Source organism: Vibrio sp. RE86, from assembly GCF_013114545.1.
Classification (GTDB): domain Bacteria; phylum Pseudomonadota; class Gammaproteobacteria; order Enterobacterales; family Vibrionaceae; genus Vibrio.
The window spans coordinates 115,344-173,014 of record NZ_VTXI01000005.1 but is presented as its reverse complement, the minus strand read 5'-3'; the positions used below and the strand labels follow the sequence as shown (position 1 = coordinate 173,014).

Annotated in this window: 52 protein-coding genes and 1 tRNA gene (2 of these 53 cut by a window edge); 13 read left to right on the top strand and 40 right to left on the bottom strand. The window is 43.6% G+C overall.

Annotated elements, in window-relative coordinates; translation table 11 throughout:
* Nucleotide 1: a 1-nt sliver of a 1-aminocyclopropane-1-carboxylate deaminase/D-cysteine desulfhydrase gene (locus tag F0231_RS07175; protein WP_171759033.1), read on the top strand. Its footprint begins 902 nt before the window's first position; only 1 of the gene's 903 nt is visible here; the start codon falls outside the window, past its left edge; its stop codon straddles the left edge of the window (only 1 of its three bases is visible, at nt 1).
* Nucleotides 2-4: 3 nt separating this feature from the next.
* Entirely contained in the window at nt 5-319 is a 315-nt protein-coding gene (locus F0231_RS07170) for a DUF1496 domain-containing protein (RefSeq protein ID WP_171759032.1), read from the top strand.
* A 53-nt stretch (nt 320-372) separates the two neighbouring features.
* Here the strand turns inward: F0231_RS07170 and F0231_RS07165 are convergent, their stop codons facing one another.
* Nucleotides 373-1,491 carry a DUF1254 domain-containing protein gene (locus F0231_RS07165; RefSeq protein ID WP_171759031.1) on the bottom strand — a complete coding sequence of 373 codons (1,119 nt, stop codon included), beginning with the start codon at nt 1,489-1,491 and terminating at the stop codon, nt 373-375.
* A 265-nt stretch (nt 1,492-1,756) separates the two neighbouring features.
* On the opposite strand from F0231_RS07165, the gene F0231_RS07160 reads away from it, so the two are divergent.
* The gene (locus F0231_RS07160) at nt 1,757-2,170 is read left to right on the top strand and encodes a VF530 family DNA-binding protein (RefSeq protein ID WP_171759030.1); all 414 of its coding nucleotides are present in this window, start codon (nt 1,757-1,759) and stop codon (nt 2,168-2,170) included.
* A 77-nt stretch (nt 2,171-2,247) separates the two neighbouring features.
* Here F0231_RS07160 and F0231_RS07155 read toward each other — a convergent pair whose 3' ends face one another.
* Together F0231_RS07155 and F0231_RS07150 are read right to left on the bottom strand one after the other, a co-directional pair.
* Nucleotides 2,248-3,375, bottom strand: a complete 1,128-nt coding sequence (locus F0231_RS07155; RefSeq protein WP_171759029.1) for an HNH endonuclease — start codon at nt 3,373-3,375, stop codon at nt 2,248-2,250.
* 17 nt (nt 3,376-3,392) lie between these two features.
* Nucleotides 3,393-3,995 carry a bifunctional 2-polyprenyl-6-hydroxyphenol methylase/3-demethylubiquinol 3-O-methyltransferase UbiG gene (locus F0231_RS07150; RefSeq protein ID WP_171759028.1) on the bottom strand — a complete coding sequence of 201 codons (603 nt, stop codon included), beginning with the start codon at nt 3,993-3,995 and terminating at the stop codon, nt 3,393-3,395.
* Nucleotides 3,996-4,213: 218 nt separating this feature from the next.
* On the opposite strand from F0231_RS07150, the gene F0231_RS07145 reads away from it, so the two are divergent.
* The 7 genes from F0231_RS07145 (at nt 4,214) to F0231_RS07115 (ending at nt 9,489) form a co-directional block, all read left to right on the top strand.
* Entirely contained in the window at nt 4,214-5,185 is a 972-nt protein-coding gene (locus tag F0231_RS07145; RefSeq protein ID WP_171759027.1) for a nuclease-related domain-containing protein, read from the top strand.
* Nucleotides 5,186-5,530: 345 nt separating this feature from the next.
* Entirely contained in the window at nt 5,531-6,280 is a 750-nt protein-coding gene (locus F0231_RS07140; protein WP_171759026.1) for a hypothetical protein, read from the top strand.
* A 91-nt stretch (nt 6,281-6,371) separates the two neighbouring features.
* Nucleotides 6,372-6,629, top strand: a complete 258-nt coding sequence (locus tag F0231_RS07135; RefSeq protein WP_171759025.1) for an AlpA family transcriptional regulator — start codon at nt 6,372-6,374, stop codon at nt 6,627-6,629.
* Complete coding sequence (locus F0231_RS21235) at nt 6,626-6,811, top strand: AlpA family phage regulatory protein (protein WP_171759024.1); 186 nt, start codon at nt 6,626-6,628, stop codon at nt 6,809-6,811. Before F0231_RS07135 ends, F0231_RS21235 begins: the two co-directional genes overlap by 4 nt.
* 25 nt (nt 6,812-6,836) lie before the next feature.
* A complete protein-coding gene (locus tag F0231_RS07125) occupies nt 6,837-8,012 on the top strand; it encodes a hypothetical protein (protein ID WP_171759023.1) in 1,176 nt (391 codons plus the stop codon).
* A 157-nt stretch (nt 8,013-8,169) separates the two neighbouring features.
* Nucleotides 8,170-8,745: an inovirus-type Gp2 protein gene (locus tag F0231_RS07120; protein WP_171759022.1), complete on the top strand. Its 576-nt coding sequence runs from the start codon at nt 8,170-8,172 to the stop codon at nt 8,743-8,745.
* 93 nt (nt 8,746-8,838) lie between these two features.
* The gene (locus F0231_RS07115) at nt 8,839-9,489 is read left to right on the top strand and encodes a hypothetical protein (RefSeq protein WP_171759021.1); all 651 of its coding nucleotides are present in this window, start codon (nt 8,839-8,841) and stop codon (nt 9,487-9,489) included.
* A 57-nt stretch (nt 9,490-9,546) separates the two neighbouring features.
* Here F0231_RS07115 and F0231_RS07110 read toward each other — a convergent pair whose 3' ends face one another.
* The 15 genes from F0231_RS07110 to F0231_RS07040 all read right to left on the bottom strand — a co-directional run bounded on the left by F0231_RS07110 (nt 9,547) and on the right by F0231_RS07040 (nt 32,655).
* A complete protein-coding gene (locus tag F0231_RS07110) occupies nt 9,547-10,308 on the bottom strand; it encodes a hypothetical protein (protein ID WP_171759020.1) in 762 nt (253 codons plus the stop codon).
* Between the two features lie 163 nt (nt 10,309-10,471).
* Entirely contained in the window at nt 10,472-11,656 is a 1,185-nt protein-coding gene (locus F0231_RS07105) for an McrC family protein (RefSeq protein WP_253825745.1), read from the bottom strand.
* 191 nt (nt 11,657-11,847) lie between these two features.
* Nucleotides 11,848-14,358, bottom strand: a complete 2,511-nt coding sequence (locus tag F0231_RS20940) for an McrB family protein (RefSeq protein ID WP_253825744.1) — start codon at nt 14,356-14,358, stop codon at nt 11,848-11,850.
* A gap of 82 nt (nt 14,359-14,440) precedes the next feature.
* The gene (locus F0231_RS07095) at nt 14,441-16,228 is read right to left on the bottom strand and encodes a DNA/RNA helicase domain-containing protein (RefSeq protein ID WP_171759019.1); all 1,788 of its coding nucleotides are present in this window, start codon (nt 16,226-16,228) and stop codon (nt 14,441-14,443) included.
* On the bottom strand, nt 16,229-16,627 hold the full coding sequence (locus F0231_RS07090) for a (deoxy)nucleoside triphosphate pyrophosphohydrolase (RefSeq protein WP_171759018.1): 399 nt from the start codon (nt 16,625-16,627) through the stop codon (nt 16,229-16,231).
* Nucleotides 16,628-16,638: 11 nt separating this feature from the next.
* Nucleotides 16,639-19,935, bottom strand: a complete 3,297-nt coding sequence (locus tag F0231_RS07085) for a type I restriction endonuclease subunit R (protein WP_171759017.1) — start codon at nt 19,933-19,935, stop codon at nt 16,639-16,641.
* Nucleotides 19,936-20,165: 230 nt separating this feature from the next.
* Nucleotides 20,166-21,434, bottom strand: a complete 1,269-nt coding sequence (locus F0231_RS07080) for a restriction endonuclease subunit S (protein ID WP_253825743.1) — start codon at nt 21,432-21,434, stop codon at nt 20,166-20,168.
* Nucleotides 21,435-21,462: 28 nt separating this feature from the next.
* A complete protein-coding gene (locus tag F0231_RS07075; RefSeq protein ID WP_171759015.1) occupies nt 21,463-23,079 on the bottom strand; it encodes a class I SAM-dependent DNA methyltransferase in 1,617 nt (538 codons plus the stop codon).
* 127 nt (nt 23,080-23,206) lie between these two features.
* Nucleotides 23,207-25,177, bottom strand: a complete 1,971-nt coding sequence (locus F0231_RS07070; protein WP_171759014.1) for a UvrD-helicase domain-containing protein — start codon at nt 25,175-25,177, stop codon at nt 23,207-23,209.
* A complete protein-coding gene (locus F0231_RS07065; RefSeq protein ID WP_171759013.1) occupies nt 25,177-26,907 on the bottom strand; it encodes an ATP-binding protein in 1,731 nt (576 codons plus the stop codon). The genes F0231_RS07070 and F0231_RS07065 overlap by 1 nt, the downstream gene beginning before the upstream one ends.
* Nucleotides 26,908-27,187: 280 nt before the next feature.
* Nucleotides 27,188-27,736, bottom strand: coding sequence for a hypothetical protein (locus F0231_RS07060; RefSeq protein WP_171759012.1), 549 nt, complete (start codon nt 27,734-27,736; stop codon nt 27,188-27,190).
* Nucleotides 27,737-27,779: 43 nt separating this feature from the next.
* Nucleotides 27,780-29,000: a tyrosine-type recombinase/integrase gene (locus F0231_RS07055; protein WP_171759011.1), complete on the bottom strand. Its 1,221-nt coding sequence runs from the start codon at nt 28,998-29,000 to the stop codon at nt 27,780-27,782.
* 317 nt (nt 29,001-29,317) lie between these two features.
* A tRNA-Ser gene (locus tag F0231_RS07050) sits at nt 29,318-29,405 on the bottom strand.
* Between the two features lie 144 nt (nt 29,406-29,549).
* Nucleotides 29,550-29,999, bottom strand: coding sequence for an L-alanine exporter AlaE (locus F0231_RS07045; RefSeq protein ID WP_171759010.1), 450 nt, complete (start codon nt 29,997-29,999; stop codon nt 29,550-29,552).
* Between the two features lie 223 nt (nt 30,000-30,222).
* Nucleotides 30,223-32,655 (bottom strand): hybrid sensor histidine kinase/response regulator, encoded by a 2,433-nt coding sequence (locus F0231_RS07040; protein WP_171759009.1) that lies wholly within the window; start codon nt 32,653-32,655, stop codon nt 30,223-30,225.
* Nucleotides 32,656-32,782: 127 nt separating this feature from the next.
* Here F0231_RS07040 and F0231_RS07035 point away from each other — a divergent pair, with 127 nt between their 5' ends.
* Nucleotides 32,783-33,352, top strand: a complete 570-nt coding sequence (locus tag F0231_RS07035) for a UPF0149 family protein (RefSeq protein ID WP_171759008.1) — start codon at nt 32,783-32,785, stop codon at nt 33,350-33,352.
* 55 nt (nt 33,353-33,407) lie between these two features.
* Here F0231_RS07035 and F0231_RS07030 read toward each other — a convergent pair whose 3' ends face one another.
* From F0231_RS07030 to F0231_RS06940, 19 genes are all read right to left on the bottom strand, one after another.
* Nucleotides 33,408-34,445, bottom strand: a complete 1,038-nt coding sequence (locus tag F0231_RS07030) for a potassium channel family protein (protein ID WP_171759007.1) — start codon at nt 34,443-34,445, stop codon at nt 33,408-33,410.
* A 104-nt stretch (nt 34,446-34,549) separates the two neighbouring features.
* A complete protein-coding gene (nadA, locus tag F0231_RS07025) occupies nt 34,550-35,611 on the bottom strand; it encodes a quinolinate synthase NadA (protein ID WP_171759006.1) in 1,062 nt (353 codons plus the stop codon).
* Between the two features lie 126 nt (nt 35,612-35,737).
* Complete coding sequence (gene ybgF / locus F0231_RS07020) at nt 35,738-36,505, bottom strand: tol-pal system protein YbgF (RefSeq protein WP_171759005.1); 768 nt, start codon at nt 36,503-36,505, stop codon at nt 35,738-35,740.
* Between the two features lie 15 nt (nt 36,506-36,520).
* The gene (pal, locus tag F0231_RS07015) at nt 36,521-37,051 is read right to left on the bottom strand and encodes a peptidoglycan-associated lipoprotein Pal (protein ID WP_171759004.1); all 531 of its coding nucleotides are present in this window, start codon (nt 37,049-37,051) and stop codon (nt 36,521-36,523) included.
* Nucleotides 37,052-37,084: 33 nt separating this feature from the next.
* Nucleotides 37,085-38,437 carry a Tol-Pal system beta propeller repeat protein TolB gene (gene tolB / locus F0231_RS07010; RefSeq protein WP_171759003.1) on the bottom strand — a complete coding sequence of 451 codons (1,353 nt, stop codon included), beginning with the start codon at nt 38,435-38,437 and terminating at the stop codon, nt 37,085-37,087.
* A 10-nt stretch (nt 38,438-38,447) separates the two neighbouring features.
* Nucleotides 38,448-39,518 (bottom strand): cell envelope integrity protein TolA, encoded by a 1,071-nt coding sequence (gene tolA / locus F0231_RS07005; protein ID WP_171759002.1) that lies wholly within the window; start codon nt 39,516-39,518, stop codon nt 38,448-38,450.
* Between the two features lie 12 nt (nt 39,519-39,530).
* Nucleotides 39,531-39,974, bottom strand: coding sequence for an ExbD/TolR family protein (locus F0231_RS07000; protein ID WP_171759001.1), 444 nt, complete (start codon nt 39,972-39,974; stop codon nt 39,531-39,533).
* A gap of 5 nt (nt 39,975-39,979) precedes the next feature.
* Nucleotides 39,980-40,678 carry a protein TolQ gene (gene tolQ, locus F0231_RS06995; protein ID WP_171759000.1) on the bottom strand — a complete coding sequence of 233 codons (699 nt, stop codon included), beginning with the start codon at nt 40,676-40,678 and terminating at the stop codon, nt 39,980-39,982.
* Entirely contained in the window at nt 40,668-41,099 is a 432-nt protein-coding gene (ybgC, locus tag F0231_RS06990; RefSeq protein ID WP_171759113.1) for a tol-pal system-associated acyl-CoA thioesterase, read from the bottom strand. Before ybgC ends, tolQ begins: the two co-directional genes overlap by 11 nt.
* Before the next feature lie 151 nt (nt 41,100-41,250).
* Nucleotides 41,251-41,553 carry a cyd operon protein YbgE gene (ybgE, locus tag F0231_RS06985; protein WP_171758999.1) on the bottom strand — a complete coding sequence of 101 codons (303 nt, stop codon included), beginning with the start codon at nt 41,551-41,553 and terminating at the stop codon, nt 41,251-41,253.
* Nucleotides 41,546-41,653, bottom strand: a complete 108-nt coding sequence (cydX, locus tag F0231_RS06980; protein ID WP_000270284.1) for a cytochrome bd-I oxidase subunit CydX — start codon at nt 41,651-41,653, stop codon at nt 41,546-41,548. Before cydX ends, ybgE begins: the two co-directional genes overlap by 8 nt.
* 12 nt (nt 41,654-41,665) lie before the next feature.
* Nucleotides 41,666-42,802: a cytochrome d ubiquinol oxidase subunit II gene (gene cydB, locus F0231_RS06975; protein ID WP_171758998.1), complete on the bottom strand. Its 1,137-nt coding sequence runs from the start codon at nt 42,800-42,802 to the stop codon at nt 41,666-41,668.
* A 13-nt stretch (nt 42,803-42,815) separates the two neighbouring features.
* Nucleotides 42,816-44,402 (bottom strand): cytochrome ubiquinol oxidase subunit I, encoded by a 1,587-nt coding sequence (gene cydA / locus F0231_RS06970; protein WP_171758997.1) that lies wholly within the window; start codon nt 44,400-44,402, stop codon nt 42,816-42,818.
* Nucleotides 44,403-44,880: 478 nt separating this feature from the next.
* Nucleotides 44,881-45,885, bottom strand: coding sequence for a Holliday junction branch migration DNA helicase RuvB (ruvB, locus tag F0231_RS06965; RefSeq protein ID WP_171758996.1), 1,005 nt, complete (start codon nt 45,883-45,885; stop codon nt 44,881-44,883).
* Nucleotides 45,886-45,895: 10 nt separating this feature from the next.
* Nucleotides 45,896-46,513, bottom strand: a complete 618-nt coding sequence (gene ruvA / locus F0231_RS06960; protein ID WP_171758995.1) for a Holliday junction branch migration protein RuvA — start codon at nt 46,511-46,513, stop codon at nt 45,896-45,898.
* A gap of 115 nt (nt 46,514-46,628) precedes the next feature.
* Nucleotides 46,629-48,212: a hypothetical protein gene (locus F0231_RS06955; protein WP_171758994.1), complete on the bottom strand. Its 1,584-nt coding sequence runs from the start codon at nt 48,210-48,212 to the stop codon at nt 46,629-46,631.
* A 59-nt stretch (nt 48,213-48,271) separates the two neighbouring features.
* Nucleotides 48,272-48,793 (bottom strand): crossover junction endodeoxyribonuclease RuvC, encoded by a 522-nt coding sequence (ruvC, locus tag F0231_RS06950; protein WP_171758993.1) that lies wholly within the window; start codon nt 48,791-48,793, stop codon nt 48,272-48,274.
* A 53-nt stretch (nt 48,794-48,846) separates the two neighbouring features.
* Complete coding sequence (locus F0231_RS06945) at nt 48,847-50,586, bottom strand: glycoside hydrolase family 36 protein (protein ID WP_171758992.1); 1,740 nt, start codon at nt 50,584-50,586, stop codon at nt 48,847-48,849.
* Between the two features lie 214 nt (nt 50,587-50,800).
* Nucleotides 50,801-51,760, bottom strand: coding sequence for a porin (locus F0231_RS06940; protein ID WP_171758991.1), 960 nt, complete (start codon nt 51,758-51,760; stop codon nt 50,801-50,803).
* A 372-nt stretch (nt 51,761-52,132) separates the two neighbouring features.
* Here F0231_RS06940 and F0231_RS06935 point away from each other — a divergent pair, with 372 nt between their 5' ends.
* Nucleotides 52,133-52,870: an ABC transporter substrate-binding protein gene (locus F0231_RS06935; RefSeq protein ID WP_171758990.1), complete on the top strand. Its 738-nt coding sequence runs from the start codon at nt 52,133-52,135 to the stop codon at nt 52,868-52,870.
* Nucleotides 52,871-52,954: 84 nt separating this feature from the next.
* Here the strand turns inward: F0231_RS06935 and torA are convergent, their stop codons facing one another.
* Genes torA through torE form a run of 3 tightly spaced genes read right to left on the bottom strand, consistent with a single transcriptional unit; the run spans nt 52,955 to nt 56,856 of the window.
* Nucleotides 52,955-55,417, bottom strand: a complete 2,463-nt coding sequence (torA, locus tag F0231_RS06930; protein WP_171758989.1) for a trimethylamine-N-oxide reductase TorA — start codon at nt 55,415-55,417, stop codon at nt 52,955-52,957.
* Nucleotides 55,418-55,441: 24 nt separating this feature from the next.
* Nucleotides 55,442-56,626: a pentaheme c-type cytochrome TorC gene (gene torC, locus F0231_RS06925; RefSeq protein WP_171758988.1), complete on the bottom strand. Its 1,185-nt coding sequence runs from the start codon at nt 56,624-56,626 to the stop codon at nt 55,442-55,444.
* A 50-nt stretch (nt 56,627-56,676) separates the two neighbouring features.
* Nucleotides 56,677-56,856 carry a trimethylamine N-oxide reductase system protein TorE gene (gene torE / locus F0231_RS06920; protein WP_171758987.1) on the bottom strand — a complete coding sequence of 60 codons (180 nt, stop codon included), beginning with the start codon at nt 56,854-56,856 and terminating at the stop codon, nt 56,677-56,679.
* 441 nt (nt 56,857-57,297) lie between these two features.
* On the opposite strand from torE, the gene F0231_RS06915 reads away from it, so the two are divergent.
* On the top strand, nt 57,298-57,671 hold the 5' portion of the coding sequence (locus F0231_RS06915; protein WP_171758986.1) for an ABC transporter permease. The gene runs 415 nt beyond the window's last position; only the first 374 of its 789 coding nucleotides appear in the window; its start codon is at nt 57,298-57,300; its stop codon lies beyond the right edge, outside the window.

Below are 57,671 nucleotides of genomic sequence, written 5' to 3'. Positions count from 1 at the left end.
AACAATGATTCGATATCTGCTGGGCTCCATCGCCCTGATTAGCACTGCTGTTTTTGCCAATACCATCACCACGCCAGGTAAGGCGGTTATCGGTATCAATGCTGCTGAAGTGGGAAAACGTGTCTGCTACTACCAAGATAAAGCCTATTCCGATGGTGCTATCTTACAAGTCGGCCCTCACTATATGATTTGTACCAATGCCAACGATTTTGAAACTAATGGCTCACTAAAGTGGGTTCAATTACAAAGCAGTGATGCCGCCTCTCAATCAGAATCTACTCAGCAATCCGAGTCAGTAAAGCGTTATTCTGTTAAATAAAAACCTTGTCTAAGCATACAAAAAGGAGAGACCTAAGCCTCTCCTTGGCGTTTCTAGCTGTTGTGCGGCAGCTCCACCCCTTTTGCGTATTCGACAATTTCATCATCTGAATGAGGTTTGTACATACGAAGGATGCCTGTCCAGTTTGGCTCTACATCAATATTGTTTACCGCTTTATCACCACAGTTAAAGTTCACCGTGTAAGAACCATCTTTATTTGGCTGCAGCTCACCCTCTCGACTTGATAGTGCAAATTTATCTTTGTGCACATACGCATCCGCGCCGTAAGTGGTAATCGAGAAGAATCCTTGCTCACCCAGAGGCGGCGCTTCAAAATTCATAGTCTGGCAAGTACCTGAACGGTCTTCTGCCAACAATACTTTGTAGAACGCATGTTCACTTGGTAAGCCACCAAATCCCATTGATGTTAATCCACGTGCATGGAACAGCTCAACGTCACGAGCTTCCAAGTTCTGAGATGCTTTAATCTTCTTACCTTCTGGAGCCCCCATCGCTTTGGTAAAGTCCAGTTTAAGTACATCTTCTTCTAGGCTAAGTCTGACATTCTCACGGTCATACTGGTCAAAGCCTTTTGACATATACGGCTGCCAAGAGTTAGCCGTACCCTTAATCAGATCCTGCTTTTTGTTCCCTTCAGCAACGTCTTTTGGTGAGTCTGACTTTACTTGTGTTCGCGCAATCACCCACACATGCTCTCCTGAGGTGAGCATATCCGGCGTGACCGTCACCTTGTTACGACCCTCTTCTGCATAAACCACTGCGACCGTTCGGTGGTTTTCATCAATCACTTGTAAGGTTTGGTATGTGTCTAGCACCGGAAGCTCAAACGTTACACCACCTTTAGTATCCCAGATGGATTTAGAGTAGAGCGTGTCTCTGTTTTGGCGCACCACCGTTTGAGTCTCCATGGTTAATAAAATTCGGTCATGGGTGAAGTGGTTAATGCCTGACTTAGCTTGCTGCTCAAAAAAGTACTTATCTGACTCCGCTGCGATAAAGTTATCTTTGGTCACACCAACCTCACCACTGTGTTCAAGTTGCAATGCCGTTGGCTTACCGCGTTTTGGTAAGTGTTCACCTAGGTCATGAGCGATTGCCGTAGTTGATACCATGCTGACTGCGAGTAGAGAAGCAAGAAGAGTACGTTTCATAAATTCACCTTATTTATCTTTGGATTGGCTGATTCGGTTGGCCCGTTTGAGCCGCTCCGTTTCGATGGATTTATAATATGAGTATCTCGGGCTCATTTCTGACTCTCAGTAGGCTCAAAAATAGACACAAAGCGGGATAATTAGGGAAAGCGGACGAACTCTGCTAGTATCCGCCCCTTGTAACGATTAGGGCTGAGAGCACCAGATGAACTTGCTTAAAAGCCACCCAACCACCAGCGAAGTAGATAGAAACTAGGCGCTTATTATGATGACTGATGAAGAAAGAATTGAACTGCAACAGAACAACCCGTTGCACGGTCTAAAGCTTGAAACCATGCTGCAAGAGCTGGTTGATTTCTATGGTTGGGAAATTCTCGATACCGCGATGCGCTTCAACTGTTTTAATACCAAGCCGTCGATTGCCAGCAGTGTTAAATATTTAAAGAAAACAGAATGGGCGCGTGAAAAGTTAGAGAACTTTTATCTTTATCGCTTTAAACGCATGCCTCGCGCGTCAGCTGAAGAGTATGACTTGCCACCTCGTGCGCGCACTTTCCCACATGGCCTAAAACCTAAAGAGCCGATGGAGCTTACCGTGGAGTCTATCTTGAAGTCTCAAGCAAAAGCAGCGTCTGCACATAAAGCACGCTCGTCACGCGGCCGAAACTTCCGCCGATAGTGAACCACATAGATTTGGAATGATAAAGAGCCAGGCAAGTGATGTCTGGCTCTTTTGTCGGATAACGTTGGACAAAGTTAGAACCCTTTAAACAGTACCCCACGATGGTAGTCAAGATAAGGTTTATTCTCTCGTCTGATGTTAAACGACATCCCTTCCCTAAGGCCAAGAACATCAGGCGCTTCTAGGTATTTTGAAATCATCACTTTACCCCTATCATCAAAGGATATAAATCCGAGGTCGAACGCTTTGTCCAAGTTGGCAACAAGCAGCAATCCATTGTATCTATCCAGCCTCTCTTCATTGTTCGAGTCACGCCAAGGCTTAATATGTGAAGCAACCAACAATTGCGTATTTCGATAGCCCGTCACCGCACAACTCCCCCACATATCCAAAAGTTTGGAACGAAACTGACCTTGACCCATCCGCGTGTTAACTAGAATCGTTTTCTCGGTTTGAGTTAGTTTTTTATCTTCCATAACATGACGAACATCTGCATTGACATCAATTTGAGAAAGGTCGAGTAAAAACTCATGGTAGTGATTTAGCGCTTCACTATACTTTCCGCTACCACGCGAATCCTCGATCTTAAACTCATCCAACTGCCTGACCCGCTCTTCATAACGAATAAACTGCTTATAAGATTTAACCTCGGTAAGTGGCTGTTCGAGTTCACCTACATCTGCAAGCCAATTAGAGACAGAACCACGGATTGCTCCCACGTAATTCTTTGCTGTTTTGTCTGACTTACCAATATCGAGCAGCCATCGGCGGAACAATGATGGAAGGTCAGCGAAATTCGACACAAGCGCGTCTTTCAACTCATTTGAAACAATAGCACTATTCATATAGTCGAACAGTTCTTGGTCTAAATAGGCATACTCTATGGCTTTCGCTGAATACCTTTTGATGCTTGTTTCATCGTAACCGGCGTGATAACTCAAGTGCCAAAAGCCTTCGCTTTTTAAATAAAAGAACGGATTTTCGGGCGTGTTGCGATCATTGCCTTGCGCATAGTTTTCCAAATGATGCGCGAAGCGAGCTTTCAAAGGTTGGCTGAACTCAATTTTATTAGTAACAATATGACCCGCTTGAATTAAGTCCATTACAGTGAGCAGCATACACACCTTGTGAGGGCTTTTCTTTCCGCCGGAACTGTTCATATTTAGGTTCTGAAACTTTTCAACATAAAACTCTAGAGACACTGCTTACTTCCTATTGCTCATCTGTGTTGATATTTTTCTAATACCACTGTTTGCCAAGTCAATCCTGTCCGAGATAGCCCATCTTCAGTATCTTCAACGTGGCAGATCAATAACCCTAATCGCTGCGCAAGTTGTTCTACTTCCGCAAGAGAAACGCCATAACTTGTGCGGCCATCTCCGAAGGCACCGTGACGTAGAGTAATGACTATTCTTCCACCTTCAGCTAACCGCTCCACTAAAGAGCAAAGAGACTGATAACGTTTAGGAACAGGAATATGCATCCACACCGCTGATACAAGAATCAGATCGAAGTTATGGGACAAAGCGTCTGGGTTACTAAGGTCTGGTAGCTGGGCATCAACCCAATGAACTGTGGCCGAAGTACGCTGTTGACCTAACTGACGAAAAACTGCCGAAGGCTCAATAGCGACGACCTTACAACCATGTGAGTCGAACCACTGAGCGTCTCGCCCTGAGCCTGCCCCGACATCCAACACTCGACTACCAGATAACGGCCAATATGAACGCCAACTGTCGTGTACGGATTCAAAATCAACGGAGTCATATTGCTCAGCCAATTGAGCCGCATTTTCGTCGTAAAAAGAGACGTTTACATCCATGCCTAAAACCCTAAAGTTTATCTAAAGGTATGATAACCATCTTGATTGCATATGGCGATAAGGCATTAGAAAAGAATGAGTTATTGTGATGCAATCCTTCACATCTATGGCTGTCTATTTTTACTCTGCATCACAAAGTAAACATACTCTACGCCATCTTGCTCCTAAAAAGATAAGAGCGTGATAGCATAAAGAGAAAACAAAAAAAGGCTAGGACAATGATAGTTAAAGACAAAGATCTTTCGACATCAACCAATTACAAAAGGCAGCTGGGCGATAAAGTAGAGAGTGATGTTGCTTTTTATTTGAAACGTCAATTTTCAGATCGAAGCGATGTTCTTGTTTTCAATGATATAAGAATCCAACACAACAACGAGTTTGCTCAAATAGATCACTTAATTGTCTACAACAAAGGTTTTATTCTCATAGAGTCAAAATCTATAAAAGGCACAGTGAAGATCAATAAGCAATTAGAATGGCAAAGAACGGTACGAGGTCGCTGGATTGGTATGCCATCGCCAATTACCCAAGCAGAGCTGCAAGCTAAACTACTTAAACAGTTATTGAACGAGAATGCAGAATCACTACTGGCTAAGGTGCTTGTCGTAGTTCTTCAAGGATATTTTGGCGGTCGCTGCTGGGACGTATTATGTGCTGCATCCAACGATGCGATTATTGATCGTACTCATATCCCACCTAAACTCTCTCCACAAATAGTTAAAGCGGAAATAATTGGTAATCGAGTCAAAGAGATCATTTCTTGTAATAGCCATATTTTAAAACCAAACCCTTCTTTCAGCTCATCGGAACTGATGAACATCAAGTACTTCTTGCTTGGAGCCCATAAGCCATTATCTCTTCACCAAAAACAAAGCAACGACAAGCTAGAAGAAAGTACTAATAATTCAGAGAGAGTACTGACTGAGGGAACTCAATATTCTAACACAGCAAAGGTTTCGTCATGGTTTCAATGTAAGAAGTGTCAGAGTAAAAATACCCTGCCTAAATACGGTAAATATGGCTACTACGTTACTTGCTCAGATTGCGATACAAACACTTCGATGGCTCATGCTTGCGCTATTTGTGGTGACAAAAAGACTCGAGTTTCCAAACGTAAAGATGTTTATACCGTCAACTGTAAGTGTGGTGCACAGTCGCCGTTTCACTATACTCACTCGGAGCAGCATTGATTAAAGTAACTTGAACGAAAAAGCCCCAGCATTTCTGCTGGGGCTTTAGAATGTGGCGGTGAGTGAGAGGTCCCACTTAGCAATTTAAGACAATGATTTAAAAGGAAAATCTCAATGTGAAAAATCCAAAGTATTACATCGCGTATTACTAGTAACAAATTACTATTTTTACGAGCTATCACACATATTATTGTCGACCAATTTGCCAATTTTCAGCTTATCAACTAGCACCCAAATTTAGAATAAAATCGAGGTGCCTCGCAATAGCCTGCGAAACCCCAAATTGCCATTTTTACTTCGCACAGAATCTACATTCATTGTACTAAAAAACTCGCGAGGCTAAACGTGGAATTTAAGACTGTAAGCAATCGATATTTGACGTCTCCTAATGGAAAAGTATCCCATGGTGACCTTGAGCTTACCTTTCCAGTAGATATTGAATCTACGCTTGATAGTTTCATTAAAGATACTAAGAAGTATATGTCGATTCCAATTGATCCTAAACAGCTATCGCCAGAGCTCAGAAAAGAGGTCTCTGATATGAGCATGCAATTGACTGAGGTACTGGAGCAAACTATAGCTGAGAATAATATTGTTATTGACCTGAACTGCGCACAAGAAACAGAAGACGGTTCTCTGCTGCTAATCGAACACGCTCTATACCTGCTCGCTTTAGAAAGGGATTGTGCGCAACTCTATTTCGCATCCGCAATAATGACGTCCTTGAGAGACCTATGCCTAATTGAACAAGGCGTTCTACCGATAGCCTCCCAAAGCAGCGTCTATCTTGCTTACAAGGAGTTTTGCATATGCTTTACGATTGCCATTATGGAACCTAAGTATAAACATGGCGAGTCGAGTGTTAATTCTACTTCCACTGGTGGCCGAGCAAGCCCTTATGAACCTTGGTACGAAACCTATATACGTCCACTAATAAAACAACATCTCACTTCATCTAAAAAGAAATCGATATTCAAGCTAGCAGAAGAGATCCAAATTACGTTACGTGAAAAAACAGATTGCAGACCTGCTCAATACGAAAACCTATCTCGAAAAACGGTAGCCCGCTGGATCAAAACTGAAAATGGGTCATAACTAGTTGTGTCCCTGACAAGTACTCCAAAACGCTTTTTAATTGCTCCTGAAGCCGCTTGATAGTCAACGGCACTATTTGGGAACAATAAAGATGAATCACTCTACACCTGCACGAATCATTCGTAAGTCTGAAGTTCTAGAACGCCTACAAATCAGTAAATCGACGCTATATCGCCAAATCACAATGGGGACGTTTGTTCCGCCTATTTCATTAGGTGCGAGAGCGGTTGGTTTTATTGAGCACGAAGTTCAGGCCATCATCGATGCACGAGTACAAGCCAAACCCATCAAGGAAGTCGTAGCAACTTTGATAGCCCGCCGTGAAGAACGAGCGTCGTTAAAACAATGAGGCTCTTCACTGTAAAGCAAGTATGCGCGCAGCTTGGAGGGATTAGTTATACAACCTTAACCAAGCTGCGAAGAACATCAGACTTCCCAAAGCCAGTGATGGTAAACAACAACCGCCCTCGCTGGCGAACGGAAGATATCGATACTTGGGTCTATCTGAAAACACAACAATGGGAGCTTTAGGTTCCCTGCTCCTCGGGATTCCGCCATGAACTTCAACCAAAAACTGCGCCTTGCTTTCTACAAGCACAAGTTGAAGCTGGGCCATCGAGAGATCGCCCAACTAGAAAGAATAAGTCCTTCAACCGTTTCTAGGTCTTTACAAAAGCATGATGCTGAAGCACTTAAGACTCCGCCACCTACCCTCACTGTTTTTCGACTCAAGAAGCTATCAATTACTCCAGAGGATCAAAGCTCGCATAAAACGGCTCTGATTGTTGGAACAGTGAATCACCTAACTGGGTACACTTCCCTCAGAGCAGCTTACCTCAATGACCGTAAAGGGCTCTATGAAGCAATAGCTGATTGCCTAATTGCTGGTGGCATTGGTAAAGGGTCAAACATTGATACAAGCAAATGGCTCTCAAACAAAGTAGCGAAAGAGCAGCACCCAATCTTATTGGATTTAGTGTCCCAACTAGAGGGGAAAGAAACTCAAACTACGTATGAATCTCTCTTTGTAAACGCCCGAATTAAATCTCTAAAAGCCGCTATTCGAGGTAAATGGACTTGTTTTACAACTCTTCACAACCTAAACCAAGAGTTAGCGAAACTGGAAAGTGACACTAACCAACGATGGCTAACAGCTAGTTTGTCTCATTGTGATGCTCAGTTCTTAGGATTTCCATCAGACAACAAACCTATCAAGCGTTATCACTTTATCGATCATGTACAGAGGGTCGTTTACGCAGATTGCCACATAGAGTATGACCATAACTACTACTCAGTCCCTCATGTCTATGTTGGTCACCAGTTAAACGTAACAGCCAGCGATAAGCACATAGAAATTGCACTCAGTCACGAAATGAAGGTAAGCCACCAGCGCAGCAACAAGTCTTTTGTGTACTTAACTAAACCGCAGCACTTGTCTTCCAATCATATTGGGTTCAGCACTAACCAAGTTCGACTGCAATCGCGTGCCAATGCCATAGGTAAGTACGTCGGTTTGGTAACCAAAAACCTGTTCCTAAAATGCCAATACCCAGAACATGCCTATCGAGGTATCGGGAGGCTATTGCGAATAGCCCCCTCAAGCAAGTCTTCACTAAACAGCGCATGTAAGCTGGCGTTCGAGAGAGAGAATATCGACATTCGCTTCATAGAGAGGCTAGTAAAACGTACTGATCCGTTACGGGACTCAAAACAGATTAAAAAGCAGATTTAATCGAACCAGTTGAGACAATTAGAAACCCAGTGAGCCCACCTGATGCTTCTGAGAGACAAAAACACAAATTAACTTTTCTATAAACTGAAGTTTATTCAATAAATTCATACAGATAAGAAATCCACAAGTCGTAATTTAAAAGGAAATAAATATATCTATGACTCGCCCACCACGCTTAATCACATCGTCTGTATTTGAACGCAAAGGAACTGGTTTTGATGTAAACGCCAATCGAAGCCAACCATTAAACTTCGCACACATGGAGAAAGTAGTTAGTGCAATGGAAACTGGTAGGAAATTCTATTCCAAGCTCACTTTTCTTTGCTTCACCCTTCATTGCAGTCAGTACTCTGAGGACAACACGGTTTTGACCGAAGCTCTGCAACAACTTAAAGGACAACTCGATAATCACTACCAACCCAACGTATGGGTTAATCACCTATGGTGTCGGGAGCAAGACAAAGCGAGCGCTCAGCATTATCACTTAGTCATCATTCTCAATGGGCAGAAGGCTTCTAAGGGTCACCGTACTTTTAGTGATCTAGTAGAAATATGGCGTGAATTTGGCCAGGCAAAAGTAACCCTCAACCAGACTCACCATCTAAAGCGAGCCGATGATAAGACGTATAGGCAGATTATTTACCACCTATCCTATATGGCAAAGATGAGATCTAAGAGGGACGTGACTAAAGGTTGCAGAGATTTTGTTGTGGGACGTATTAAGACACCTTGAAAACATCGGCCACTCAGTTTTTGAACCTGCATTTGATGCGTAGTGAGTCGGCCAATAAGCTGGCTGAAATTTTCAATGAATGAGCCCTGAATTATGTCTAGAACCCCATCGTTAGACTGGGAACAAGCCAAAATTGAGTATGTCGAAGCACTCAAAACAACAGGGATTGGACTTAGGGCTTGGTGCGAACTCAAAGGCATCAACTACAATTCAGCAAGACGTAACATCAACCAGAAACAGGCGAAAATTATGGCTAAGCTGGTGGATAATGATCAATTATGCGCACCTGCGAAACCAGCACCTACACCCGATTGTGCCAAGAACACGAATGCCCGCAGTCACGGTGGCTACTCTGAGTTTTTGAGCAAAGAGCTTTTCACTTGCGCCTCTCAAATTCAATCTTTAGATTCAGAATTACTGTATGCCCGAGCAAGGCTTATAAGTGTTTCGCAAAAGTGGGCCGAGCAAGAGCAAATTATCCAGAATGAAACCGATAGCAAGACCAAACACAAGCTCGAACAAAATCAGCTAAAACTCACCGATGTTGAGGATAGATTGATAGCTCGCATTGAGTCTCTAACCTCTACACTGACTAGACTAGAACGCCACCAGCTTGCACTCAAGAAAGACAAGCTGCAAATTAAGCTCATGGAAGTAACTCTCGATGAGCGTAAACGAGGTGATGGACCAGAAGTGGTGTTTAACGTGAATTTTGCGGGACGAAGAGAGGCACAAATGAGTTAACTTGTTTGTGCCCATGGAGATGACAATTATTATTGCACACCGCCATTTTCATAATGGCTAGTCTTGTGTTGACCTTTGTTCACCATTAGGTTCTTCTTTTTTCCCAAGGCGTGAATCGAGTGAGTTCAATAGATGACCAAATTCTTCGAGTGCTTCATTAAAAATTGGTTTAGCAAAGGCCCAAAGAATAAACTTAAAGTACACAATTAAAAAAAGTACAATTACATAAAAAGACGCAATGTTTCCTAGCGCAATAACTTTCAGCAATTCACCAAATACAGGAATACTCAAGTAAGGGCTCTTAAATTGTGCTCTTTTGGGTTTATTTACCTGAAAATCAAGTTTTAGACTTTCAAGCTCATATCGATAATCAAAAAGACTGCCGCTATTGAAATTCGGCATACGTATGGAGTTTATACTTATTATTTCATCTGCATCATTATTAAAAGTCCTAATACGTTTAGTAATTTCATTTGTATCAAGATAAGAGCATTCATTGTTACTATTGTTACTATTGTTACTATTGTTACTATTGTTACTATTGTTACTATTGTTACTATTGTTACTAGATAAACATATATCAATAGCTTTGAGGCCTCGTTCGATTTCGACTAGGGCAAAAGAGTAGGTTTCATTTATATCCTTAAAGTTAGACTCTTTAGCAGATATATCCTTATAACCACAGATCGAAACGGCAAGAATAATGAGTGTGAGAATTACTACAAAACACAAAGTATGCTGTCTCTTTTCACCTCCAACTTTGCCAATTTTTGTAAACTTATCGCCTAAGCTGCCCATATCTTTAAGCTGATCAATCACAATAACTCCTTTTTAAAAACAAGAAAAACTACTGAACCAATACGTAACCTGAACTTCGCCTCTAGCTTTTCAAATCTATTAACCACTCTATGTACAAATTCTCGTCAGCTACCTAATAAGAATTGTTCGAAACACAACTTACGACCGTCACTAGCGATATCTTTCATTGCCTAACCCGTCGAAGAAACAAGCTTCTCTGATTCACTATTGAATCAGGTTCTTCAGGCCAGATGACCTTACTTTCTGTATCGAGTCCAACTTCAAACGGAACCACCCAAAGCTTGAGCTTGCTATCAAAATCAAAACTATATTGAATTGATTTATTAAACCCATCATGAGCAGGGTAAATTAGAAACAGCTCTCCGTCTCCATCCAGATATTTATGCCCATAAGCAAACATTTGATAAAAGTCTGCTTGAGACAAACCATACTTATCACTTCCGTTACACTTGCTGCTGTCTAAAAGCTTCCACTTAGTATCTAGTACACAAGCTGCCACCGAATTTTGGCGTAACTCAATAACTAAGTCCGGCTTTAAGCGAAACCAGTTTTGATCATTGTGCTCGACAAGAGACTCTGCCTTAACTTGAGTTCTAAGCTGATGGTCGGTACAAAGCTGTTCACCAAGGGTTTTGGCTACATAGTCTTCAAATACTCGCTCCATAGGAAACAAAAGCGAAAACGCATTTTGATTTCCTTTCATGGTTTGCGGCGAGAAGCCCTCTAAAATGAGCAGACACCAATCTAACGGGACTTGATAGTACCCCATCCCTCGAACAAGCTTTACTTTCGAAAAATCAACTTTGTAGTCTCGGCTCTCAGGCACCTCATGAAATACAAATTCAAGCTCTTGTAGCAACTTCTGGTTGGCTGCACTTCGAGTATAGTTTTTTACTTTTCTTAGGGCGCTATGAATCAATCGGTTAACGGGGTGATCAAGTAAGAACTCATCATACTCACAGTAAAATTTATGTTTATTAACGAAGTTATGTCTGACTTGTTTACCTACATTGAGTTTTCCTTTTAGGAACCCCAAGTTGTCTTCCCTGCACACATAGTCACTTCTTAGGCCTCGTTTCACAAGCGTATTTACCGATTGCAAAAATTGACCAATGAACACCTCGAACAAAGGCATTCTTTGACGATCAATATTCGCGTTTGACGTTTGGATGTGCGAAAAACCCTTCAAAGCACGTAACATAGTGAGTAATGTCTGGCGTGCTCTAACACAATCACTTTCATTGCACTCACCATTAAAACCTTTGCCAATTTTGGGTAATACTTCAATTTGTGTTTTATCAGGAGTGAATATAACTCCCGCGTAATTTTGAACTTGAAGCACTTCCATTCCACCGCGACTACGCAACTGAAGTAAACTGCTTTCGCGTTCATTACTCAAGCAAAGCTGTTTAAGATATTCATAAGCTGATTTGGAAATGACTTGAATGTGTGACGTTGTGTCTTGCCCTTGCACAACGTCTTCACTGACTAAACAGTCATATTCAAAGAGAGTTATCTCTTGCTTGGCGTTCACGCAGCTCACTCACTCTCTTTAGCATAGATGGCTTTGTAAGCCTGAGGGTTATCCCAAACAGAGCCTTTGCTAAACGGCTTAATTGAATAAGTAACCTTACGATCTTCATACAGCTCTAACCCATGGTCTGTGCCAAATAAATCAGTGTAAGAGTCTTCCGTCTTTTGTAGAAAATGCAAAGATTCATCTTGTTTCAAGCTGTCACCAAGGACCAACCGAATCTTGTTCCAATCCTCGTAAAAGTACTCTTCAAGTAGAGGGATGATCTTGTTCTTAAATGCTGACTGCAGTTCGACAAACGCTTTGTCTTCACTGGTTTCATTAAATACAGGGAACAAGAATGCATGACCCAGTGTATGCTCGCGGTCATAAAGCACTTCAATTCGCTTGTTCAGCGTTTCGAGTAGTCTGGATAAATTAATGCCTTTAACTGTGTTGTTAGCAAAAAGCTCTGGTTTTGGCGTCATCTCTTTAAAGTCGAAACGACGACGTAATGCCGTATCCATCATCGCAAGCGAACGGTCTGCAGTATTCATTGTGCCTATAATGTACAAATTGTCTGGCACTGAAAACTTGTCACCAGAGTAAGGCAATATCACCTCCAACTCTTCTTTAGCCCCTTTACGTTTCGATGGTTCAACCAGAGTAATCAATTCACCAAAAATCTTAGAAAGATTACCTCGGTTGATTTCATCAATAATAAGGACATAAGTATCTTGTTGAGTAAGCCCATCGTCTCTTTCCTTCATCGTCGGTAACAATGAAGTAAACATGCTTGCATAGCCAGTGACAAAGTACGTTTCGATATCGTTTTCAAAACCTGATAACCAATTTTTCTTTTCGTCTTCTACAGAAAAGAGACCTTGTTTATAGTAGCCGTAAACCTGTTCTACCAGCCTACGAGAAAGAGGAAGCTTGTTACCATTCTGCTTCCTAAAGGTGATTAGCTCTGATGTGATCTCTGTTAGTTCAAAGCTTTTAAACTGGTCTCCAACTTTCAGTAATGCGCTACTTTGTACAGCTGCTTCATGACAGATTCTTTTAAAAATGCCATCTTTCGTATAATAAGATATCTGCCCATCATTAGTTTTCGCACTGAGCCCTTCAACAAACTCTTCATAACCATAGCTTTGATGGAATGTAACAAAACGAATCCGTCCAGTGTCAGTCAACGCTTGGTACTTTTCCGTTAATGCGATTCTTTGTTCATTTGAAGCGCCAACTTTTGCATCAATGCCTAAACTAGCGTAAAAATCAGGTTCTGCGGCTTGAACAGCGGCTTCAATCGTATGATAGGTTTTACCTGTCCCTGGTGGACCATAAAGGATTTGGTTTAAAGGTACATTCATTCGTTTTTCACCATAGTTAGAAGCTGGTTCTCGTACTTCAGACGTTTCACTTGAAGGGATTTCTGTTAAAGATTCATAGATATACCAAAGCGTCACGTTAATCGCGTCTTTATCCATTACATTTGCCAAGATGGGCTGTATCTTTCTCAGTAGTTCTCGGTTTAATTCATACCAATTAAGAGCACTTGGGTTACGAAGCTTGAGCTGAAATTTGACATCTAAATATTGATACACTTTTCTTAAAGCATCTTCAGCGACGATGGTGGAAAGTTTTGTAGGGTATAAAGAGGCAAACACTCGGTTAGTCGTTGCCCAGTATCGGCGAGAAATCTTCCCTTCATCCGCTAAACGATTGAGCAAGTCGACCGACTGGTTATAACGTTCAGGTGAAGTAGCTTGAGTAAGACGTTGCGTGAACTCAATTAAATCAAGTTCTGACTTACGATAATCATCACCGCTCATTATTCCATTTTTTATTGAGGCGACCCAAGTTGATGCTTTCGTCCACAATTCTTTAATCGCTAATTCAGTCGACGCTTTCTCTTCAACTGACAGTTTGTTATAGGCACGATACTCTCGGATCCATTCCCCACTATTTCCTTCACGACTTTCAAATACTTGCGTAAAGTATTCTTCGATAGACTCTGTGGTTAATTTAGCTGTTCCCTGAACACCGCTTAACCACTTATCAATCAACTGTTCTAAAACACTCTCAATGTCAGAGCGATTCATTTTTACCCAAAAATATTTGGGTGTTGGCTGTTCTCTTTCATCGAAATAGACCCCTAGCTGCTGCGCTAAAGACTCCAGTTCATTTGTAGTAGACAACCACTTAGCATTTGAGCTTAAAGCAGAGCTCACTTTTTCAGGGTTAAGCCGTGTACCTGCAAACTCAAACTCTTGCTTAGTGCCATTAAAGCCACCGATAACTGTATTGCGAACGGAACTACCTGAAACCTCAAGCTTAAAGAGTAAACAATCTCGATTACCGGAATACGGCGTTAAATGAAAACGTGCTGCAAACTCAACAAATTTGCGTAGGCTCGGTTGATGCTGCCACGTTTCAATCAAACTAGTCAGCTTCGGATCATCAAACCTTACATCAGTGGTTTCTAAAAACTCTTCAGTGTAACCACACTCGATCAAATACTGCTTAATTACATTCATTTCTAATTTTTCTTATTGTGTTTAGCCTACTTTAAAAGGCCTTAATTGATTTCAATGACGCAGAGATTGAGTGCTGCTGCCTTTATAGGCATTGTGCACCTGCATTTAAGAAATACTCGTAAGTTTTGTCGAACAGTACCTCTTGAGGGAAATAAAACACGACACCATCTCTACCTCTTGTCATCAGTACCCGGTAACTATTAAGCTTAATTTGAAAAGGGTTTTGAACATTTCTATAACCTTTATGAAGAACCCAACCACTACCGCTGTAGAGAAAGTCTGGCGCCCAGATTAGCACTGGCATATCGAGCTCTAATCCCTGGCACTTAAACTCACTAATTGTACGCTTAAACTGACAACACGACTTTGGAGCATTTACGCTATCATGAAACCATGGGCCAACAGTCTCGTCATTACGTTTAATGTTGCTTGAAGAGCTTAATAACCCGTATTTCTTGGCAGTGCCTTGGTACCTGGTTCGGCAATACCTTTTAGCTTTTTCCAAATCTCTTGTCACATAGATACTAAAACCATTTTTAATAGCCAGCTCTGCTAGATCACCATCGGGCAGCCCCTTTAATACCCCATCAACCCAGTTTGGGTATAAGTTTGCACTGTGAGAGCGCAAAGATTGATCAAGATTCAGCAACGGGTTAACTCTAACTCGCTCACTACTTAAAAAAGTAAAATGATGCTCCAGCGCTGGTGGACAAAAAATTAACCACGGTTTACTGCTCTCTTTGAGAGCATCACACCATAAAGAAATACCTACTTCTTCACCTGTATATATTTCTTGTCCTTCCCCTATCAGAGCAACATAGTGACACGGTTTAGGATCTTTATCGGCTATATGAATAATGCAAGAAGGTTCGGATCTTCCATAGTCCTTATTTTTCACCTCATCCCACATTCTTTGTGCCTCATCAAAAACGACTAGGTTTGTATGGGGAGTGGCGCTGGTCTTCATACATTGACGCTTAAAGTCCTTCAAGTCGCGAACAAAAGCTTTCTCTGTATTTTTATTTTCATCATTAAGAGCATACTGTAAGACATCAACTAGAGGGCCATTCCCAGATAAGAACTGCGCCTTTTTATTGCGATGCACAAACTCTAAACCCAGCAGCGTTTTTCCTGCACCTGGAACTCCCGTAACAAAGGTAAGTACATTAGCTTCATTTCTGTTCTCTGAACCTTCAATCCAGGCTGTCACCTTATCTAGTTCATTTAGTGCATCATAAATACCTGCACTTTTAGCACTTTTTAGTTCTTCAATTTCATTGTTTTCAAATATCTCAACTGCCGCATCAACAAGATGTGGTAATGGTGAATATGCAGAATGAAGCCACTGATTAAGATTGATGTTAGTTGGTGCCCCTGTGAGGTGTTTTTTCAGGAACGATGTCAGCTTATCGATAGATAAAATTGAAATATTTGCTTCGTGATCGACTAGCTTATTAACTGACTGGGTAAGAACTAAACCTGCAACTATATCTAGTTTTGCACTTTCAAAGTGGTAGTTACATAGGTCACGGTAGTAACCACATAGCTGATCGTAATCTGCACGTTGATAATTGTTCTTCATCTTAAACTCTAAGATGAACAGCTTGTTTTCAATAAGTAATAGAACATCCGGGCGACGTCCCCCCTCCATCGGAAGCTCATATTCAAAAACAATAAAACCATCCGTGCCTTTAAGGAAGCAGAGCTCTTTTTGAAGATGAGTAAAACAATCGACCCAAGCCTTCTTTTGTAGCTCACCAAGATCTAAAGTAGGAAAATTATTATGAAATGCTGTGCAAGTAGTTTCCATCCATTCGAATTCACCCTCTTGCAAAAATGCATCTACTCTATTTGCATAACAATATGTCACTTAGCCTTCCTTAACTAACTTTTCAACAATAGGAACATCAGCTTCAGCCCAATCTAGAGAAGGCAGTTCTTCGCAATTTAACCACTGCGCATCAATATGTTCCGTCAGGACAATTTTTTGGTTTTCTACTGGGCATAAGTAAGCATGCATTGTGATATGGAAATCTGGGTAGGTATGCTCAACCGTCATAAAGTATTCGGCATGTTCAACAATCAAGTGAAGCTCTTCTTTGAGCTCCCTTTTAATAGCAGAATCCAACTTTTCACCGGGTTCTACTTTCCCTCCAGGGAACTCGAACTTTTTATGAATGTAAGCCAGTTTCGAAGGGCCACGTTGAACACATAGCGTTTTTCCTTCATGTTTAATAACGGCTGCGACCACTTCTATTTTTTTAACCAAACTGACTTCCTCTAACTATTCTTCTTATAATTCTCGGCCTGCTCTAGCACGCCTTTGTAAACATCATCATTGGTGATTGGTGGGAAGCCATATTCATGTAGCAACATGATCAACTTAACTTTTAGCGAAGCCTTAATATCATCTCGGCCTGCCCAGTCTGGGAATTGCGATACGTCATCAACAATCACTTTCATTGCCTTGGCGAGTTCGAGCATCTTGTCGTCTTGGTACTCGAAGTCATACTTAGTGCGCATGTGCTCTAAGATATCGAGGAAGGCCTTCTCTTCCATATCAATGCCTAAGTCTTCAAAGGAGGTCAGCTCTGAACGCATTTCAGCCATTAAGCGTTCCATCTCTTTGATGACACTTTCAAAGGTTTCATCGACGAAGGGTTCAAACTCTTCACCGGGGAACTCACTGCCCTCTCGGCGTTCGTTGTATTGCTCAACCAACGATTGCAAACGTTTAGAAAAATCGACACCTTTTAGCTGGTTCACTTTCTTAAAGTCACCGATCGCTTTGCCTAACAGCTTTTGCAGCAGTTGAATCTTGGTATGTGGCAATTTGAGCTTCAGCACACGGTTCATGTACTCATCGTCGAAAATGTCGATCGCTTCGGCTTGCTCATCACCAATGGTAAAGATCTCTTCAACCCCTTCGGCGCGCAGTGCTTCAGCCACCAGCTCACGAACATGCTTGTTCATTTGTGCCGTATCTGGCGCGTCCCCTTTGGTGAGCTTGTAGATGATAGAGCGCACAGCAATGTAGAAATGGATTAAATCACGTTCTTGCTTAGAAAGAGACTCGCTGCCACAGCAAACGTCATAAGCGGCTTTTAAACGCTTCACTAAGCCCATAAAGCGGTGCTCGTTCTTCTTATTGCCCAAGATAAACTCGGCGGCACTGTTTAAGCATTCAAGCTGTAAGCGAGGCTCGCCAGTAAAGTAAGCTGAGCTATCGAAGCTGTGGAACATCTGACGCAGTAGATCGAGGTGATTCTTTACCTCTATCACTGAGAGTTGTACATCTTCAAAGTTGCTTTCGTCGGCTTTGGAATACATCGCTAACGCTTGATTCATGCGGGTTTTAATACCGATGTAATCGACAACCAAGCCTTTGTCTTTGCCTTCAAACTTACGGTTTACGCGTGAGATAGTCTGAATCAAGTTGTGCTTTTGTAGCGGCTTATCAATGTAGATGGTGTCTAATTCCGGCACATCGAAGCCTGTTAGCCACATATCAACCACAATCGCGAGCTTAAAGTTGGATTTCGGATTTTTAAACTGGGCGTCGAGTGACTTGCGGTAATCTTTGGTACCAAGCAGTTTGTGGAGCTCATCTTCATCGTTACTGCCACGAGTCATGACCATTTGCACCATCGCCAGTGGCATCACCTCTTTCGCTTCCTCTTCCGTGAGCGTCTCACCCTCTAGGCACTTCTTCACTTCAAACCATTCTGGGCGCAACAGCTTCACTTGTTTGTAGAAGTCATAGGCGATTTCACGGCTTGCGCAGACAAACATTGCCTTGCCTTTGACCGTTGAACCTTCTGCGACACGCTCTTCATAGTGAACCACAAAGTCTTTGGCTAACGCTTCTAGGCGGTCAGGGTCACCCAAGATGGCGTTCATATTGGCCGAGGCTTTTTTGCTCTCTTCGATTTGATGCTCACTGGCCCCCTGTTCGGCGCAGTCTTGGTAATATTTTTCGACCTCTTCAAGCTTACTGTTATCGAGAATAACTTTCGCGGCTCGACCTTCATAGACAATGCGCACCGTAATTTCATCATTCACCGCTTCGGTCATGGTGTAGCTGTCTACTGGGTTACCGAACACATCTAAGGTCGCGTCAATCGGTGTACCCGTGAAGCCAACATAAGTCGCACTTGGTAGTGAGTCATGCAGATATTTCGCAAAGCCGTAGCTTTCTTTAATATCTTTAGCGATGCCATCTTGGTAAGTAATGGTGACTTTTTTATCAAGGTTAACCTGTGAGCGGTGCGCCTCATCTGAGATACAGATGATGTTGGTACGTTCAGACAGCAGCTCGATATCTTCGGTGAACTTATGAATGGTGGTGAGGAATACGCCGCCGCTCTTAATGCCTTGCAGTTGTTCACGCAGGTCATTACGGCTAGTGACCGAAACGACCTTCTCATCCCCGATGTAGCCGCTGGCATTGCAGAACTGCTCTGAAAGTTGGTTATCAAGGTCGGTGCGGTCTGTAATCAGAACGATGGTAGGGCTTTCAAAATCGACACTTTTCATCAAGAGGCGAGATAAGAACTGCATGGTGAAGCTCTTACCACAACCTGTGGCACCAAAGTAGGTGCCACCCTTACCGCTACCGTGAGGTTTACGCTCTTTATCGATATTGTAGTAGAGCTTGCGCGCCGCATAGTATTGCGGGTAACGACAACATACCTTGATCTCTTTTTTCGAGGTATCAGGGAAGAAGATAAAGTTTTTCACTACATCTAGCAGGCGAACCTTATCAAACAGGCCCGCTATCATGGTATAGAGCGAATTGATGCCTTGTTTTTCAGTGGACTCATTACCTGTCACCTTGCGCCAAGCGTAATAGAAATCATAAGGGGCAAAGGCGTTACCCATTTTGTTATTCACGCCATCGCTAATAATCGTCAGGGCGTTAAACACAAACAATTTAGGCATAGCACGCTTATAGCGGATGTGGATTTGTTCCCACGCGTCATAGATGGTCGCTTGCTCTTCACGTACAGCGCTTTTGAATTCAAATAGGACTAGCGGTAAACCGTTAATGTAAAGAATGCCATCAGGAATACGCTCTTCATCGCCGTTTTCAATGTGCAGTTGATTAACGATTTTGTAGATGTTTTGGTCTACGGGTTCGAAGTAACTAAGCCGATCTTCTGCGACTTTTGGCTCAGCAGATTGTGTTTTATCTTCCAGAAGAGGCACAAACATTAATCGCAGTGCTTGTGCCAAGTGTTTAGTGGCTATCAGCTCGATGTAGAGGTCTTTCTTGGAGCGGTCTTCACGCTTAAGTAGAAAACCATTAGCAAGCCAGTCACAAAACGTCTTGTTGCTTTCGTATAAGTCGCTAGCAGGTAGGCGATTAAGCTGGTGGACGATTTGGTCAATCTCACCTTCAGTAATGTCGTCCGCTTGATATTGCTTGGCAAGGTAAGACCGTAAGTCATCGACAATCAGCACTTGCTCTTTGTCTTCACGGACTATTTGCTCACCCACAACATGCGGATAGCCTTGCTCACCCAACAACTCAATGATGGCTTGTTCGAGTTTGGCTTCAGTAAATTTTAAGCTCATCGCCTTTTCCTACTGCTGTTTGACGTGATGTATGGTTGTTATTGTTTTTCGTGGTATGAAAAAAGCTCTTTGCTTTAGAGCCTTCCCCTTCGCATCTGAGTATTACTCACTTCCGTCATCTCAGAACCGAGGGACGAGGTGTCTGAGATCTCGCTTTTCGTTCGTATCACCGCATTAAGAGCGAGATTCCGGACAAGTTCGTTCTTCACTTTCCGGAATGACGAAATGAGTTAGTCCACCAGCGCTTTGGCTTGCTCAACTTCCGGTGAATCAAGGCGTAGCTCGCCTGAGATCAGCTTTGGAAGTAGTGTGTCTCGGAGTTTGGTTAAAGACTCATTCTCAAGTTGATTTAAGTTTATTTTTTTAAAGCTACCTGAAACCAATGACTCAAATTTATCCAACACAGAAGAGTTCGGAACTACAGCGGGCAAGTTATGCACATAGTTTCTATTTAAGGTAGGAACTGCCGAACCAGAATTTAGTGTTTCAAGTGGCAAAGTTTTTAAATAGAACAATGCATGGTAGGGGTTTGATGCCCTATACTCTTTAACCCATAGGGTGGTGTTTAAAGGCCAAAAATCACCAAAGACAAAAGTAACTATACCTATTTTTCCACTTCTACCTGTCGTAATACCAGGCCCTTTAACTTTCGCTTCATTGTGAGTCCCATCTTGGCCACTAGAAGCAATCAAGGCATAATCACCAGCTACTCGTTTCGTTTTAGGCAAATCGAAACCACGCTGAAGTACCAATAAATCTGAGACAGTGCCAAACTCCCACCCCTTAGGCACCCAACCCAACTCACTCTCTTCAAATTCACTTGGAAAGAGCTGACGAACATCATCAGGCAACGCTTTAAAGTCGGCACTTTCACGCACAGCTTTGCGTCGCTCAACGCGGGTTTCAAATACCTCAGGAATGTCACTGCCAGCATCAAGGGCGTTATCGATCACTGGGTCAAAATCCACAAACCAAGATTTAAACAGCGTTTGTGCCATTTGCTCTAGGGTTTGGTTGATTTGGCGGTTGAGATCGATTTTCACATCGATTTTTTTTAGATGAGAGGCTACTTGCTCCTGCATATCATACGATGGGAAAGTAAGCTCTACTTCTTTAAGTTCAGACTGTTTGATCCCTTTAACTGTACTTCCCGTCCCACGACCATCTAGCTGATGTTGTACATATCTAGATTGAAGCAAATAGGCTAGGTAATCATTTGACAACAGTCCTTTCTTACCTCTTAGGGTAATCACTCGCTGAGCTAAAGCAACTTTTCGACTATCCAGTTGCGCGACCTCACCTAGTGGTGCTTCAGTCGTTAAAACAACGTCACCACATTGAGGAATACCTCTAACCATCCACGAATCATAGTTTTCTTCAGCGATAAACTCCGTAACATCTTGAATTCTTCCACCTTTAATGATTTTAGCCGTAATTAAGGGGATACCTGATGTGGTTTTCTTTGGTGTTTTGCCTCGATAGTCTATAATTGCATCCATACAATCTACCAACCGCATTGTGACTAACTCACTCACCATAACCCAACGCCTCCAAATTGCTGCGAATCACTTTATCTAACTCTTCGGCTTGGTTCATTTGGCTGTAGAGGGTTTGAGATAGTTCACTCATCTTGGTTTCAAATGGAATGCCGTCGTCTTCGACTTCCGCAGCGCCTACGTAGCGCCCTGGAGTCAGCACAAAATCATTGGCTTTGATCTCACCCAAACTCGCTTGCTTACAGAAGCCTGCCACATCTTCATATTTCTCTAGCTTACTGTCGCCACGTTCTACTCGTGCTTTTAGCTCGGCGTCATCACTGCGCCATGCGTGGTAGGTGTCCGCAATTAACGCGATGTCATCTTTGGTCAACTCTTTATGTACACGGCTGGTCATGGTACCCATTTCACGAGCATCAATAAACAAGGTCTCTTTTTCACGCTGGCGGTAGCCTTTTGCAGCATTGGCTTGCTTGTTCTTGGTGATAAACCAGATACAGACTGGGATTTGGGTTGAGTAGAACAGCTGACCCGGTAAGGCAATCATGCATTCCACTACATCGTTTTCGATAAGCTGCTGGCGGATTTCCCCTTCACCAGAAGTGTTTGAGCTCATTGAGCCGTTAGCCAATACAAAACCAGCAGTGCCTGTTTCGCTCAGCTTAGAGAGCATGTGCAAGATCCAACCATAGTTGGCATTGCCTGTTGGCGGTGTGCGGTAGCCAGAGAAGCGCGGGTCTTTGGTTAGCTCGTTCTCGTCACGCCATTGACTGATGTTGAACGGCGGGTTCGCCATAATGTAGTCAGCTTTAAGATCTTTATGCTGGTCCGCAAAGAAGGTATCGGCTGGGCGCTCACCCAAGTTGCCTGATAAGCCGCGAATGGCTAAGTTCATCTTGGCTAGCTTGTATGTGGTAGACGTCAGCTCTTGACCGTAAATCGCGATGTCTTTGGTGCGGCCTTCATGCTGTTTTACAAACTTTAAAGACTGCACGAACATACCGCCCGAACCACAGGCAGGGTCGTAAATTTTACCTTGGAACGGCTCTAGCATTTCTGTAAGTAGAGTTACCACAGACTTTGGCGTATAGAACTCGCCACCGCCTTTACCTTCGGTTGCAGCAAACTTACCAAGGAAGTATTCGTAGACTCGACCGACGAGATCTTCTTCGCTCATGTCGCATTCATCTGCGAGCGTGTCTATGTTCTCAATGGTATCAATCAATGAAGCTAGCTTCTTCACTTCAAGATCTTGGCGAGAGAAATAGTTATCTGGCAGTGCGCCTTTCAAGCTTGGGTTAGCTTTTTCAATACTCGCAAGTGCAGTATCAATCACAACGGCGATGTTGTCTTGCTTTGCGTGCTTTTGCACAAATGACCAACGAGAGCTTTCCTCTAGGTAGAAGATATTGTCTTGCTGATAGAACTCTTTCATCTCAACAAAGGCTTCTTGGCCGTCGTCGATCATCTTTTGGCGGCGAGTTTCAAACTTGTCGCTAATGAATTTAAGGAACACAAGGCTCAGTACGACGTGCTTGTATTCTGATGATTCGACACTGCCACGCAGTTGGTTTGCGGTATCCCAAAGGGTTTCTTCAAAGCCTTTCTTTTTCGCAGGGGCTTTCTTCTTTGCTGGTGCTTTAGCCATGATGATAAGTACTTCTCAATAGATGAACTTGGCCCGGAAAACAGAGCCAAGATTTATTGCGAGGTATTGTATCGTAAATGCAATTTTTTGCATTGGTTGTTAGCAACTTATGTTGAACCAAAAGTCATTAAACTTGGGTTACTTCCCCCGTAATTTCGATGTGCTTTTTAACATTATCTGGAAATTCTTCATTGCTGAACACAACCAGTTTCTGTCCTGCTCTAGTCATGGCCACGTAAAGTTTACGCATTGACTCCTGCAAAGCCTCTTCTCGTTCGGAGTCACTCAGTTCTAAGTTCTTGGGCTGATTAATTATGTAACCTGCGCCCAGAACAAAGACCGTACCGGACTCCATACCGGTACAGCTATTGATATTGAGCAGTCTAATTTTACTACCTACATTATCTGCCAGCTCTGTAGCGTTATTGTAGTTAATAACTTTATTTGAGCCGATACGTTTTTCAATATCTTGTTTGAGTGACCAAGGGCTATACTCAGGGCTACACAGCACCATAATCTGATGCAGAGCGACTGTATTCGATTGAACCAATGCGGCTAGTTCATTCAGAAATCTTTTTTTCTCATCTTGCGCATTTCGGGAATAAACCAGGTGGGGTTTGCAGCCTCTAGCCATTTTTTCATAGTCTGGTTTAACATAGTCTTCAGGGTTTCCTTCCAACCCATCTAGTAAAGCATTGGCTGCAACCATTATTTCATAAGTAGTTCGATAGGAGTGATTTAGACGTTTAGTACGGCCTCGAACATTTAGTCCCACGCTCTTCCAACTTAGACGACTCTTTAAAAAGCCCTGGTTCGGATCAGCACAAATAAATAGTTGGCCACTCGGAGTCAAGGAACGTTTAATCAGTTGCAACCACGATGGCGCGAAGAACTGGGCCTCGTCAAGCAGTATGTGATCAAATTGCTCAAGAGGTTTATCTGAAAGTGCGACTTCCTTAATGTATAAGCTCGGTAAGTATTTTTTAACTGAGGATAACTGAGCAGAAAATTCAACATATAGCTGCCAAATATGTTCTCGCTGACTTTTTTGCAAGGCAAACCCTCGACCTTGCCTATCAAATTCTAAGTACTCTTCTTTGTCTTTAATTAAGTAATCATTGATGTACTCCAATTCAGACCAAATCTGCTCATCTGTTAACGAGAGTTGTTTGTACGCTTCTTTTTGAACACTTAAAACGTTCTTCTTTTCTTCTTTTATACTCGCATCACCAAATGCTGGTTTGACACGCTGGTAGCTTTTACTGTACTGCCTTAATGCAAATGAATGAAAAGTCGCGATTTCTAGGTTGTCTGGCTTACCTTTGAGCCAAGTTTCAAATCGATATTTGATATCTTCCGTCACTGGTTTATTGTGAATTGCTAGAAGCACCTTTTTTTCAGGGTACTTTTTACAATACAAAGCCGCTCGATTAATTAAAATCAGAGTTTTTCCACTCCCGGCTACCCCATTTATCAACCTTACCGAAATGTCTTCTTGGCCCTCTTCTTCAGAGTCAACAGACTCTACCATATCGAGTCTTGTCGCTAGCTCTTGATCGTAATCGAGAAAGAATGGAAGCAGCTTAGCACTATTGTCTACTGATACTTGTCCTCGACGAGTGCTACATTGTGCTGGAATAACAGACTCAGGAAAAAAGGTTCGCTTGATTCGTGAATGAGATTCAATTGTGAATTCGGTTAATGCTTCGTGTATCAGCTGTTCACCACGCTCAATAAATATTTTATTGTCGACTATTTGAACACAATCAGAGAGCAATGGTTCGACTTGCAAATCGCTCTCTTTTACCATTGTTATATTATCAACGATGGCAAGATACTTAACTGGCTTTAAGCCGAGTTTCAGCATAGAACGGTTAAACTCCATTAGTTTATGAAGTTCAACGTTATCTGGTTCCCCTGAGTGCACCCCGACAAAAACCCAACTATTACAGGGGCCCTCAATGATGCAAGGAGCTACTTGTAGTGGATCTAATAGTGACTCGCGTATGAAAAACTCGTCATTAAGTTTATTGAATACTTTTTTGAAATGACGTCGATGCTTGCGGTCTAAGCCGGTAATTGTATCTATATGTGCCATTAATTAACTTCCACGTTATAGCAGTGACTCACGAGGGATTTATAATCTTCAATATTTTTCTTAACCTTTGGATCCTCAATCTCTTGCAGCATCCCTTCTGATATTTCGGGACCAACAATGATCAACTTAGTTTGAGGACGAGTAATGGCAACATTGAGACGTTCCGCTTGGAAAAAGAACTCGGCGATAGCACTAATATACTGGGGATCTGAAGAGCAGAACGACACAATGATCATTTCCCTTTCTTGGCCTTGCATCCTTTCTACGGTGTCGGTTACCACTGATTTTGCAGCAAATATCCCTAACTTATCCTGAAGACTGGATTTCAGAGCTTTGGCGTGACCACGAAACGGAGTAACTACTCCAATTTGTTCAGCAGATAAACCTGCTTCAACAGCTACAGTGATCAAATCGGTTACTAGATCCGCTTCTTTTTTATTTACGCTACGAGCATTGACCCCCGGAGTTTTAATAAACACGGAAGGCCGTTCGTTAGAGAGAATGTCGCAATACTTGTACGCTTTTTGAGGTAGGGAAAATGATGATAACGCTGGTGGTCTTTTCGATTCCAGATCGCCCTTGTAGTAACATTTACTTGGCCATTGGGTTAAGGCTGGAGACATACGATATGTCTGACTTAACATCACAGAAACCTTGTCATTTCCAATAATCATCTTAGAAAAGGCAGAGCTATCTTCTAGAACTGATTGAGAAAGTATTACTGGTGGAAGCTGCTTATGATCTCCAACGAATATAAACCTACTCCCTTTCCTCATGGCCATTAATGCTAATGGAAGTGTAATCTGACTCGCTTCATCAAAGATGATGGTGTCAAATGTAAAGCTTTCAAGCCGTTCACTACAGGTAGCAAAAGGTGTTGCACCTATGACATATCCAGAATCGGGTATATCTTCCCACTTTGATGCATATTCAAAATGCGGCACTTTATCACTCAGAGATTTTTTTCCACCGCTTGCACTAATCTTTGCCGCAGGAACACCTTCCTCCACAATTTTATTAAGCGCATTATTGATCGCCATGTGAGTATGAGAGGTCATAAGCACTCTTTGCCCAGCTTCAACAAGCAGTTTAGCGATAATACTGATAACTTTTGTTTTACCGGTTCCAGGAGGGCCTTGAATACACGCTAGGTATTTTGAGGCAACACCCAGTCCAACAGCATCACTTTGTTTTTCATTTAAACCTCGTGAATCTGCATAATCAGCAGCGTCATCGAAATCATCAGCATAAACTGTTTCAATATTTAGTTGCCCAGACAGAAGAGGAAGCAGCACCTCTCTACCAATTTTTGACGTAGCTACATCAGTCAAAGCTTTATCGTAAAAAGGCTTTAAATCCATACCTGTAGGATCGGCGTAACAACCTCCGCTCAACTCAGAGAGTAAACTTTGGTCTACTTTAACTTTAAGTAACCATTCCCCATCGTTTTCTGCTTCAATTGTTACTTGATCGAACACCTTGTAATCACACGGTTCACCAAGATGTAAACAGATCATGTCGCCTTCTCTAAAGCGTGATTCGTTATCACCTAGTACAACCTCCAGGTGATTAGGTCCGAAATACTTAACCGACTCTATTCGCTGAGTCTCGCCTTTCAGTAGTTTTTCTTTTAAGGGTTTCTTCCAAATTTCTAAAAGACTTTCGATGTTAGCTTCATGTTCAGCATACACAAAAGCTTGCAGTTCTTTTAATACTGGTGTGAGTTCCATACCTAGCTTACCAAAGTGAATTTGTACTCAAAAATGAGAATATTCATCAATACGAATATTATAACCTTATTTTTTGAACGGTCATCACGTCAACTCATCAGTATTCGAATTGCTAGTTACATCTCTTATTGAACGCAAGCATTTGCAGGATTTACCTTAAACTCATAAATATCAATAAATTATATAGCGGGGACAATCTATGGATACAAAAGTGCAAAGGCTGATTTATTACTTTTATAATTGAGTAAAATGGAAGTTAAGGGGTGAGGCGACTACGACATCAAAGCTTATTTCCTGCGATATCGTAATAAACTGTAGCTCGTCTCAAGCTAAGGCGAACTTCAGCAGGTGTCGCTACAAATTCGCCGCCACAACCTGGATGTTTAAATCCTGTCGGTTTTTCACCCGTATAGACATACGCTTCGGCATCTAGCTTGAGCGAGCAATCTCCATCGAATGGGATAATTTTCTGACTGCCACACGTTAAGCACTTTTCACTTCCCTTTCGTTTGGCGAAAACATAAAGCAGTTGAGTGTTTTGTTCGATGGTATCTTGTTGGTAACGGATATACCTGCGATTCTTCCAAGGTAAATAGCGCGATTTCAACCGCTCAATTTCTTCACGACATTCGATGATTTCATTCCATGGCCTATCTGCATCAAAGTGTTCTATCGCTTGAAAATTATTACAGTCTTGGCACCAACCTAGCATTTTACTCACGTACACTTCTTTGCCTTCGATGAGGTATTTATAGTTTCCAGAGCCCCGTGAGGTCGAGCTACTAAAACCGCATCGATCACACGTTAAGATTGTCGAGGGTACAGACATATTTTCAGTTCCTTCTTAAAACGTATCTTGCCTTCTCATCTGGCTATAGTTCTGTAGATCTGGTCGTACTGAAAGTACCGTAACTCGATTTCTCGATGTGCTCACTCCACCAGCTCATCAACTTACGACGAGACTCTAAATAATCGGTTCGATTGTAGGCTTTTCGGATCTGGTTTTTGTCGGTGTGGGCCAATGCTGCTTCAATTACATCAGGATCGAAGCCTTGCTCATTTAAGGTTGTACTAGCCAGTGCGCGCAGACCGTGAGCCGTTGTTCTATTTTTCATACCCATTCGGCCTAATGCTTTATTCGCCGTTTCAGAATCGGTAGGTACTTTAGGGTTGCGAGATGAAGGGAAAACAAATTCACGATGACCGCTTATTGGTTTGATTGCGTCCAGTATGGCGAGAGTTTGCGTAGTCAAAGGAACAACATGGGCACGTCCCATTTTCATGCGCTCTTTCGGGATCATCCAAAGCCGCTTATCATAATCGATTTCATCCCAGCGAGCACCTGACGCTTCATTTGGTCGAACCATTGTATGAAGCTGCCACTCAATCAAAAAGCGAGTGACAAGTTGGATATTCGCTGTTGCAACATGCTTAACAAGGTCCTTAATCTCATGCGGTTTGAGGGCCTTCATGTGTGTAACTTGAGGCTTCTTGAACACATCTCTAATCCCAATTAGCGGATTCGCATGAATCAACCCACTGTTAACCGCATAGTTCATGACTTCGTTGAGCAACTGAACTGTGCGTTTCACGGTTTCAAGACGACCTAATGCTTCTGTTGGGCGCAAGCTTGCAATCGCAATTGGTGCGGTAATTTGAGAGATAGGAAGCGTTCCCAATGCAGGGAAAGCATAAGTTTCGAGCTTTCTCCAATTGTCATGCAGAGTCTTTTCTTTTACCGACCCTTCTTTACTGGATTTCCACTCTAAAGCGACATTTTGAAAAGTGGCCTGATGCTCTGCGATAAGTTTCGCTTTCTCAGCCTGCTTTGCCACCTGGGGATCAATACCGTCGTTAAGCATTTTACGAGCTTCGTAAGCTTTATCACGAGCCTCGGCAAGACTGACTTCGGGATATGTACCAAAAGAAAGGTAAGTCACTTTACTTTGCAGTGGGCGGGTATAACGAAACTGCCATGATTTTGAGCCACTTGGTCTGACGCAAAGATAAAGGTTACGACCATCTGATAAACGATAAGTTTTGTCCTGTGGCTTGGCGGTTTGAGCTTGTCTTGCCGTAAGTTTAAATGCCATTTTGATCCCTCAAGTAATACCTAGCTAAAGAGCATAATTTCTTGAAGATTTTGGTATTACAGCTAGCTCAATATATCCTTAATTTACATAGAGTTAGTCAATTAAACTCATACCTAAATTTGGCCCAAAGTAATACCAGAAATATGCTCATTCGTAGTAATACTAACACCAATATTCAAGCTTGGTATTACTCAAAGTATTACCTGTGTCGTGGGATTTAATGAAAGCTCTTGAGACCGTAAAAACACGTAAGTTATTGATTTTACTTTTCTTTAGGCAAGAAAAAAGACGTCCTGGGACGTCTTTAATCATGAATGTGGCGGTGAGTGAGAGATTCGAACTCTCGATACGTTGCCGTATACACACTTTCCAGGCGTGCTCCTTCAGCCACTCGGACAACTCACCGAATCAAATTGTGGTTGGTATCGTTAACCAACGAGGCGCTAATTTAATGATTCTAATGGGTTAGGTCAAGCCTAATACCTAAAAAAAGCGTCTTAGATTGTTTGATTGGTTATTAACTAACACATTCGATCATGAATCATGCAATTAGGCTTCCTGATAGTAGCCCGGTACTTTGAACCATTTACGGCACATATCTAGGAAGTAACCATAAAGCACACCCATTCCGCATGAAACTACAGCGTTAGATGTCACTGCCGTGATAATTTGATCAGTCGATGCACCAACAGTGAAAAGAATCGCGGCATACACGGGCGATTGGAATAGCACGTAAGCGACAAGGTCGGAGATGTTTTTCATCACACCTGTGTCAGAAAGGCGTGAACCTTGGCGTAGTACAAAATCACGGAACATACCGTAAGGCCAAGCGATAGCGATATTGACGGGAATCGATAGAGTTCGTGAAGCAAGAGATTGCTCAAACGTCATACCCGAAATGAAAATCTCAATGATCATTCCAGAAATAAAGCAGAAAACTACCATTGCAAACGTATCTGCAGCAGCGTTGCGAATGCAAAAAGGTCCACGAGACTTCATTCTTACCTCAAAACAAAAAACTATAAAATCAACGAATCAACAAAACATACCTCTACAACCAATCATACTGACCAGTTGATAAGGCTATTAAATCATTAAAATTACAGTTTTAGATTTCAAAGTTAAAACAAAGAAGTAAATAAACAACCAAATTATGGAATTAAACTAGATGAAATCGCTAACTTTCGTGACTTAGAACAATTATTCATCACATTGATGTAATTTAGTTACAGTAATCTTTTAATTCTACTGCTAGAACATCGATATCATCTTGAGTTGGAAATTTCCCTTCAGATAAATCGGTATTAATCTGTGTTAGGTTACTTTCTAAAACACCAGATACTTCGTTGCCTAGGCGATGTTTTATCTGTTCAAAGTTCGTTTTCGCCGTTTTTAGGTCCTGATTTTCTATGGCCATAAAGAACATCATCAAAGGCTCTTCTACGAGAATTTGAGCGGGTTCTTTCGCCATCTTGAGTAGCTTAGGTTTATATTGGTACAGCTGAGCTGAGTGGCTCAACAAGGCATCATCAAGTTCAGTTTCATCGATAGGTTTAGAGATGATGTAATTCGTGCCAGCCGCCATCATTCGTTTCCATGTATCTTTGAATACATCCGCAGTACAGCCAAAAATAAGCACGTTCGACCGATCATCTGGCAGTGATCGAATTGCGGTGGTAGATTCGACGCCGTCCATCACTGGCATGTGGTTATCCATTAGAATAAGGTCGTATTCTCCTGTTCTGACGGCGTGTACCGCAAGTTCGCCATTTTCAACACAGTCGCAAAAGAAGCCTTTATTGGTCATAAAGGTATTCAGTATGATTGAGTTGGTGCGATTATCTTCCACAATCAGCACTTTGAGGCCACGGTAATCTAATCGTTCATGTTCGGTAAATTCGGACAAAATTGGCTCACTCACATCGAGTCTAAGAGCGACTTCAAAACTCGAGCCAATCCCGACTTCGCTGGTGAGTTTGATATCCCCATCCATTAATTCGCAAAGCTGTTTCACAATCGCAAGGCCTAGTCCTGTTCCTCCAAAACGGCGAGTCGTTGAAGACTCTGCCTGCTCAAAAGGTTTGAAGATTTTATCTTGCGCAGACTTGTCGATACCAATACCGGTATCTCTCACACGGATAATAAGGTAGTTGTCCGCTCCTCTTCTCTCTTCTTTAAAGCTCGCTTCTACATACCCACGAGACGTGAACTTAACGGCATTGTTGAGCAAGTTAAACAGAACTTGTCTTAAACGTGCTTTATCACACTGATACCAGCGCCCTTCAGGTACCTCTGAATACACTTTGAACTGTAAGCCCTTTTCTGAGCACAAGGTATAGTAAACACTATTAATACTCCCTATGATCGCCTCTAGCGGAAATGGCGCGCGTTCGAGTTCGATACGCCCTTGCTCAACCTTGGAGAAGTCGAGAATCTCATTGAGCAGCGTCATCATATGCTCGCCTGATTCGTAAAGCGTCTTCATGTGTTTGCGCTGCTCGTTAGTCAGGTCGCTTTTCAGTAGAATTTGTGCCGTACCTAACACGCCATTCATCGGGGTTCGAATCTCATGGGACAAAGTGGCTAAAAATGCGCTTTTCGCTTTGGTTGACGCTTGTGCTTTTACTTTCTCTTCTTCGAGATAGACCGTTTTTTGATTGAATGAGTCGATCAAATATTTGATTTCATCGTTACTGTTGTAGCGAAGTTCAATTGTGCCACCCTGTTTGGACTCTTCTACGCTGCGCGCAATGACAACAATTGGAGAGATTAAGAAGCGATTGATCAAGAAGTAGCCAAACATTACGAATGCCAACATGATAGGCACAATTACGGCCTCAACTTTCGTGACCAAGTCATAGACCTGCTCAGCCACTAAGCGTTTCGCATTCACGACATCAACACTCCAATTGAAGTCACCAAATGTGTGCTTACTGATGTAGATATTGTCTGCGAGTTGGAAGTTATATTCGGTGATCACGTCACCATAGCCATCACGGAGTATCACGCCAAGATCATACTCTTCGGCGTGTAATCGAACGAAGTCAACTAACGACTCCAATGAGATATCAACCGTTGCGACGCCAGCAAACTGGCCATCAATATAATAGGGCGAGGAGGCAGTAATCATCTGGATATGGGTGAACGAATCAATATAAACCGGAGACCATGAGACCGTACCTAGGGGTTTATCGACGACTGAGGTGTACCACATTTCACTGTTATAACCACCCGATTGAGGGTTATCCCATGAGAGGATTTGATCCACTTTCCCATCATTAGCGCGATTAAAGAAAAGACTTTTGAATGCCTGGTCTGACTCGACAGAATAAGGTACTGGCCATAAACCGCCACTGATGGTCACGTCATCAATCAATGAAAACAGTTTGTGCAGTAAGTATGCTTGATGTTCTTGCGACTCGTTGTTACTGCCAATACTGACGACGCCTTGCAAGATACCAAGAGACTTATTAATAGGTTCTTTGATCTGTGTGGAGATAAGCTCTGTGCGTAAGTCGAGGTTTTTGGTCAGTTGCTCGCGCGTCGGCGGCTCAACGACCATATAGCTGATCGTACCAATCAATGCGACAGCCAGTGCCAAATAGATGGCTAGCGCAATAATACTTTTCCTTTTTAACGACGAGCGTATATCCATAAATCTTTGAATTTTTGTTGTTTAATAAAAATTATAGCGAATATATATACACAGCAACCTTTTTCTATCAAGTCTTGACTGTTACCATTGCCACATCACAAGTCCCAACTTTTATAGGGTAGCTATTTTGACTCTACAACAACTTCTCTCTTTACCTGAACTTGAAGGTAAGCTTATTAACGAAGCGAAAACACATGGCTTTGTAACAGCGATGGCTGCTGCACCTCATGTATTGACTCCACATGAGTGGCTACCCTTCCTTTGGGGTGGTGAAGAAGTCGCGCCATTTGGTGATGGTGAACAGTTAGAAACCTATATCGAACATATCATCAACCTGTGGAACGAATACCGCCCCGCACTACTTGAAAACCGTTGGGTGTGGCCAGAAGCATGTACACTGGATGAAGAAGACATTGTGACCGAAGCAACACGAGATTTCTGTGAAGGTGTACTGCAAGGTTGGCAACTGGCTCGTGATGATTGGGAAACCATTATGCCAGAAGAAAGTGAAGACAATGCACTGCTAGGTGGTGTGTTGCTGTCTCTGAGTATGCTTTATGACCCAGAAACGTCTATCGCTACGTTGGCAGAACAAGGTATTGAAGGATTAGAGCAGTTTGAAGAAATCTTCAACGCAATGCCAACCATGCTATGCGGCCTGACGATGCGTGGTTCGATGCTAGTTGAACAGCCATAATCGACCACTTGTCGCTGAACAAAAAAATCGCAGTTTCGGCTGCGATTTTTCGTTTCTACTTGTCTATTTTGTGCCAAGCAAACTCGTCAATTCGTTCGTCAGCAATGTAGAACACCTTTGAACCCGGTGAGATTTCTCTATCAAGATCAGGGTTGAGCTCAATGCCGTGCCCCACATCTAAGGCAATCAAGGTCGCTTGATGGGCTTGCTTCATAAATTGAAACGCATCTTGCACTAATATCGTCGAACGATCTGACGGATACTCCGTTGAGTACTGAGTCATTCCTCGCGTTGATGCTAAAAGCTCTTGATGAAGTGCACTTGAACCTGGGTCTACCGCCGCTTTTGCCAGCATCTCAGCCCCAACAGCAGGAATACACTCTGCATTCGGGCAGTGTTGATTCAGAAGATTACTCAAGGCTTCATCTTTGAAGTAAGCCAATAGATGTGCATTTGGATTGACGTTCGCGCTGTAGAGTGCAGCCGATAGCGTAATATCATCTTCTAGGTTATCAACGACGATACAACTCGCCTTTTGAATTGCCGCCTTTTCCATCTCTTGGGAGTCAGTGTAACTTGTCACCTTCACAAACCCTATTTCACCTGGCAGTGGGTTCTCAATATCAGATCGACTACACAGTACAATCGGGCGTTTTCCTTCTTCTTCATGCTGCAACATGCGAATGAGGTGCATAGTACGCTGCCCATTCCAACCCAACAGTAATATATGATTTTCCACACCAACTCTCCGTTTACCTAATATACCTGCACGCCAATACTCAACAGCGCTTGTCGCTAAGCGACCTATCAATGCTGCAAATAGTGTTAATCCACCCGGAATAACCAACAAGATCACTACCCACTTACCTGCGACGCTTTCTGGGGAGTAGTCACCATACCCGACGGTCGACGCTGTCACCATCAAGAAATAGACGAACGTTGATAGCTCATCAGTAAGTGAATACTCACCACTTGCTCTCAATAATGTCCATGACAAGACAACATAAACGCCGAGCAAAATGGCTAGATTGCGATTGCTTAAATTAAATAGATGAGTGTGTAGCCACTTTCTAAATATTACCCAGAGGGACATAGTACTCCTTACTGTATTTGCTTCGATGATTACTTGTAACGTAACAAAAGCGATAAAAAAACCAGCCATAAGCGGCTGGTTTCAAAAGTGTGATAACAAGCGGTTTACGCGTTACCTTTAACCTGCATATTTAGCTGTTCAGCAAAATCTAGCATGCGATTTAATGGAATCAATGACTTAACACGCAGCGCTTCATCAACAAAGATTTCATGCTCTTCTCCGCCTTCACGCAGTGCCGCTTCAATCGCTTTTAGACCGTTCATTGCCATCCAAGGACAATGCGCGCAGCTACGACATGTCGCACCAGCGCCGGCTGTTGGTGCTTCGATTAGTTCTTTCTCTGGAACCAACTGCTGCATCTTAAAGAAGATACCTTTATCCGTTGCTACGATCATTTTCTGATGAGGAAGCTCTTTAGCGGCTTTAATCAGCTGACTAGTAGAACCCACTGCATCTGCAAGCTCTACAACACTTGCCGGTGATTCTGGGTGAACCAAGATCGCTGCGTCTGGGTAGACAGATTTCATCTTACGCAGTGCATCAGCCGAGAACTCATCGTGAACGATACACTCACCTTGCCATAGCAGCATGTCTGCGCCGGTCTTGTTCGAAATGTAAGAACCTAAATGGCGGTCTGGACCCCAAATAATTGGCTTGTCTTCAGCGTCTAGGTGCTCAACGATCTCTAGGGCAATACTTGACGTTACCACCCAATCTGCGCGCGCTTTTACTGCTGCCGATGTGTTGGCATAAACAACAACCGTGTGGTCAGGGTGTGCGTCACAGAACTCAGAGAACTTATCAGCCGGACAACCAAGATCCAAAGAACACTCTGCTTCTAAGGTTGGCATCAGGATGCGTTTTTCTGGAGTCAGAATCTTAGCGGATTCACCCATAAAGCGAACACCACCGATGATCAGCGTGCTTGCTGGATGACGGTTACCAAACTTGGCCATTTCAAGAGAGTCACCCACAAAGCCGCCTGTCTCTTCAGCAAGTGCTTGAATTTCAGGGTCAGTGTAATAATGGGCAATTAAAACCGCGTCTTTCTCTTTCAGAAGCTTTTTAATATTTGCGGTGTACGCTTGTTTTTCGTCTTCTGACAGTGGAACCGGTTTTGGTGGGAATGGGTAAACTGTTTCGATTTTATCTAATATGTGGCTCATTGCTCTTGCGCTACGCTACTTCCAGTAATCCGAGTATTGTAACCCCACAGATATGCAGATTCCACTCTTAAAGGAAAGCAACAAAAAAGGAGCAACATGGGCTCCTTTTAATTCTTTGATCCGAAACTAAAGATTTTGTTTCGCTAAGTTTGCTGATGCACTGCTTGGATACTCATCAACGACTTGTTGATAGTACTTCTTCGCTTGAGCTTCATTGTTATTGCGCTTGGCAATATCACCTAGTTTAACGAGCGCGTCTGCTCGCTTGTTCGAATCTTTGTAAGTGATTACCGCTGCAAAGCTCTTCACCGCTTCTTTGTCCTGCTTTTTAGCAAAATAGAGCTGTCCTAACCAATAGTGAGAGTTAGGCGTGAAGCTTGAGTCTGGATAATCTTTTTGAAACTGTTGGAAAGCAGCGATCGCACCGGTGTAATCACGCTTTTTCAAAATGAGATCAACAGCATTCTGATACGCTGTCTGCTCGTTGGCGTCAGAGCTAAACGTCCCTCCAGCAGGCTTCGCTGGTTCCGTTTTGTCTGCAACGACAGGCGCTGATGTTTGACTGCGCACCTTATCGAGTTCGATAAAGAGCTCACGTTGACGCGTCAACATTTGCTGCATGTCGTACGTGCTTTTCTCAAGTTGACCACGAAGCTCACTAATTTCTAACGCCATCTCGTCAAGCTGTTGTTGCATTTGCAACTGAACACGATTTCGGTTTTCCAATAGGCGCTCTAAGCGCTGAATATCAGTTTCGCTTCCACGAGCTGAAGAGGAAGAAATGGCAGTATTGCTACCGCTTAGGTCGGATACTGGAGCTGGTGCAGCGAGTACACTACTCGCTGCACTTGCCAGTAACGTAAGCGTAACAACGCGCTTTAGGTTACTGAACATGAGGCTATTCCTCAATTAGTACACTAGAACTGCGCGGCGGTTCTTAGCGTAAACATCTTCTGATTGACCTAGAAGAAGTGGTTTCTCTTCACCGTAGCTAACGATAGAGATTTGGTCTGCTTGAACACCTAGAGCTTGTAGGTACTTAGCAACTGCTGTAGCACGACGCTCGCCTAGTGCGATGTTGTACTCAGGAGTACCACGCTCGTCTGCGTGACCTTCGATAGTTACGTTAAGGTCAGCGTTCTTGCTTAGGTATGCTGCGTGTGCAGAAAGCATTGCTTCGTAATCGCCAGCGATAGTTGCGTTGTCAAATGCGAAGTAAATAGTTTGAGTTTCGCGTAGCGCTTGCTCTTTAAGCTCTTGCTCAGACAGCTCACCGTTTTGGCCAATTGGAGAAACTACTGTGTTGCCATCTGTTACTACAGATTGGTTAGTTTCAGTTGAACCAGAAGTGTTTGCTGCATCGTCACTTGAGCTACATGCTGTAACAGCTAGAACTGGTAGCGCAATTAGAAGCCCTTTAAGAACTTTGTTCAGTTGCATTGTTATAGTTTCCTTATTATTGATACTTACTTGCTACAAAAATGGAGACCATGCTGGCGCACGAACTCGCCCATTTGTCGCCGGTAATCTTGCTTTGAATCGTCCATCAATGGACACCATTGAAAGCACATTCGTTTTGTTATAGATCGAGCTATAAATGACCATTCCGCCATTTGGCGCAATACTTGGTGATTCATCAAGCAGTGTCTTGGTCAACGTTTGCATTGCTCCAGTTTCTAAATCAAGCTTCGCTAAATTAAAACCAGAGTTACTGCGGTTAACCATCACTAGGAAGCGACCATCAGGTGTAATTTGTCCACCTAGGTTCTGGCTACCTTGCCAAGTTAAACGGTTAGTCGAACCATTTGCCAAATCTACTTGATAAATTTGAGGTTTTCCACCCCTATCCGACGTAAAGATTAGGGATTTGCCATCAGGGTGCCAAAATGGCTCCGTATTGTTTGAGCGGCCACGGGTGATTTGGGTGAGCTTACGCGTATTTAGGTCTAGAGTGTACACCTGCAGGCTACCCGTTTTGGATAGGACCAATGCCAGTTTGCCGCCATCAGGAGAGAATCTTGGCGCGCCATTGTGACGTGGGTATGACGTTACTTTCTCACGCTCGCCTGTATAGATGTTCATGATAAAGATTTCAGCTTGACCGTTTTGGAAACTCACGTACGCAAGCTTTTTACCATCTGGAGACCATGCTGGAGACATTAGCGGCTGCTTAGAACGAAGTACTAGACGCTCGTTGAAGCCATCATAATCAGAAACACGTAGCTGATATGGGAACTGTTCTTTGTCATTCACTACAACATAAGCAATACGTGTTAAGAATGCGCCTTTCTCACCCGTAAGTGCTTCATAAACAAGATCCGAAATTCGGTGAGCATATTCGCGCATTCGCTTGCCTGGAACGGTCGCTCGCTTGTTAAAGACAACGTGATCTTTAGAGAGAACCAGTTGGCCATCATTACTTAGCGCTTTGCTTTGGCCTTGTGTTAATTGACCACGAACCACATCAACAAGTTGATAATTGATGACGTAATTACCTTCAGCGTTTTGAGTAATAGAGCCTGTCACAAGCGCATCTACACCTAGTCCTGTCCAAGCACTAAAATCGACTTCAGACTCGTTGTAAGGAGTTTGCGGCATTTTGCTCGTCGCCACTGGACTAAACTTACCACTTCGCTGTAGATCAGAAGCAATCACAGCAGACACATCTTCTGGCAGTTTACCTGCACCTTCCCACTTGAATGGTACGATTGCTATCGGACGTGCCGAATCAATACCATCTGTAATTACCAGTTCCAGAGCCGCATTTGCGGTTTGGAACACACCCATCACAGTGAGCATACATCCTAATATTAGTCGCTTTAACACAAGCTTTTCCTTATAAATCAGGTACTACAGTTAAATTGATATTCTTTACTTTATTAACCACTTCCGGGTCAGCCGGTAGAGGAAAGCTGTTTACTTGAGCAACAGCCCGTTTCGTTGCTGCGCACAATCTGCTGTCTCCACCTAGCACTGAAAGATCGCCAACAATTGCGTCCGCTCCCGTTGGGATCAGACGCAAGTTAACCTTGCACGACTTTCCCCTGAAACTGTCCTCTAGAAGTAGATTCTGCTGAATCAGCTGGGTATAAATCGCACCATAGCGGTCGGCTTCGCTTGATAAATGACTAGAACGTGCCGAGCTATTCAATTCAGATTCCGACTCTAACCCTGCAAAAATGTCATTTAATGCCGCTTCTTGCTCTTTACGCTCACGCTCTAAACGTTCGAGACGTTCTGTCTCTTTACGCGCTTTTTCAGCGGCTTCTTTTGCAGCTTTCTCTTTCGCTATACGTTCTTGCTCAGCTTTTTCAGCCGCTTCACGTTCACGACGTGCTTTCTCTTTTGCTTCTTGAGCCGCTTTTTCACGCTCAATTCGCTCTTTCTCTGCTTTAGCAATGGCCGCTTGTTTCGCTAAACGTTCTTGCTCAGCTTTCTTGACCGCTTGCTCTTTGGTCTTACGCTCTGCTTCTAACTTTGCAGCGCGCTCTTTCTCTTTTTTAGCGCGTTGTTCTTCCGCTTTACGCTCTTTTTCTTTCGCAAGTCGACGTTTTTCAGCTTCTCGAGCCGCTTTAGCCTCTTTAGCTTGCTGCTCTTTCAGTTTTCGAATTCGCTCTTCTTCCGCTTTGCGATTTCTCTCAAGCTGTTCGCTTTCACGGCGCAGCTTATCTAAGCGGTCCTGCTCTTTTTTCGCCGCTTGCTCTCGCTGGCTGCGAATTTGTTGAGCTTGCTGTCTGACTAAATCAGGGTCAATCACAACGGCTTGAACCATGCGCCCAACAGGCTCAGGTTTGGACATTGTGAAATCTGTTCCCCAAATCAAGGCAACAATCAAAACAGCATGTAAAGAAGCCGAAATCAGTATCGGCTTCTTGTAGTCACTTTTCTTAGGTTTATTCTCTTTCATGAACGACGAAAGTTATTCCTTTATATCTGTCAGCAGCCCGACTTTCGGGATACCTGCACGACTCAGTTCGTCAAGAACCAATACGACGTCCGCATACGGAGTTGCTGCATCACCACCCACCGCAACCGGCGAGTCAGGTTTAAGAGAGAGCTCAGCTTTTACGCGTACAATAATGTCTTGGAGAGAAACACCACGCATCATCTCTTCATCATTGACGCTCAGACCTAAATTACCATCACGATCGATTTCAACAATGATAAAGCTGGCATCACTATCACCCGCCATATCTTGTGCTGAAACGGCCGCTTCTGTAGTCGGCAGCTCCACTTCAACCCCTTGAGTGACAAATGGAGACGTCACCATGAAAATGATCAGCAATACGAGCATCACGTCGATGTAAGGAACAACGTTGATCTCTGCGGTCATTTTACGCTTTTTAGGTTGGTAACCAGCCATCGCAATTATTCCTTATTAGCGGCGTCTCTACCCGCCATTGCTTGACGGTGTAGGATGCTGTGGAACTCTTCCGAGAAGGTCGCGTAGTTGTGCTCAAGCTTGCCCACTTTACTGCTGAATCGGTTGTAGGCCATTACCGCAGGAATTGCCGCAAATAGGCCCATTGCCGTTGCAACAAGCGCTTCAGCGATACCAGGTGCAACCATTGCCAGTGTCGCTTGCTTCACTTCGCCCAGTGCAATGAAGGCATGCATGATGCCCCATACCGTACCGAACAGACCAATATAAGGGCTGATTGAACCAACAGTGGCAAGGAATGGAAGGTTTGTTTCCAACTCATCCACTTCGCGAGCCACGGAAACACGCATAGCTCGACCAGTGCCTTCCATAATGAAGTCTGGTGAATCAGAGTTTGATTTACGAAGGCGAGCAAATTCAGTAAAGCCAGAGTAGAAAATCTCTTCTGTACCTGAAAGATCGTCTTTACGCTTTTTCACCGTTTGATAAAGGATAGAAAGATCGGTACCCGACCAAAATTTGTCTTCAAAGGTTTCAGCGTCTTTTGATGCTTGGGATAGCACCTTGCTGCGCTTAATGATCATGGCCCAAGATACGATCGACATACCTAAAAGAATCAGCATCACCATTTTTACAAGCAAGCTTGCCTGTAAGAAAAGATCGAGCATCGAAATATCAGCGGTCACTGTCAGTAAACTCCATAATTATTGATTGAGGCATCGCTCTTGGCCTCATTTTCTTATTATCGATACATGCTACCTTAACCATTGCCTTACACAATATCTTACCTTCAGGATTAACGATCTCCTGACAGAACGTAAGTGAGGCTTTCTTAAGGTCTGCGATAGATGTTTTCACTACAAGATGATCGTCGAGGCGCGCACCCTGCAAAAAATCGATATCCATGTGTCGGACTACAAAACCGATGTTTTGTTCCAAAAGAACTTGCTGAGAAACACCTGCAGCACGCAGAAGTTCGGTTCGCGCACGTTCAAAAAACTTCAGATAATTTGAATGGTAAACAACGCCACCCGCATCGGTATCTTCGTAATAGACCGTGATAGGCCATTCAAAAATCGTATTTTGCTCGCTCACTTGGGCATCCATACTGGTTGTTAGACAGTTACTATAACGCAACTCATTACCACCTATGCAAGCGTATTTAACTGAATTCAAAGCTTGAAACAAAAAAAAGCGCCACTCTTTATCGAGTCGCGCTTTTTTTATACAAAATGAGCGGTGCTTTAGACCTATTTCGTTAAATCAATCTTAGTACCGTTAGGTAAATAAGGATGGCCAACGAGAAATAAGGACTAAATAGAACCTGCCAATACCAATTGCGTGGTTTAAAACCCAATCCCGACACCATGCTTGAGCATACAGCCCAAATCAGTAATGGAGAGATAAAAGCGTTAAATCCACCAATCGATTCTGAGTAAACTTCAGGATCCCACATCACCATCGCAACGTGGTAAAAGCCGAGTACCAGAGATAAGGCTCGAAACAGAGCCTTATCGACAGGTGCATGTAGCTTAGCTACTTGCTCAGCGAGATTACTCACTGTCTTTGTCCATCATTTCAGAGTGCTCTAACCAAAGAGCGTTGATGATACCGAATGCACAAGCAAGTAGTACACCTAGAATCCATGCGAAATACCACATAGTAAATACTCCTTAGTAAGCTGAAACGTCGTTGTCTTCGATGTGTTTCTTATCTAGACGGCCGAACATTTTGTAGTAAGTCCAAGTCGTGTAAGCAAGGATTACAGGTACCATTACCGCCGCTACAGCAGTCATAAGACCAAGTGTCAATTCACTCGCTGTTGAATCCCACATAGTCAGACTATGGTTTGGTACTAGACTTGAAGGCATTACGAATGGGAACATTGCAAAACCTGCCGTCAAGATAACACCAGCGTTAGCAAGACTTGAGAATAGGAACGCAAAGCCACCACGTTCGAAACGTGAAGCGATTGCCGCTAGTAGTGGCATAACCACACCAATTGCAGGCGCTGCCCATAGCGCTGGGTACGTTTCGAAGTTAGTCATCCAAGCACCAGCTTCAAGAACGACTTCTTTATTTAGCGGGTTAGAGTCAGCGAATGTGTCGATTGTGCTAGTGATAACATAACCGTCAATTGACTGAACCCAGAAACCGCCTAGTACAAATAGTACCGCTGCAATCAAACCAGTGATCTGTGCAACACCACGAGAGCGAACATGCAGTGCTTCTGTCGTCTTCATTTGCAGCCACGTTGCACCTTGAAGTACGAATAGCATCAAGCTAAGTACGCCACATAGAAGTGCGAATGGGTTAAGCAGTGCGAAGAAAGTACCTTTGTACTCAGACATTAGCAGGCTGTTTAACTCAAACGGTACACCTTGAAGTAGGTTACCAAATGCGACACCGAAGATAACTGGCGGTACAGTGCCACTAAAGCAAAGAGCGTAGTCCCACGCTTTACGCCATTTCGGGTTTTCGATTTTAGAACGGTAATCAAGAGCAAGTGGACGTAGCCAAAGCGCCGCTAACGTTACGTACATTGCTAGGTAGAAACCCGAGAATGACGTAGCGTACACAAGCGGCCATGCAGCAAATAGCGCACCACCAGCAGTGATTAGCCAAACTTGGTTGCCGTCCCAGTGAGGGGCAATCGTGTTTAGCATGATACGACGCTCTGTATCCGTTTTACCGATAACAGGTGAAAGCGATGCAACACCCATATCAAAGCCGTCTGTTACTGCGAATCCAACTAGCAGAACACCAATCAGAACCCACCAAATAAGTCGTAAGATTTCGTAATCAAACATAATATTCCCTCACTTATACTTCGACTGAACGGCCGACTTTGTCTTCAACAGAGTTAGCGTTTTGTTCGAAGTGGTAACGACCTGTTTTCAGGCTGCTTGGACCTTTACGTGCAAATTTAAGCATTAGGTAAACCTCAGCAATTAGGAACACTGTGTACAGTGCGATAATTGCGAAGAGTGACGTCCACAATTGCTCAAGAGTTAGCGCAGATGCAGCAACATGTGTTGGTAGGATTTCACCTACTGCCCACGGCTGACGACCATACTCTGCAACAAACCAACCTGCTTCGATTGCAATCCAAGGAAGTGGGATACTAAATAGTGCTGCTTTTAGGATCCAAGGTTTCTGTTCGATCTTCTGACGACATGTTTGAACGAATGCAGCACCAAACACGAATAGCATGATGAAACCACACGCTACCATGATACGGAATGACCAGAATAGAGGCCAAACTGTCGGGATAGAATCATCCGCTGCCGCTTGAATTTGGTCTTCAGTCGCGTCAACAACGTTTTCTGTGTAGCGCTTAAGAAGAAGGCCGTAACCTAGGTCACCTTTCACTTCGTCAAAGGCTGCCATGTTTTCTTCAGACTTGTCGCCTGCACGAAGTTTTTCTAGCAACTCGTACGCGTACATACCTGTACGGATACGGTCAACGTGCTCTTCACGTAGATCACGTAGACCTGTTACTTGCTCGTCAAAAGAACGCGTTGCAATAATACCCATAACGTAAGGGATCTTAATCGCGTAATCCGTGTGCATTGTCTCTTGGTTTGGAAGACCAAATAGAGTGAATGCTGCCGGAGCTGGTTCTGTGTGCCATTCCGCTTCAACTGCAGCTAGTTTCACTTTCTGTACTTCACCTAGCTCGTAACCAGATTCATCACCTAGTACGATTACAGAAAGGATTGCTGCCATACCGAATGAAGCTGCAATAGCGAATGAACGACGTGCGAATGCGATGTCACGACCTTTTAATAGGTAGTAAGAGCTGATGCCTAGAATGAACATTGCGCCTGTCGTGTAGCCTGATGCTACCGTATGGACGAATTTAACTTGAGCTACTGGGTTAAGAACAACCTCAGCAAAGCTCACCATTTCCATACGCATGGTTTCGAAGTTAAATTCTGCACCCACTGGGTTTTGCATCCAGCCGTTTGCAACCAGAATCCAAAGAGCAGAGAAGTTAGAACCTAGTGCAACTAACCAAGTAACAACAAGGTGTTGACGCTTAGATAGACGATCCCAGCCAAAGAAGAATAGGCCTACAAAGGTAGACTCTAAGAAGAAGGCTACGAGGGCTTCGATCGCGAGAGGTGCACCGAAGATATCACCTACGTAATGCGAATAGTATGACCAGTTAGTACCAAACTGGAACTCCATGGTAAGGCCAGTAGCCACACCAAGTGCAAAGTTAATACCGAAAAGCTTACCCCAGAACTTAGTCATGTCCTTATAGATTTGCTTGTCCGTCATTACGTACAAAGATTCCATGATGGCAAGAAGGAATGCCATACCTAGAGTCAAAGGTACGAAGAGGAAGTGATACATCGCTGTCAGTGCAAATTGCAACCGCGACAGATCAACTACGTCAATCATGTTTACTCCTATGTGTCGGCTGAAGACACTTTCTACATTAATGCATTGTTAGTAAGCGTTGAGCTAACTTAAACGACATTGCACAAACCGAGCAACTTGTTGCCGCAGTTCGTAATATTGTTGCAAAAATGTACCGTAACGGTTAGTTAATTGTTAAGCATCAGCTAATATAGCTGGCGCTAATATTACTGCTAAAAACAGGTTGTTTCAAAAGGTTTATAGGCAGAGTTCGCTTTGATTTGTATCAACTTTTGTGCGGCATTACTGTTTAGATTTTCATCACATTGATCTGTATCAACAGTTTAGGCGGGGTTTTGTTACGGGAGGGTTACCTCCGGAAAGATTGAAGTATTTATGCAAAACAAGTGGTTAACAACTCACTCAATTAAATTACCTAAAAAGTGGTAGGTCATTTTTATTTATGTGATCTTGATCACTCAAAGAAAAAGCCAGCTAAGATTAGCTGGCTTATGAAAACTTATTTTTCAATTCCGAAATGAAGATACGCCCTATCGGTCGCGATTCTTCCGCGTGGCGTTCTTTGCAGGTAGCCTTGCTGGATAAGATAAGGTTCTAAGACATCTTCAATGGTGTCTTTCTCTTCACCAATGGCCGCTGCCATATTATCGAGTCCAACTGGCCCACCCCCAAATTTCTCCATAATGGCCAGCAAAAGCTTTCTATCCATGTAGTCAAAGCCCTGAGCATCGACATCAAGCATGTTGAGCGCTTTATCGGCGACATCAGCACAAATATGGCCATCACCTTTTACTTCAGCGTAATCACGAACACGTCGAAGCAGTCGGTTTGCGATACGAGGAGTTCCACGCGCGCGCCTTGCTACTTCTAATGCGCCCTCTGACTCCATTGACAAGCCAAGGCAATCCGCACTGCGCTGAACAATGTTTTGCAGATCTGGGATCTTGTAGTATTCGAGACGCTGGGTAATACCAAAACGGTCACGAAGTGGCGACGTCAATGAGCCTGCTCGCGTCGTGGCACCAATTAAAGTAAAGGGCGGTAAGTCAATTTTGATTGAACGTGCGGCAGGACCTTCACCGATCATGATATCCAATTGATAGTCTTCCATCGCAGGATAGAGCACCTCTTCAACCATAGGGCTAAGACGGTGAATTTCATCAATGAACAAAACATCGTTTTCTTCTAGGTTGGTAAGCAAAGCGGCTAAATCGCCCGCTTTCTCTAATACAGGACCTGATGTCGTACGGATATTAACGTCCATTTCGTTGGCCACAATGTTTGCCAATGTGGTCTTACCCAAACCAGGAGGACCGAAGATCAACAAATGGTCTAATGCTTCATTACGCAGCTGAGCGGCTTTGATAAAGATCTCCATTTGATCACGAACATGATCTTGACCTTTATAGTCTTTTAACGTTTTTGGACGAATGGCACGATCAATGACATCTTCTTCTTTATAAACTTCATTGTCTGGCGCAATTAAGCGATCCGCTTCAATCATGATCTATGCCTTATACCATGGATTTCAAAGCTTCACGGATAAGCTGCTCGCTGGTCATATCCGCTTTCTTCACTTGAGAGACCACTTTAGATGCTTGTACTGGTTTGTAACCTAGAGCAAGCAGCGCGCTAACCGCCTCTTCTTCCGCACTACCTTGAGCAGTTTCAGGAGTCGAGTCTACAGGCGCAGCGTCCGTAAACGGCGTGAACAGATCGCCCGCACCCCAACCTTTCAGTCTGTCTTTCATTTCAACCACAAGACGCTCTGCGGTCTTTTTACCGACACCCGGAAGTTTGACAAGCGTCGAAACATCTTCACGCTCAACACTTGCGACAAATTGACTTGCCGTCATACCAGAAAGAATACCTAAGCCCAGTTTTGGACCCACGCCATTGGCTTTAATTACTTCACGGAATAGAGCACGCTCTTTGACAGTGTTAAAGCCATAAAGAAGCTGCGCATCCTCTCTGACCACAAAATGAGTATAGATGATCGCCTCTTCACCTATATTCGGTAATTCGTAGAAGCAGCTCATTGGCATTTGGACTTCATAGCCAATGCCGTTTACTTCAATAAGCAGTTCAGGGGGTTGTTTTTCAATCAGAGTGCCACGTAATCGTCCAATCAAGGTAAAGTTCCTATTCGTTCTCTTTTCGCTGAAAATGATAATAATAAATTACTGGATATATAGCCAGTTAAAAGAGTGCTTCGTATTTTAGACTTTTAAACTATTTGAATAAGGATTACTCAATCATTACTCTTCGCACGCTGATTGGGATAATTAGCAGCAACAGCCAAGCACTTAACGTGCCTCCAGAGTTAGATCCATCATCTGGATTCAGGTTACTACCTGCGTCGTCAGCACTGTTATCAGAGCTACTGTCGGCCGCTGAAGCATAAGCGGTAACGTCAAATGCAGGTAAAGAGTTCACCATTCGTTTTCCGCCATACACTTCCACAATATCAACCACAAGGCCTGATATAACCTCATCGTTTGTCAAAATAGGTGCATCAACAATGAGATCGGCAGAGTATTCACCTGTAGGCTCCAGGTAAACCCAACTCGGAACTAGCGAGCGACTATGTGGATTGATTACATCACCTTCCAGCCTAAGTTCAAACGTCACGCTGGCACCATCGTTGTGAGGCTGGGCAGCAAGCGCTATCGTACTTAAACTGCCTTGCTCTATTATAATCTCGGTCGGCATATCTTCACGTTTAGGTGAGACTATGAGCGAAATCGGTTTACTATGAGTCGGATAACTCCCTTCTGAAATCTTCCAAATAGATTCTTGCCAAGCATCACTAGTAATGTCCCAATTCAGTGCTAAATAGGTTTGCTCAGCCTTCATTACACTTGAACTAAAGCCCACCGAACCATCAGTCTCGGCTTCACCGCAGTCCGATGTCCCTGAAATTCCGAAATCACAATCGTAGACCGCGTTAGTAGCTGTACCTGCTTGCGTACCGATAAAACTGCTGACAGATGAAGTGCCTGAAACCGTGCCAACCGAATAACTATTTACTATGCTTATGAAAGGGTCAGCCTCACCCACAAACCCACCCACGCGCTTTGTTCCATTAACATCGGTCTGGCTAAAACTATTTTCTATTGCGCTACCATAAGAAGCTTCTCCGATAAAACCACCAGCAGATGCACTGGTGCCCATGAACACGTCCGAACTCTCTAATGAAGTTATCGAACCAAACGAACGGCTTTGGGAGATGTCACTACCATGAAAATAACCAATGAGTCCGCCTACCGCTCTATCGGCCACTATCACCATCGATGATTCGAGGTTTTCTGCTAGAACATAGTGGCCAGAGCCAATGACCCCACCGACTCTATTTGCACCTTTGATATCAATGTTGCTTTTATCACCATCGCCAGAAAGCGTGATATTTTGAATTTTGTAGTTAGAAGGATTCGCTGCGTGATTAATAAAACCGAATAAGCCTATGTGATCGCTTGTTGGTCGGTTGATGTATAGCCCCGAGATTTCATAGCCTTGGCCATTATAACCTCCTTTAAATTGACTCGAGCCATTACCAATGGGGCTAAAGCCTTTGCCGCTATTCCACTGCTTCGAGTTTGAAAGGTCTATATCAGCGGTTTGAATCCAGTCCGAAGTCCAAGCCGAACTGTTTTCACTTAACCATCGTAACTCACAAACATCCGATATTTGTTTGTTAACAGCAGGGATTGCAGGATACTCCCCGCCGCTCTTTACGCAGGCACCCACATCTTGCGCAGAAAATGCGGGATAACTTAATGTGACAATCGAGGTCAAAAAGCCAATAGATCGTAGGTAATTCATTCCATTCATTCGCATCTCCTTCCCTAGACGCAAACAGGATACCATACTGCATAATGAATACTAACTTTTTAGCGATAGCGCCCTCGGCGAGCTCCCGTCGCCTTGCCTGCGAGCGCAACTAAGGTTTTATTGGTATTTGCATGACATATCGCGACGCCTAGCGCATCCGCTGCATCGGCTTGAGGTTTTGCAGGGAGTTTCAACATTTGCTGTACCATATGTTGCACTTGCTCTTTATCCGCACCACCAGTGCCGGTCACAGCCTGTTTAATCAAACGCGCAGCATATTCGTGCACAGGAAGATCTGCGTTCACTGCAGCCACAATGGCGCTGCCCCTAGCCTGCCCTAGCTTAAGCGCTGAATCTGCATTGCGCGCCATAAACACCTGCTCGATCGCAAAGACGTCAGGTTGGAATTGGGTGATGATTTCCGACACACCCGCGTAAATCTGTTTGAGTCTTCCTGGGAGTTCTTTCTCTGATGTGCGGATACAACCACTGCCCAAATAGTGAAGATGGCGACCCGTCTGACGAATAACCCCGTACCCTGTGATACGTGAGCCCGGGTCTATTCCAAGTATGATAGACATGTATTTCTTTAGTTTTGCTAAGCCTAGCCCGCCATTCTAGTCGAGGCACTAGGCTATAGCGAGGTAATTATTGCTCGGCTTGTTAGCCCTGACTTTAGCGTAACCTCCAACACTTGTGTTGGTTCATGATTTAACTTTTCACCCGTCCAATAATCATACCAATCAGCAGGGTAATCCGCGGTAAGAGTGACTTCTCGTGCGGGTTGGTGGTAGTTAAACAAGCAATGCAGATCGTTGTTGTCCGTCAATGGTAAAAAGGCATGATGCAGGTTCAATGCGGTAAACCTTGCCGCTTCTTGATTGTGCTTATGTCTTACCACCAGCTTAGCCAAGGTTTTCTTCGCAAACGGCGTCAGTTCAGTTAAAGGATCACCAGAGAGCAACAGCCCCCCGCTTGCGAGCAAAGCATCGCGGTGGAACTCGTAGTTACTGCGATCGGTTGCTTGATTAGCGAGCGAGACGAAAGTAGCGCAGTCAGGGTCTATTTGCCATAAGCTGCGGTGCTGCCAACTGCGGTAAAAAGTCTCTTTCGCTATCTGTTCAAAGCGGCGACCACAACGCTCAACGTCATCAGAAACACGCATCGCATCCACCAAACCTAATGATGGCCACATCGGTGCGTTGCAGCCAAGAATGAGTGCGTCACCCGCGCCTTTCACAATCGCTTCCATGCCAAGGCGATATGCCTCAACGCCCGTCACACCTGACTCACGTCGAATCCCTTTCAAGGTTCCCCAGTAATTTGCGTCAAGCTTAAATAGCTCTACCCCCCACTCTTCTCGCATCACTCGCACCACGTTAGTTAAGTGCTCTTGTACTTCTGGATGGGCGGTATCTAAGATGTACCAAGGTGTACAACGCCACCCTGCATATGTCACATCCTCCGCTTTCAATAGCGAACCATCAGCATGACGGACAAACCAATCTGGATGCTGCTCAAATATTTGTGATTCAGCTTGAGCGATAAAGGGAGCCAACCAAATGGCAGGTTTTTTACCGCGAGCTTTGATTTCCGTAACAACCGACTTTATACCTGACGGGAATTTATCCGACGGGGTTAACCAGTCCCCCATGTAGGCTTGGTAGCCATCATCAAGTAAGGTGTAATCGAATTGCTTTAAATACTCCGCCATGTAATCGACGTTCTCTTCGATGTTTTGCTCTGTGACCTCAGCATAGTAGGCGTACCAAGAGCACCACCCCAAAGGTGATGGCTTCTTAACACCTGCTCTGACTGGGTGATGACCCTGAATTCGCTGAGAATACTCTTTATATAATGTCGACAGTGACTCGCCACGCAGTATCACAACAGACTCTAGCAAGTTGGTTGCCCAATCCTGTGGTGATGTTTCCTCTCCATCGATATACGCATTGATACCAAAAGCGCCCTCTTGTTCAACGACGGTGAAATAGCCAGCAAACCGATGACAACTGGTAAAACCAAACAACGCATAACCAAGGGAATCTTCTATTACTAGATAGTTGTAGTAACGTTTTGACGCTTGAGAAGGGTATATGCGATAACTTGGGCTGTTATCTGGGCATCGACCGATATCGATAGGGTTATCCAGCGTGCCTGTTGTTTGCGCGAGCATTTGAAAACCATCGCCGAGCAACGTTGCTTGTCGTTCAAAGTCAAATTCAGTGGAAAAGAGGAGATATTGCGAGCCAATCGGTTGATTGCTTAAACCTTGAAAAGTGAACGTCACTTGGTTGTTGTCGTGCTCAGCAGCAAGGTCGCTATTGGCGATCACTAAAGTGCGTTCGTTCGTGAGAGTAATAGACTTACGCATGGAGAGTTCTTTGTCGTTATTAGTTCCTCAATTAGAGCACTGACATCTGTTGTTGTCTATTTACTCAACGACGCGAACAGTTACGTCGATCACGTTTCCTTGATCGAAAAAACCCTCCATCTCCGGAGGGCAAAAAGGCAGTGGATTATTGCGTTAAGCATCCTGCTTAAAAAACGGCTCACGAGGATGAGCCGTTAATAGACGGAAATTTAGATTAGAATGCGTACGCTAGTTTAACGAATGATTCTACGTCGCCTTTTTCGATGTTGTTGCTTACTTTACCTTCGTCAGAAACGTGGTAAGCGATATCAACAAGTGCAGAGAAGTTGTTTGTGAATGCGTAAGAACCACCAAAGTTTACCGCTTCACGAGTGTCTTCTACCGATACGTAACCAGCAGCTAGGTATAGCGCTTCCATTGAGTAGCCAATAGACGTGTTGTAAAGCTTAACTTTTTTACCGTCAGCGAACTCTTCTTCAGCGAATGTTGCACCAATGCCAACAGCGCCTAGTTTAACTGCACCGTTTACAAGGTATAGTTTGTCTGTTGAACCTTCTTGCTCATCGTTGTCTTCGTAACCTGCGTTAACCATGAACGTCTCGTTTTCGTAACCAAAGTAGCCGTTGTAGCCACCTTGACGGTCATCGTTGTCATAGTTACGGTCACCAAAGTAAGAGATGCCGTATTTGAAGCCTTCTTTCTCGCCTTCAAACTTTACTACTTGACGAGCGTCAGATGCATCTGAAGGAGACCATAGGAACTCGATTGTTTGGTCAGCAGCACCGTCAACAGCATCTAGAGCAGTGTCATTTGCGTAACCTGCAGAGATCACACCGTAACCAGTTTTATAACCAACCCAAGTGTCAGTAATTGTGAACTCAGCGTCAGATGTGCCGTAGTCATCTTCTAGGTCAAATTCACCACCGAAGCTACCTACAATGTTGCCATTTTCGTAGTTAGCAAAGATATCAAAACCCGTTACGCCACCATTGTAGAATTCTTCTTTCTTCGCGCCAGGTGTACCAACATTGCCATCTTCTGTACGGTCAGTCTGAGAATAACCACCAAGAGCGAATTCACCAGAAACTGTGAACTGGTCACCAGATAGTGCTTCAGCTGCTACTGCTGAACCTGCAACAAGAGATAGTGCTACTGCTAATGCTGTCTTTTTCATTTTTATTTGTTCCTATAAATTTTTATTTATGAGCGCCAGTTCCACCGGCTTGCCCTGGAAGCAGAAATTATTCGCCATACTGATAATTAACAAATAAAACAATAAAAAAAATCCTAACAAGAAAAGACTCAGCAAACGTTTGGAATCTAAAAACATCAAAAATATGCAGATCTTTTAAACAGACAGCATAAATTTTAGAGAACGAGATCACAAAAATTCAGCAATAAAGGTAAAACAATCAAAAGCCACATTCATTCACTTGAATCGAACTAAGTTCAAACATTTTCTTAGGTTATGGGAAACCCGCTTGAACTTTCTTCACTAATTACTTCAACTACACTTTTGAGTAAGCATTTTAAAAAGGAAATTTAGATGTTTTCCCGCATTCATCTATGGATTTTTTTGCTGTCCTCTCTTCTTATTTCTTCAAGAGGTTTAGCAGTCACTTTACAGGTTGCTCAGACTCATTGGCCCCCCTACATAATGAGTTCGAAATTTGGGAATGGGATTGCTCATGACATGGTGGTCGATGCACTAACGAAGGCGGGCTATGCCATCACTTTTAATCAAAAACCTTGGGCTAGGATCCTTAAAGAGACACTAAAAGGGAAAAATGATGTGATTGTGTCGATTTGGAAAACACCAGAAAGAGAGGAATTTTACCTGTTCTCCAAGCCTTATATGCTGAACCGGATGGCCGTTATTTCGCGTAAGGACTTAGAGTTTGAGTTCAATGATATCACCAGCTTAAAAGGCAAACGTGTCGCACTGATTAACGGCTACGAATATGGTTCACGCTTGTTGGAGTATCAAGAGATGATTAAAGTCGATTCTATCGATCTTCCTAACAGTCTCCGTCTGCTTCTTTCTAAACGAGCTGACGTACTGATCACCGATGAAGCTGTAGGACAATGGACAATGCAAGAGTTAAATCTCTCGCTAGATCGTCTAAACGTCAGCGCAAAGTATTTCGATCAAACACCTTTGTATGCGGCTGTACGGCGAGATCACCCTCATGCTGAAGAGATCATAGAAGCGTTAAACGACTATTTTGAACACTATGGCGAAGCGAAGTTGAAAGAGCTCAAAAAGCGCTATGGCCTTGAATAGACGAAGAAATAGGAACGAGTAACAGGCAAACTCTGGATAAAAAAATACCAGCTCGAAAGCTGGTATTTTTAATTGTCTCATCGATTACGCGACTTCGATAGGGCCACCGAATGAAGTAACCGGTGGTACTTTGCCTGTGAACTTCTCAAACTCAACGATACATGTGTTTGCAGAAGTTGCCTGAGCAAGCTCAGAAGAGCCGATGTCCATTGTTAGCGTATTTGGATCGCCGTATGTACAAATCGCACCTTCTTTTTCGTTCAGAGGGCCGTACCACGCACCTTCTTCGATACGGATAACACCACGTGGGTAGCTATCAGTCAGTACAGCACCTGCTAGTAGCTGACCACGATCGTTGAATACACGTACCAAATCACCATCTTTAATGCCTTTCGCTTTAGCATCTTGAGGGTTGATGTACACAGGCTCACGACCTTGTACCGCATACGTTGCACGGAACTCTTCAGATTCACACATCTGTGAGTGCAGACGTTTGTCTGGGTGACAAGACTGTAGCCAGTACGGGAACTTGTCTGAACCAGGGCCACCGTGTGAACGTTCTGTCTTTTCAAACCACATTGGGTGTTCTTGACAGTGTTCGTAACCGTAGCGACCGATCTTACGAGATGTAATTTCGATAAAGCCTGATGGTGTACCTAGAGCGTTGATCTCTGGATCTTTACGGAAGTCAGCGTGACGAACCCAAGGTGAACCTTCACCGAAGTCTAGTACGCTCTTCTCCCAGAACTCATCAAATTCTGGCATATCAAACTTCGCTTTGTTCGCTGCGCGACAATCATCATACAGAGAACGAACCCACTGCATTTCATCCATGCCACGAGTGTACTCATTATGGCGACCGAAGCGGCGAGTTAGCTCAGTAAAGATCTCAAAGTCAGTCTTAGACTGGAACAATGGATCCACTAGGCGATGCATCGCGATCAGACCTTTACCTGAGTAAGAACCGTATACGTCGATATCGTTACGTTCGAACTGAGTACACGCAGGCAGTACGATATCAGAGAAGCGACAAGTTGCTGTCCAAGCGAATTCAATCGTTACCACAGTTTGAAGCTGCTTGAAGGCTTTCTTCATACGGTTACGGTCTTGGTGGTGGTGCCAAGGGTTGTTACCCGAGATAACCATCATCTTGTAACCCGGCAGCTTAACTTTGCTACCGTTGTAACGAATCTCTTTACCTGGTTCTAGTAGACAGTCGATCCAACGCGCTACAGGGATTGTACGGCTGTAACCGTTGAAGTCATTGTTGTCCCACTTAGGCTTAGAGCCTGTATCAAGGTTGCGAGGGAAACCACCAGGTGCCGCGAAGCCTGTTGATGGAACACCGATACCTGAGTAGTGGTGACCGTAAGAGATACCGCCACCAGGCAGACCAATTTGACCAACCATTGCTGCAACCACTGCTGCAGCCCAGTATGGCTGTTCACCGTGTTCTTGACGCTGGATACACCAACCCATCAGAATTTGTGTACGGCCATTAACAAGCATGCGTGCAAATTCACGGATCTTGTCAGCTTTAACGCCACAAATCTCTTCAGCCCATTCTGGTGTCTTAACGATCTTATCTTTCGTTTCACCTTGAACGTACTTAATGAAGTCTTCGAAGCCTAGACAGTAGGTCTTAATGAACTCTTTATCGTAAAGATCTTCATTATAAAGAACGTGAGCAACCGCCATCATGAAGGCTACGTCTGTCATCGGGTTGATGTACAGGTGGTCGTTCTCCAGGAAACGTTGAGTCTTGTTCTTAACTGGATCAACAGACAGAACATTGATCTCGCCTTTCGCTACTTTCTCTTTAAGCTGCTCTAGGTAAGGGAACGACTGGTGAGTCTCACAGTTCCAACCAACTTGTAGGTTTTTAACTGGGTCATTTGCCCATAGGACGATGTTGTCCGAGTTCTCTAGAATTTCAGACCAAGACGTGCCTTGTGCGTAAACCTCCGTTGAACCAAGAACGTAAGGAAGAATCGTCTGACCTGCCCCCGTTGAGTAGTCACCTACTTTCGTGATGAAGTTACCATGCATGTTAACAGCACGCTGCATGTGGCTGGTACAGCTGTGGAACTGACCAGTTTGACGCCAGCCAGTTTGACCAGCATGCAGCGCCCAAGGGCCGTAATCTTTTTGTACGCGCTCTAGTTCACGGTAGAACAGGTCTAATGCTTCATCCCAAGTAACACGGATGAAACGGTTGTCACCACGGGTTTCTGCGCTGTATTTGTGCTTTTTAAGCCAATCTAGACGAACCATTGGGTAACGAACACGTGAAGGGCTGTAAATAATACCCTTGATGCCGTTAATCATGTCTGTTGGGTTCGTGTCTGATTCTAGCGGTTTGATCTCTTGAACTTTACCCGCGTAGATGTGGGCGCGGAATGCGCCCCAGTGAGAACCTGAAACTTTCCAAGTTCCTGTTGATTCTGCAGCGTTTGCAGAAGCAGATGCCAATAAGCTTGGACCGATTACTGACACTGCACTAGTCGTTGCTACACCTTTAAGAAAACTTCTTCGTGTAATAGCCATTTCAATTACTCCATCCGACGCTTATTAGTGGTGACCTTCAGCAAAATCTGAAGAGTGCTTCTGTAGGTACTTCAATACTAGAGCTTCGCTGTCTGTATCGAAGTTAACGAATGCAAGCATACCGTTGAACATACCTGGCCATGTGTTCGCATCGAAGTGCGCTTCAGCAGGTTGTGTGTGACACACTGAACAATTGGTCTTGTACGCTTCGCTCGCTTTCTCCCAGATTGGAGTTACGTCGTTAAGCATCGCTTCTTTCTTCATCCATACCGTTGCTGACACTTTCTCCCAAGGAAGACCTGTCAACTCATCCACTTTCTTCTCGCCTTTCGTCACGATGTCATCGCTAAGTGCCGCATCTTTGAGTAGAGAGCCAACTGCGATGTTCATACCAAAGTCTTCTTGAATTACACGACCGAAGCCCTTCGCTTTACGCCAGCCGTCAATCTCAACTTTCATCATGTCGCCTTTGTCTTCAAGAACAGTAACAGTCGACGCTGGGTTAAGTAGACCCGCTTCTTGCGCTGCTGCGTCATCGAAGTAAACAGGTAGGTGACGAACACTCACAAGTGCTTGACCTTCTGAGTAGTCAGTGCTTGATGTTAACTGCTCTAGCTCGCCAACGATGCCACCAATGCTGTCCATACCTGCTGGTAGTTTGTGTGCAATACCTTTGTGACAGTCAACACAGCTTTGATCTTTCTCTGCGGCTTGTTTCATTTGGATACGAGCTGTTGGAGACATTTGCTCGAAGTCCATAGATTCGTAGTTGTGACAGTTTTTACACTCTAGAGATTTGTTCGCAGAGAAACGATCCCATTCGTGTTTAGCAAGTTCGATACGACGCTCTTCAAAGTGGCCTGGTTCATCATAGTCACCAAACACTTGAGCGAATACTTCTTTTGAAGCCTGCATCTTACGAGCAATTTTGTCCGTCCAGTTGTGAGGAACGTGACAGTCAGGACAAGTCGCACGAACACCAGAGTGGTTTTTCCAGTGAACTGTTTCTTGTAGCTCAACGTATACATTGTCACGCATGGTGTGACAGCTGATACAGAATTCTTCAGTGTTAGTCGCTTCTAAAGCAGTGTTAAAACCACCCCAGAAGATAACACCAGCAATAAAGCCGCCCATAGTCAGCACACCTAGGCTGATATGAACTGCAGGGCGTGTCATGGTACGCCACAGTTTTACGATAAATGATTTCATTGTTTGCTCTCTTAAAATCTTTTCAAAAATGTGGAAATGAGCTCAGCGGCTTACATGCCGTGTACGCCCGGAGGACCAAAGAAGAACACTTGTAGTGCCCAGACAATGAATCCGTATCCGCCGACAAAGGCCACACTCAGGATTGGGAAGAGAACAACCGCGATGAAGAGGAAAGACTTCCACTCCAGAGAGCGTTTTTCACCACTCTCAATTTTTTTAACATCACTCATACATTTGCCTATTTTGTATCTAGTGTTTTTGTCTAGCTCTGGTGATTGAGCTAAGTTTTTTTTAAATTTCTATTGAGAAATCTTAGACCATACTATTAGTAGGGTTCAATCAATTCCGATGCTTTGAGCCTTGTTATTCAATACTTTTTTGAGCTCATCCAGAGATGTGTTTAATTACCATTTTATGTATAAATAAACCTCAAAATATGAAGATTTATTAACAGGCAAATAAAGAAGCAACCTCCCTAAAACCCGTAACATTAGAACGATAATTTTTAACATCTACCACTTTAGAGGCATACTGTTGATGTGCTTATATTAGCCCAAATGTAACTAAAATGTTTCAAGACATGTGAGTTTTAGGGGGATTTTTTCGTTTTTGAGGCATAGTCAGCGAATAGCATTATTCGGTAAGATAGAGACACGACTATGGGAGGGAAAATGAACAGCGTCGTGGATATATCTTGGCTTACCTTACTGGTATTTTTTAGCTTACTCACCATCCCTATGCTAGTGAGTCGCATCTATCAATTAGACATGAATAAAGAGATTATTTTGAGCGTCACTCGAATGACCGTTCAGCTTCTTCTCGTCGGTGTCTACTTGGAGTTCCTATTCGATCTCAACAGCTTATTGGTCAATCTGATATGGCTTACTTTGATGACGCTCATTGGAGCTAGCACAATTATAAGCAAAGCTAAATTGCCCAAATCCAAACTCATGTTCTCCGTGGTTTCAGGCTTAGCGATTGGGCTCTTTCCTATCCTTACTATTATTACTCTGTTTGTTGTCCAACCCAGCCCCACCTACAATGC

Excerpts from the sequence above, each read along its gene's own strand:
- F0231_RS07040 (WP_171759009.1), bottom strand. The coding sequence starts at position 32,655 with ATGGATATACGCTCGTCGTTAAAAAGGAAAAGTATTATTGCGCTAGCC.
- F0231_RS07080 (WP_253825743.1), bottom strand. The coding sequence starts at position 21,434 with ATGGATGCAATTATAGACTATCGAGGCAAAACACCAAAGAAAACCACA.
- F0231_RS07085 (WP_171759017.1), bottom strand. The coding sequence starts at position 19,935 with ATGAGCTTAAAATTTACTGAAGCCAAACTCGAACAAGCCATCATTGAG.
- F0231_RS07065 (WP_171759013.1), bottom strand. The coding sequence starts at position 26,907 with ATGGAACTCACACCAGTATTAAAAGAACTGCAAGCTTTTGTGTATGCT.
- F0231_RS07060 (WP_171759012.1), bottom strand. The coding sequence starts at position 27,736 with ATGTCTGTACCCTCGACAATCTTAACGTGTGATCGATGCGGTTTTAGT.
- pal (WP_171759004.1), bottom strand. The coding sequence starts at position 37,051 with ATGCAACTGAACAAAGTTCTTAAAGGGCTTCTAATTGCGCTACCAGTT.
- torA (WP_171758989.1), bottom strand. The coding sequence starts at position 55,417 with ATGGCTATTACACGAAGAAGTTTTCTTAAAGGTGTAGCAACGACTAGT.
- cydX (WP_000270284.1), bottom strand. The coding sequence starts at position 41,653 with ATGTGGTATTTCGCATGGATTCTAGGTGTACTACTTGCTTGTGCATTC.
- F0231_RS07070 (WP_171759014.1), bottom strand. The coding sequence starts at position 25,177 with ATGGCACATATAGATACAATTACCGGCTTAGACCGCAAGCATCGACGT.
- cydA (WP_171758997.1), bottom strand. The coding sequence starts at position 44,402 with ATGATTGACGTAGTTGATCTGTCGCGGTTGCAATTTGCACTGACAGCG.
- ruvC (WP_171758993.1), bottom strand. The coding sequence starts at position 48,793 with ATGTCTATCATACTTGGAATAGACCCGGGCTCACGTATCACAGGGTAC.
- ruvB (WP_171758996.1), bottom strand. The coding sequence starts at position 45,885 with ATGATTGAAGCGGATCGCTTAATTGCGCCAGACAATGAAGTTTATAAA.
- F0231_RS07160 (WP_171759030.1), top strand. The coding sequence starts at position 1,757 with ATGATGACTGATGAAGAAAGAATTGAACTGCAACAGAACAACCCGTTG.
- ybgC (WP_171759113.1), bottom strand. The coding sequence starts at position 41,099 with ATGGATGCCCAAGTGAGCGAGCAAAATACGATTTTTGAATGGCCTATC.
- F0231_RS06945 (WP_171758992.1), bottom strand. The coding sequence starts at position 50,586 with ATGCGTAAGTCTATTACTCTCACGAACGAACGCACTTTAGTGATCGCC.
- F0231_RS07170 (WP_171759032.1), top strand. The coding sequence starts at position 5 with ATGATTCGATATCTGCTGGGCTCCATCGCCCTGATTAGCACTGCTGTT.
- F0231_RS07120 (WP_171759022.1), top strand. The coding sequence starts at position 8,170 with ATGACTCGCCCACCACGCTTAATCACATCGTCTGTATTTGAACGCAAA.
- F0231_RS07135 (WP_171759025.1), top strand. The coding sequence starts at position 6,372 with ATGAATCACTCTACACCTGCACGAATCATTCGTAAGTCTGAAGTTCTA.
- F0231_RS07115 (WP_171759021.1), top strand. The coding sequence starts at position 8,839 with ATGTCTAGAACCCCATCGTTAGACTGGGAACAAGCCAAAATTGAGTAT.
- F0231_RS21235 (WP_171759024.1), top strand. The coding sequence starts at position 6,626 with ATGAGGCTCTTCACTGTAAAGCAAGTATGCGCGCAGCTTGGAGGGATT.
- F0231_RS07145 (WP_171759027.1), top strand. The coding sequence starts at position 4,214 with ATGATAGTTAAAGACAAAGATCTTTCGACATCAACCAATTACAAAAGG.
- nadA (WP_171759006.1), bottom strand. The coding sequence starts at position 35,611 with ATGAGCCACATATTAGATAAAATCGAAACAGTTTACCCATTCCCACCA.
- F0231_RS07030 (WP_171759007.1), bottom strand. The coding sequence starts at position 34,445 with ATGTCCCTCTGGGTAATATTTAGAAAGTGGCTACACACTCATCTATTT.
- F0231_RS06955 (WP_171758994.1), bottom strand. The coding sequence starts at position 48,212 with ATGAATGGAATGAATTACCTACGATCTATTGGCTTTTTGACCTCGATT.
- F0231_RS20940 (WP_253825744.1), bottom strand. The coding sequence starts at position 14,358 with ATGAATGTAATTAAGCAGTATTTGATCGAGTGTGGTTACACTGAAGAG.
- F0231_RS06940 (WP_171758991.1), bottom strand. The coding sequence starts at position 51,760 with ATGAAAAAGACAGCATTAGCAGTAGCACTATCTCTTGTTGCAGGTTCA.
- torC (WP_171758988.1), bottom strand. The coding sequence starts at position 56,626 with ATGAAATCATTTATCGTAAAACTGTGGCGTACCATGACACGCCCTGCA.
- F0231_RS07125 (WP_171759023.1), top strand. The coding sequence starts at position 6,837 with ATGAACTTCAACCAAAAACTGCGCCTTGCTTTCTACAAGCACAAGTTG.
- F0231_RS07165 (WP_171759031.1), bottom strand. The coding sequence starts at position 1,491 with ATGAAACGTACTCTTCTTGCTTCTCTACTCGCAGTCAGCATGGTATCA.
- F0231_RS07000 (WP_171759001.1), bottom strand. The coding sequence starts at position 39,974 with ATGGCTGGTTACCAACCTAAAAAGCGTAAAATGACCGCAGAGATCAAC.
- F0231_RS07075 (WP_171759015.1), bottom strand. The coding sequence starts at position 23,079 with ATGGCTAAAGCACCAGCAAAGAAGAAAGCCCCTGCGAAAAAGAAAGGC.
- F0231_RS07055 (WP_171759011.1), bottom strand. The coding sequence starts at position 29,000 with ATGGCATTTAAACTTACGGCAAGACAAGCTCAAACCGCCAAGCCACAG.
- cydB (WP_171758998.1), bottom strand. The coding sequence starts at position 42,802 with ATGTTTGATTACGAAATCTTACGACTTATTTGGTGGGTTCTGATTGGT.
- tolA (WP_171759002.1), bottom strand. The coding sequence starts at position 39,518 with ATGAAAGAGAATAAACCTAAGAAAAGTGACTACAAGAAGCCGATACTG.
- torE (WP_171758987.1), bottom strand. The coding sequence starts at position 56,856 with ATGAGTGATGTTAAAAAAATTGAGAGTGGTGAAAAACGCTCTCTGGAG.
- F0231_RS07105 (WP_253825745.1), bottom strand. The coding sequence starts at position 11,656 with ATGGAAGTGCTTCAAGTTCAAAATTACGCGGGAGTTATATTCACTCCT.
- ybgF (WP_171759005.1), bottom strand. The coding sequence starts at position 36,505 with ATGTTCAGTAACCTAAAGCGCGTTGTTACGCTTACGTTACTGGCAAGT.
- F0231_RS07045 (WP_171759010.1), bottom strand. The coding sequence starts at position 29,999 with ATGAAGTCTCGTGGACCTTTTTGCATTCGCAACGCTGCTGCAGATACG.
- F0231_RS06935 (WP_171758990.1), top strand. The coding sequence starts at position 52,133 with ATGTTTTCCCGCATTCATCTATGGATTTTTTTGCTGTCCTCTCTTCTT.
- F0231_RS07150 (WP_171759028.1), bottom strand. The coding sequence starts at position 3,995 with ATGGATGTAAACGTCTCTTTTTACGACGAAAATGCGGCTCAATTGGCT.